The sequence below is a fragment of the Stenotrophomonas sp. AS012628 genome (assembly GCF_010608305.1).
GTDB classification, from domain to species: Bacteria; Pseudomonadota; Gammaproteobacteria; order Xanthomonadales; family Xanthomonadaceae; genus Stenotrophomonas; species Stenotrophomonas geniculata.
In genome coordinates, this window is sequence record NZ_VMBJ01000009.1 from 56,643 (window position 1) to 112,066 (window position 55,424).

Annotated in this window: 55 protein-coding genes (2 of these 55 cut by a window edge); 27 read left to right on the plus strand and 28 right to left on the minus strand. The window is 67.1% G+C overall.

Going from position 1 to position 55,424, the window contains the following annotated elements:
* From G5A07_RS06500 to G5A07_RS06510, 3 genes are all read left to right on the plus strand, one after another.
* Window positions 1-381 carry the end of an ATP-binding protein gene (locus tag G5A07_RS06500; protein WP_049411354.1) on the plus strand. It extends 1,476 nt beyond the left edge of the window, so the window shows 381 of its 1,857 coding nt (coding positions 1,477-1,857); its start codon lies off the left edge, out of view; it ends in the stop codon at window positions 379-381.
* A gap of 48 nt (window positions 382-429) precedes the next feature.
* On the plus strand, window positions 430-2,736 hold the full coding sequence (locus G5A07_RS06505; protein ID WP_191863049.1) for a tetratricopeptide repeat protein: 2,307 nt from the start codon (window positions 430-432) through the stop codon (window positions 2,734-2,736).
* A gap of 94 nt (window positions 2,737-2,830) precedes the next feature.
* Entirely contained in the window at window positions 2,831-3,289 is a 459-nt protein-coding gene (locus tag G5A07_RS06510; RefSeq protein ID WP_049411349.1) for a hypothetical protein, read from the plus strand.
* Between the two features lie 41 nt (window positions 3,290-3,330).
* Here G5A07_RS06510 and ccsA read toward each other — a convergent pair whose 3' ends face one another.
* Entirely contained in the window at window positions 3,331-4,125 is a 795-nt protein-coding gene (gene ccsA / locus G5A07_RS06515) for a cytochrome c biogenesis protein CcsA (RefSeq protein ID WP_010483269.1), read from the minus strand.
* 122 nt (window positions 4,126-4,247) lie between these two features.
* Between ccsA and ffh the strand changes: the two genes are divergently transcribed.
* The 10 genes from ffh to G5A07_RS06565 all read left to right on the plus strand — a co-directional run bounded on the left by ffh (window position 4,248) and on the right by G5A07_RS06565 (window position 11,318).
* Window positions 4,248-5,624: a signal recognition particle protein gene (gene ffh / locus G5A07_RS06520; protein WP_010483267.1), complete on the plus strand. Its 1,377-nt coding sequence runs from the start codon at window positions 4,248-4,250 to the stop codon at window positions 5,622-5,624.
* Between the two features lie 144 nt (window positions 5,625-5,768).
* Complete coding sequence (locus G5A07_RS06525) at window positions 5,769-6,845, plus strand: nitronate monooxygenase (protein ID WP_057502589.1); 1,077 nt, start codon at window positions 5,769-5,771, stop codon at window positions 6,843-6,845.
* Window positions 6,842-7,624 (plus strand): aminotransferase class IV family protein, encoded by a 783-nt coding sequence (locus G5A07_RS06530; RefSeq protein ID WP_057502588.1) that lies wholly within the window; start codon window positions 6,842-6,844, stop codon window positions 7,622-7,624. The genes G5A07_RS06525 and G5A07_RS06530 overlap by 4 nt, the downstream gene beginning before the upstream one ends.
* 130 nt (window positions 7,625-7,754) lie before the next feature.
* Window positions 7,755-8,015, plus strand: coding sequence for a 30S ribosomal protein S16 (gene rpsP / locus G5A07_RS06535; RefSeq protein ID WP_005415733.1), 261 nt, complete (start codon window positions 7,755-7,757; stop codon window positions 8,013-8,015).
* A gap of 44 nt (window positions 8,016-8,059) precedes the next feature.
* On the plus strand, window positions 8,060-8,572 hold the full coding sequence (rimM, locus tag G5A07_RS06540; protein ID WP_010483256.1) for a ribosome maturation factor RimM: 513 nt from the start codon (window positions 8,060-8,062) through the stop codon (window positions 8,570-8,572).
* An 8-nt stretch (window positions 8,573-8,580) separates the two neighbouring features.
* Window positions 8,581-9,339 (plus strand): tRNA (guanosine(37)-N1)-methyltransferase TrmD, encoded by a 759-nt coding sequence (gene trmD, locus G5A07_RS06545; protein WP_071305685.1) that lies wholly within the window; start codon window positions 8,581-8,583, stop codon window positions 9,337-9,339.
* Window positions 9,340-9,493: 154 nt separating this feature from the next.
* The gene (rplS, locus tag G5A07_RS06550; protein ID WP_005415736.1) at window positions 9,494-9,895 is read left to right on the plus strand and encodes a 50S ribosomal protein L19; all 402 of its coding nucleotides are present in this window, start codon (window positions 9,494-9,496) and stop codon (window positions 9,893-9,895) included.
* An 82-nt stretch (window positions 9,896-9,977) separates the two neighbouring features.
* Window positions 9,978-10,358, plus strand: coding sequence for a DUF6404 family protein (locus G5A07_RS06555; RefSeq protein ID WP_043396663.1), 381 nt, complete (start codon window positions 9,978-9,980; stop codon window positions 10,356-10,358).
* Window positions 10,359-10,437: 79 nt separating this feature from the next.
* Window positions 10,438-10,872, plus strand: coding sequence for a DUF1801 domain-containing protein (locus G5A07_RS06560; protein ID WP_191863050.1), 435 nt, complete (start codon window positions 10,438-10,440; stop codon window positions 10,870-10,872).
* Between the two features lie 38 nt (window positions 10,873-10,910).
* Window positions 10,911-11,318 (plus strand): DUF1801 domain-containing protein, encoded by a 408-nt coding sequence (locus G5A07_RS06565; RefSeq protein ID WP_010483245.1) that lies wholly within the window; start codon window positions 10,911-10,913, stop codon window positions 11,316-11,318.
* A gap of 74 nt (window positions 11,319-11,392) precedes the next feature.
* Here the strand turns inward: G5A07_RS06565 and G5A07_RS06570 are convergent, their stop codons facing one another.
* On the minus strand, window positions 11,393-12,853 hold the full coding sequence (locus G5A07_RS06570) for an MATE family efflux transporter (protein ID WP_191863051.1): 1,461 nt from the start codon (window positions 12,851-12,853) through the stop codon (window positions 11,393-11,395).
* Window positions 12,854-12,915: 62 nt separating this feature from the next.
* Here G5A07_RS06570 and G5A07_RS06575 point away from each other — a divergent pair, with 62 nt between their 5' ends.
* From G5A07_RS06575 to G5A07_RS06585, 3 genes are all read left to right on the plus strand, one after another.
* Window positions 12,916-13,155 (plus strand): hypothetical protein, encoded by a 240-nt coding sequence (locus G5A07_RS06575; protein WP_010483240.1) that lies wholly within the window; start codon window positions 12,916-12,918, stop codon window positions 13,153-13,155.
* 9 nt (window positions 13,156-13,164) lie between these two features.
* The gene (locus G5A07_RS06580) at window positions 13,165-13,572 is read left to right on the plus strand and encodes an RNA-binding S4 domain-containing protein (RefSeq protein WP_010483238.1); all 408 of its coding nucleotides are present in this window, start codon (window positions 13,165-13,167) and stop codon (window positions 13,570-13,572) included.
* A 113-nt stretch (window positions 13,573-13,685) separates the two neighbouring features.
* A complete protein-coding gene (locus G5A07_RS06585) occupies window positions 13,686-14,873 on the plus strand; it encodes a cellulase family glycosylhydrolase (protein ID WP_010483236.1) in 1,188 nt (395 codons plus the stop codon).
* A 72-nt stretch (window positions 14,874-14,945) separates the two neighbouring features.
* Here G5A07_RS06585 and G5A07_RS06590 read toward each other — a convergent pair whose 3' ends face one another.
* From G5A07_RS06590 to mutS, 3 genes are all read right to left on the minus strand, one after another.
* On the minus strand, window positions 14,946-15,548 hold the full coding sequence (locus tag G5A07_RS06590; protein WP_010483234.1) for a DUF937 domain-containing protein: 603 nt from the start codon (window positions 15,546-15,548) through the stop codon (window positions 14,946-14,948).
* Window positions 15,549-15,656: 108 nt separating this feature from the next.
* Window positions 15,657-17,168: a catalase gene (locus G5A07_RS06595; RefSeq protein WP_191863061.1), complete on the minus strand. Its 1,512-nt coding sequence runs from the start codon at window positions 17,166-17,168 to the stop codon at window positions 15,657-15,659.
* A 318-nt stretch (window positions 17,169-17,486) separates the two neighbouring features.
* Window positions 17,487-20,042, minus strand: coding sequence for a DNA mismatch repair protein MutS (gene mutS, locus G5A07_RS06600; protein ID WP_032952456.1), 2,556 nt, complete (start codon window positions 20,040-20,042; stop codon window positions 17,487-17,489).
* Window positions 20,043-20,392: 350 nt separating this feature from the next.
* On the opposite strand from mutS, the gene G5A07_RS06605 reads away from it, so the two are divergent.
* Complete coding sequence (locus G5A07_RS06605) at window positions 20,393-21,670, plus strand: O-antigen ligase family protein (RefSeq protein ID WP_043396651.1); 1,278 nt, start codon at window positions 20,393-20,395, stop codon at window positions 21,668-21,670.
* Entirely contained in the window at window positions 21,670-22,662 is a 993-nt protein-coding gene (locus G5A07_RS06610; RefSeq protein WP_053442715.1) for a glycosyltransferase, read from the plus strand. Before G5A07_RS06605 ends, G5A07_RS06610 begins: the two co-directional genes overlap by 1 nt.
* 30 nt (window positions 22,663-22,692) lie before the next feature.
* Here G5A07_RS06610 and G5A07_RS06615 read toward each other — a convergent pair whose 3' ends face one another.
* The gene (locus tag G5A07_RS06615; RefSeq protein WP_049455629.1) at window positions 22,693-23,085 is read right to left on the minus strand and encodes a barstar family protein; all 393 of its coding nucleotides are present in this window, start codon (window positions 23,083-23,085) and stop codon (window positions 22,693-22,695) included.
* Window positions 23,086-23,367: 282 nt separating this feature from the next.
* Between G5A07_RS06615 and G5A07_RS06620 the strand changes: the two genes are divergently transcribed.
* From G5A07_RS06620 to G5A07_RS06630, 3 genes are all read left to right on the plus strand, one after another.
* Window positions 23,368-25,590 (plus strand): methyl-accepting chemotaxis protein, encoded by a 2,223-nt coding sequence (locus G5A07_RS06620; RefSeq protein WP_100448071.1) that lies wholly within the window; start codon window positions 23,368-23,370, stop codon window positions 25,588-25,590.
* 166 nt (window positions 25,591-25,756) lie between these two features.
* Window positions 25,757-26,125 (plus strand): glycine zipper 2TM domain-containing protein, encoded by a 369-nt coding sequence (locus tag G5A07_RS06625; RefSeq protein ID WP_005415760.1) that lies wholly within the window; start codon window positions 25,757-25,759, stop codon window positions 26,123-26,125.
* A gap of 144 nt (window positions 26,126-26,269) precedes the next feature.
* Entirely contained in the window at window positions 26,270-27,640 is a 1,371-nt protein-coding gene (locus G5A07_RS06630; protein ID WP_043396641.1) for a hypothetical protein, read from the plus strand.
* Between the two features lie 44 nt (window positions 27,641-27,684).
* Here the strand turns inward: G5A07_RS06630 and G5A07_RS06635 are convergent, their stop codons facing one another.
* The 5 genes from G5A07_RS06635 to G5A07_RS06655 all read right to left on the minus strand — a co-directional run bounded on the left by G5A07_RS06635 (window position 27,685) and on the right by G5A07_RS06655 (window position 33,365).
* Window positions 27,685-28,812: an ABC transporter permease gene (locus G5A07_RS06635; protein ID WP_019337570.1), complete on the minus strand. Its 1,128-nt coding sequence runs from the start codon at window positions 28,810-28,812 to the stop codon at window positions 27,685-27,687.
* The gene (locus G5A07_RS06640) at window positions 28,809-29,996 is read right to left on the minus strand and encodes an ABC transporter permease (protein WP_191863052.1); all 1,188 of its coding nucleotides are present in this window, start codon (window positions 29,994-29,996) and stop codon (window positions 28,809-28,811) included. Before G5A07_RS06640 ends, G5A07_RS06635 begins: the two co-directional genes overlap by 4 nt.
* Complete coding sequence (locus tag G5A07_RS06645; RefSeq protein ID WP_191863053.1) at window positions 29,981-30,994, minus strand: efflux RND transporter periplasmic adaptor subunit; 1,014 nt, start codon at window positions 30,992-30,994, stop codon at window positions 29,981-29,983. Before G5A07_RS06645 ends, G5A07_RS06640 begins: the two co-directional genes overlap by 16 nt.
* Window positions 30,987-32,393 carry a TolC family protein gene (locus G5A07_RS06650; protein ID WP_191863054.1) on the minus strand — a complete coding sequence of 469 codons (1,407 nt, stop codon included), beginning with the start codon at window positions 32,391-32,393 and terminating at the stop codon, window positions 30,987-30,989. Before G5A07_RS06650 ends, G5A07_RS06645 begins: the two co-directional genes overlap by 8 nt.
* Before the next feature lie 78 nt (window positions 32,394-32,471).
* On the minus strand, window positions 32,472-33,365 hold the full coding sequence (locus G5A07_RS06655) for a LysR family transcriptional regulator ArgP (protein ID WP_191863055.1): 894 nt from the start codon (window positions 33,363-33,365) through the stop codon (window positions 32,472-32,474).
* A 104-nt stretch (window positions 33,366-33,469) separates the two neighbouring features.
* On the opposite strand from G5A07_RS06655, the gene G5A07_RS06660 reads away from it, so the two are divergent.
* Both G5A07_RS06660 and G5A07_RS06665 read left to right on the plus strand, forming a co-directional pair.
* Window positions 33,470-34,090: a LysE/ArgO family amino acid transporter gene (locus G5A07_RS06660; protein WP_191863056.1), complete on the plus strand. Its 621-nt coding sequence runs from the start codon at window positions 33,470-33,472 to the stop codon at window positions 34,088-34,090.
* 175 nt (window positions 34,091-34,265) lie between these two features.
* Window positions 34,266-34,934, plus strand: coding sequence for a hypothetical protein (locus G5A07_RS06665; protein WP_010483204.1), 669 nt, complete (start codon window positions 34,266-34,268; stop codon window positions 34,932-34,934).
* On the opposite strand, the gene map is transcribed toward G5A07_RS06665, so the two are convergent.
* The 15 genes from map to G5A07_RS06740 form a co-directional block, all read right to left on the minus strand.
* On the minus strand, window positions 34,931-35,713 hold the full coding sequence (map, locus tag G5A07_RS06670; protein WP_191863062.1) for a type I methionyl aminopeptidase: 783 nt from the start codon (window positions 35,711-35,713) through the stop codon (window positions 34,931-34,933). The two genes, G5A07_RS06665 and map, sit on opposite strands and share 4 nt — an antisense overlap.
* Window positions 35,714-35,723: 10 nt before the next feature.
* Entirely contained in the window at window positions 35,724-35,936 is a 213-nt protein-coding gene (locus G5A07_RS06675) for a ParD-like family protein (RefSeq protein ID WP_005412680.1), read from the minus strand.
* A 68-nt stretch (window positions 35,937-36,004) separates the two neighbouring features.
* Window positions 36,005-36,364, minus strand: a complete 360-nt coding sequence (locus tag G5A07_RS06680; protein ID WP_191863057.1) for a VOC family protein — start codon at window positions 36,362-36,364, stop codon at window positions 36,005-36,007.
* A gap of 171 nt (window positions 36,365-36,535) precedes the next feature.
* Window positions 36,536-37,420 carry a hypothetical protein gene (locus G5A07_RS06685; protein ID WP_010483195.1) on the minus strand — a complete coding sequence of 295 codons (885 nt, stop codon included), beginning with the start codon at window positions 37,418-37,420 and terminating at the stop codon, window positions 36,536-36,538.
* 3 nt (window positions 37,421-37,423) lie between these two features.
* Window positions 37,424-38,488 (minus strand): GNAT family N-acetyltransferase, encoded by a 1,065-nt coding sequence (locus tag G5A07_RS06690; RefSeq protein WP_043396621.1) that lies wholly within the window; start codon window positions 38,486-38,488, stop codon window positions 37,424-37,426.
* 28 nt (window positions 38,489-38,516) lie between these two features.
* Window positions 38,517-39,917: an aminotransferase class III-fold pyridoxal phosphate-dependent enzyme gene (locus tag G5A07_RS06695; RefSeq protein WP_005408663.1), complete on the minus strand. Its 1,401-nt coding sequence runs from the start codon at window positions 39,915-39,917 to the stop codon at window positions 38,517-38,519.
* Window positions 39,918-39,965: 48 nt separating this feature from the next.
* Window positions 39,966-40,682 (minus strand): MtnX-like HAD-IB family phosphatase, encoded by a 717-nt coding sequence (locus G5A07_RS06700; RefSeq protein WP_049455638.1) that lies wholly within the window; start codon window positions 40,680-40,682, stop codon window positions 39,966-39,968.
* A gap of 174 nt (window positions 40,683-40,856) precedes the next feature.
* Window positions 40,857-42,059, minus strand: a complete 1,203-nt coding sequence (locus tag G5A07_RS06705; RefSeq protein WP_191863058.1) for a DegT/DnrJ/EryC1/StrS family aminotransferase — start codon at window positions 42,057-42,059, stop codon at window positions 40,857-40,859.
* A 10-nt stretch (window positions 42,060-42,069) separates the two neighbouring features.
* The gene (locus G5A07_RS06710) at window positions 42,070-42,468 is read right to left on the minus strand and encodes a DMT family transporter (RefSeq protein ID WP_019337581.1); all 399 of its coding nucleotides are present in this window, start codon (window positions 42,466-42,468) and stop codon (window positions 42,070-42,072) included.
* The gene (locus G5A07_RS06715; protein ID WP_012479558.1) at window positions 42,465-42,824 is read right to left on the minus strand and encodes an EamA family transporter; all 360 of its coding nucleotides are present in this window, start codon (window positions 42,822-42,824) and stop codon (window positions 42,465-42,467) included. The genes G5A07_RS06710 and G5A07_RS06715 overlap by 4 nt, the downstream gene beginning before the upstream one ends.
* A 1-nt stretch (window position 42,825) precedes the next feature.
* On the minus strand, window positions 42,826-43,662 hold the full coding sequence (locus G5A07_RS06720) for an alpha/beta fold hydrolase (protein WP_049455640.1): 837 nt from the start codon (window positions 43,660-43,662) through the stop codon (window positions 42,826-42,828).
* 79 nt (window positions 43,663-43,741) lie between these two features.
* Entirely contained in the window at window positions 43,742-45,121 is a 1,380-nt protein-coding gene (locus tag G5A07_RS06725) for a sensor histidine kinase (protein ID WP_010483178.1), read from the minus strand.
* Window positions 45,118-45,801 (minus strand): response regulator, encoded by a 684-nt coding sequence (locus G5A07_RS06730; protein ID WP_019337583.1) that lies wholly within the window; start codon window positions 45,799-45,801, stop codon window positions 45,118-45,120. The genes G5A07_RS06725 and G5A07_RS06730 overlap by 4 nt, the downstream gene beginning before the upstream one ends.
* 134 nt (window positions 45,802-45,935) lie before the next feature.
* Complete coding sequence (locus tag G5A07_RS06735) at window positions 45,936-47,063, minus strand: metallophosphoesterase (RefSeq protein WP_191863059.1); 1,128 nt, start codon at window positions 47,061-47,063, stop codon at window positions 45,936-45,938.
* A gap of 73 nt (window positions 47,064-47,136) precedes the next feature.
* Window positions 47,137-47,586 carry a helix-turn-helix domain-containing protein gene (locus G5A07_RS06740; protein WP_010483172.1) on the minus strand — a complete coding sequence of 150 codons (450 nt, stop codon included), beginning with the start codon at window positions 47,584-47,586 and terminating at the stop codon, window positions 47,137-47,139.
* 78 nt (window positions 47,587-47,664) lie between these two features.
* Here G5A07_RS06740 and G5A07_RS06745 point away from each other — a divergent pair, with 78 nt between their 5' ends.
* Entirely contained in the window at window positions 47,665-48,879 is a 1,215-nt protein-coding gene (locus G5A07_RS06745) for an MFS transporter (RefSeq protein ID WP_010483170.1), read from the plus strand.
* Between the two features lie 107 nt (window positions 48,880-48,986).
* Here G5A07_RS06745 and G5A07_RS06750 read toward each other — a convergent pair whose 3' ends face one another.
* Window positions 48,987-50,402 carry a GGDEF domain-containing protein gene (locus G5A07_RS06750; RefSeq protein WP_049455643.1) on the minus strand — a complete coding sequence of 472 codons (1,416 nt, stop codon included), beginning with the start codon at window positions 50,400-50,402 and terminating at the stop codon, window positions 48,987-48,989.
* A 286-nt stretch (window positions 50,403-50,688) separates the two neighbouring features.
* Between G5A07_RS06750 and G5A07_RS06755 the strand changes: the two genes are divergently transcribed.
* Both G5A07_RS06755 and G5A07_RS06760 read left to right on the plus strand, forming a co-directional pair.
* Entirely contained in the window at window positions 50,689-52,938 is a 2,250-nt protein-coding gene (locus tag G5A07_RS06755; RefSeq protein WP_191863060.1) for a TonB-dependent siderophore receptor, read from the plus strand.
* Window positions 52,939-53,080: 142 nt separating this feature from the next.
* Window positions 53,081-54,061, plus strand: coding sequence for a cation diffusion facilitator family transporter (locus G5A07_RS06760; protein ID WP_010483164.1), 981 nt, complete (start codon window positions 53,081-53,083; stop codon window positions 54,059-54,061).
* 38 nt (window positions 54,062-54,099) lie between these two features.
* On the opposite strand, the gene nfi is transcribed toward G5A07_RS06760, so the two are convergent.
* On the minus strand, window positions 54,100-54,774 hold the full coding sequence (nfi, locus tag G5A07_RS06765; protein ID WP_049433890.1) for a deoxyribonuclease V: 675 nt from the start codon (window positions 54,772-54,774) through the stop codon (window positions 54,100-54,102).
* Window positions 54,775-54,868: 94 nt separating this feature from the next.
* Between nfi and gpmA the strand changes: the two genes are divergently transcribed.
* Window positions 54,869-55,424: the 5' portion of a 2,3-diphosphoglycerate-dependent phosphoglycerate mutase gene (gene gpmA, locus G5A07_RS06770; RefSeq protein ID WP_004150217.1), read on the plus strand. The gene runs 194 nt beyond the window's last position; the window shows 556 of its 750 coding nt (coding positions 1-556); it begins with the start codon at window positions 54,869-54,871; the stop codon falls past the right edge of the window.

Consider the following 55,424-nt stretch of genomic DNA (forward strand, 5'->3'; position numbering starts at 1 on the left):
CGCTTCAGCCCCGAGTCGCTGCCGGTGGTGGTGGTGCCCGACCGCGAAGCCGAGCTGAAGCAGCGCCTGGAAGACGACGAGAACGACAAGCGCGTTTCGATGGCCGCGCTGCGCCTGGCCCGGCAGTTCACCGCGCGCATCGAATCGCGCGCACCGTCGCGGCTGTACCTCAACCTCGACAACCCGGCCGTTCAGGCGCTGTTGCGCGCCCAGCGCGAGGGGCATCCACAGGCCGAAGCCGCAGCCCGCCTGCTGCGCTCACTGAAGATCATCGTCGCCGCGCAGGGCCGCCCGCTGGCACGCGCGAACACTACGCCCGGCCCGGATCTCAACGGCGCCTTTACCGATATCGCCGGTGCCCTGCAGCAGATGCTGCGCTGAGCACCGTACCTTCTCATCCAGCCTTCGCTAGACAGGAGCACTTACCCCATGGACATCTGGAACTGGGTCGAAAAACTGCAGGGTGACCTGCGCCAGGCGGGCCAGGCGCAGAACGCGCACCTGCTGAACCGTCTCGCCGACGAGGTGAGCGAACTGCGTGTCGACCGCGTCGACGCGCTGCTGCCTGAAGCGCGTGCGCTGGGCAAGGCGCTGGACAACCCGTGGGTCGACGTCTACGTCGGCCACTGGGCGCTGCGCAATCGCGTCGGCAACCGCGTCGAAGGCGAAAGCGCGCTGGGCGAAGCCGTGGCGCTGTTCGAGCGTGCGCATCGTGAGGACACGATGGAGTGCCCGCAGTCGATCTGCGTGACCCAGGATCTGGCTGCCTGCTACGGCAACATCGATGGCCCGGGCTGGGTTCCCGAACGTGTCGAGGTGTGCGATGAAACGCTTGCACGCATCGATCCAAGCTGGGCCTGCTTCCAGTGCCTGAGCTGCGAAAAGGCCGATGCGCTGCTGGATGATGGCCGCGGCCAGGATGCGCTGGATTACCTGCAGGTGCAGTCGGATGCGATCGAGGCCTGCGGCAAGGAAGTGTTCGACAGCTTCCCGGAAATGCAGATCAAGATCCTGCTGGGCATGGGCCGCGCCGAAGAAGCGCTGTTGCTGATCGAGAAGCGAGAGGCCGAAGTGGCCGCGTCCGGCGAGTACGAGCCGGCCAACTGCACGGTGCCGCGCCGCCTGTCCAAGGCATGGGCGCTGGCCCAGCTGGGCCGCGACGAAGAGGCCGTGCAGCAGCTGGTGCCGTGGAGCGAACTGACGCCTACCTACTGGCGACTGTGGGCGAACACGGCCGCAGCGCTGTGCCGGCGCGATCCTGCACGCAATACCTGGGATCTGGGCACGCGCTTCAACACCATCATCGAACACTTTGCCGAGGTTGGCTCGCACCGCCTGCTGATCGAAGTCGCTGCGCTGAGCCTTGAACTGGCGCTGCAGCGAGGTGCACGCTGGGTGGCGCTGCGCCAGCTGGAACTGGCGCGTACCCATCTGGCGCAGCTGCGCCAGGACCGTGGTGCGGCAGCATTGGTGGCCGACCTGGCCGCGCGTATCGATGCATTGCCTGACGTTGCGCCGCTGCCGGTGCCGGCCAGCGAACTGCTGGCCTGGCTGAACGAGCAGGGGGAGCAGAACCAGTCGCGCGATCCGGAGCGCGAGGCCCAGTGGCTGCTGCAGGCACAGGCGCAGCTGCCCGATGACGAGGCGCTGGCTGAGATGGCTGCCTCGGCATTGAGCGCCTGTGGTGCGCAGGCGGAAGCGCGCGCATTGCTGTGGCGATTCGTGCGCGCACACGATCAGGATGATGGCCCGGCCGCCTACACGCTGATGCGCTGGCTGACCGAGCAGGGCGACGACGAGGGCCTGCGTCAGCTGGCCGGGATCTACCGTGGCAGCGTGCCGGTGTTCGCGCACTGGTGCGAGGTGCAGCGTGCACGTCGCGTGTCCGATTGGCCGGCGCTGGAGCAGGCCGCGCAGGCGCTGCTGGCCGCCTCGCCGGGTTCGCACGGCGCGCGGGGCACGCTGGCGCGCATGTACATGGAAACCGGCCGTTTCAGCGAAGCACAGGCCTGCTATGCGCAGCTGGTGGAGCTGCTGGAGGAACCCAACGCCGCGCACTGGGACCACATGAGTGCGGCCAGCGCGGCACGCGACTGGGATGCGGTGCGCCGCTCGGCGGCGGCGATCGGCATGGAGTTGTCCAGCCCGGATGGCGTGGTCGAGGAGCCGTGGGGCTGGGTGATCATCCGCAGTGAAGAGAATGGCGAGCCGATGGAGTACTACGCCCGTCGCAGTGGCCCGGTGACCGCACGCATCGTCGAGAACGCACCGGCCAACCGTGCCCAGCAGGTCGGCGACTGGGTGGTGTTTGATGCCGCGCTGGTGCACCCGGCACCGGAGGAAGAAGAGGCCCGCGAGCACTTCATTCCGACCTATGCGCAGGTCCATGTGCTGGAACGCGGTGGTTTTGCCCGCAGCTGGCTGGTCGATGGCGCGCACCCGGGCGAAGAAGCCTGGAACGCCTTCGTCGAGGCGGCCGAAGCACAGGGTTGGAAGGTGTGGTCGCACAGCCGCGCGGACTACACCGTGACCGACCCCGACATGGAGGGAGGCACCCTGCCGGGCGTGCTGTTCACCGTTGCGCAGCCGCAGGACCACGCACCGCTGGCGCTGCACCGCTTCCTGCAGCAGGAGACCGCGAAGTGGCCGCACCCACACTGCTGGCTGCGGCTGGCCGAAGCCTGCGACCAGGACCGCCAGCCGCATCTGGATGTGATCGAGCGTTACGGGTTGTAAGTAGAGCCGAGCCTGCGCTCGGCTTATGCTGGAACGCAGCCGAGCATGGGCTCGGCTCTACAACAGATCGCCATCACGACCAAAGGGATTGGACATGCGAAAGACAGGGATGTTGATGATTGCCGGCCTGCTGCTGGCGCCAGCAGCACAGGCCGCGCCCGCCTGCCAGGAACCGGCAGCTGTGGCCCGCGCGTTCTACGAAGCGACGACGGGCGATGGCGACCTGCTGGAACCGCCGCCCGCGCTGGTCAGCCCCGGCTTCGGCAAGGCCCTGCGCGGCGAGCGCGCCTGCCAGCAGCGCGAAGAGGGCATCTGCACGATCGATTCCGATCCGTGGCTGGATGCGCAGGACGGCGACATCGAAACCCCTGTGCGTTACAGCTGGAAAGAGGCGTCGGCCACCGCCGGCGAGGTTGAGATGCGCTATTCGGTTTGGAAGAAGGCCTACGTGACCCGTCTATCGATGGTGCGCCAGGGGCAGGGCTGCTGGCAGGTCGATGACATCCTCACCAACAGCGGCCGTTCGGTGCGGAAGATCCTGGCCCAGCCTTGACGTTAGCGCCGGTGGCTGCCGACCGTTGGTCGGCACACCGCCTATCGCGAATGCCCGAACACCAGCTCGATCACGAACTGGCTGCCGAAGAACGCCAGCAGCAGCAACAGCATCGCCGCCAGCGTCCAGTGCACCGCCTTCATGCCGCGCCAGCCGTAGCGGCGGCGGCCGATCAGCAGCACGCCGAACACGATCCACGACAGCACGCTCAGCACGGTCTTGTGTACCAGCTTCTGTGCCAGCAGGTCGTCGACGAACAGCACGCCGGTGACCAGGGTCAGGGTCAGCAGCGCGAAGCCGACGGTGATCACCCGGAACAACAGCGATTCCAGGTCGGCCAGCGGCGGCAGCGCCCGCAGCCACGGGCGGAACTCGCGGCGGCGCAGTGCGCGCTCCTGCAGCCACAGCATGATCGCCAGCAGCGCGGCGATGCTCAGCGTGGCGTAGGCCAGCAGCGCCAGCCAGGCGTGGCTGGCCAGGCGCCAGCCCAGCACCTTGCTCGGTTCGTGGCCGTAGCCGTGGTAGGCCAGCAGCAGCACTGCGGCCAACGGGAACACCACCACGCCCAGTGCCGACATCCTCCCACGCGCGCCGACCAGCGAGGTCAGCCACGCCATGCCCAGGCCGACCAGCGACAGCGCGGCGAAGAAGTGCATGTCCGGCCCGCCGTTGGTACGCATCGCCACCATCACGTGGTAGCCGCCATGCAGCAGCATCGCCGGCAGGGCGGGCCACAGCCAGGTGGGGGAACCGGTGCTTTCATCGCGGCCGAGCGCGCGCACCAGCAGGGCACTGGCAGCCAGGTAGAGCAGGACGGCGATGAGAACGATTGTCATCGTTGCAGTTTCGCATACCCCTGCGATAGTGGCGACGGCCCCGTGGTCGCAGTCCGGGGAGGCGAGCGGACCCGTTATACTGTCTGCCTTATTGTCCCCCGCTTTCAGACAGGTTGCGCCGCATGTTCGAGTCCCTGACCCAGCGCCTTTCCGGCACCATCGAGCGCCTGCGTGGCCGCGGCCGCCTGACCGAGGAGAACATCCGCGAGGCGACCCGCGAAGTGCGCATCGCGCTGCTTGAAGCCGACGTGGCGCTGCCGGTGGTGCAGGCCCTGATCGAGCGCATCAAGGTGCGCGCGGTCGGCCAGGAAGTGCTGAAGTCGCTGACCCCGGGCCAGGCCCTGATCAAGGTCGTGCGCGACGAGCTGACCGCGGTGATGGGGGCTGAAGCCAGCGACCTGAACCTGAATGTCCCGGCCCCGGCCATCATTCTGATGGCAGGCCTGCAGGGTGCCGGCAAGACCACCACGGTGGGCAAGCTGGCCAAGCACCTGAAGGAAAAGCGCAAGAAGAAGGTGATGGTGGTGTCGGCCGACGTTTATCGTCCGGCCGCGATCGAGCAGCTGAAGACCCTGGCCGAGCAGGTCGGCGTGCTGTTCTTCCCGTCCAGCGCCGACCAGAAGCCGGAAGCCATCGTGCGCGCCGCCATCGACGATGCACGCAAGTCGTTCGTCGACGTGCTGCTGGTCGATACCGCCGGCCGCCTGGCCATCGACGAAGCGATGATGGCCGAGATCAAGGCCCTGCACGCGGCGGTGAACCCGGCCGAAACCCTGTTCGTGGTCGACGCCATGACCGGCCAGGACGCAGCCAACACCGCGAAGGCCTTCGGCGATGCGCTGCCGCTGACCGGCGTGGTGCTGACCAAGACCGACGGCGACGCCCGCGGCGGTGCCGCGCTGAGCGTGCGCTACATCACCGGCAAGCCGATCAAGTTCGTCGGTGTCAGCGAAAAGCCGGAAGGCCTGGACGTGTTCCACCCGGACCGCATCGCCAGCCGCATCCTCGACATGGGCGATGTGCTGTCGCTGGTCGAGCAGGTCGAACAGCAGGTCGACAAGGACAAGGCCGCCAAGCTGGCCGAGAAGGTCGCCAAGGGCAAGAAGTTCGACCTGAACGACATGCGTGACCAGCTCGAGCAGATGCAGAACATGGGCGGCATCGGCGGCCTGATGGACAAGCTGCCGGGCCTGGGCAACATCCCCGACCATCTGAAGCAGCAGGTCAGCCAGGGCAAGGAAGTGCCGCGCATGATCGCCATCATCAACTCGATGACCAAGAAGGAACGGCGCAATCCGAACCTGCTCAACGGCTCGCGCCGCGCGCGCATCGCCAAGGGCTCGGGCGTGACCCCGGCCGACGTCAACAAGCTGATGAAGCAGTACATGCAGATGGAAAAGATGATGAGCAAGATGGCTGGCGGCGGCATGAAGGGCATGTTGCGCAGCATGAAGGGCATGATGGGCGCCATGGGCGGCCGCGGCATGCCGTTCCGTTGATGACGGCCCGGTCGCAGTCTGATGTAGCGCCCGAGCCTGTGCTCGGGCGGCGGCGCGCAGGCGACGCAACAAGCCGCCGGGCAGGCTCGACTCTACCCCCGCCCTGCGCGCACCATGGGGGCCTGTCCGAAACGATGGGCCGTCATGCAGAGTTCCGCTGTATCTTCCCGCGTCGAGGCGTTCTGCCGGCGCTTTGACGTTTCCGTTCCGATCCTGCTGGCACCGATGGCCGGCGCCTGTCCGGTGCCATTGTCGGCCGCGTTGGCCAATGCCGGCAGCATGGGTGCGATGGGCGCGGTGCTGTCGTCATCTGCCGATATCGGTCGCTGGATGGAGGACTTCCGCGCGACCTCCACCGGCCCGGCACAGGTGAACCTGTGGGTGCCTGACCCCGTGCCGACCCGTGACGTTGCCGCCGAGGCCGCCAGCCGCGCCTTCCTCGCCCAATGGGGCCCGGACGTGCCGGCCAGCGCCGCCGATGCCACGCCCGCCGACTTCGAAGAACAGTTCGCCGCGCTGCTGGCGGCGCGTCCGGCGGTGGCCTCGACCATCATGGGTGTGCTGCTGCCGCGCCACGTGCAGCAGCTGAAGGACGCCGGCGTCGCCTGGATCGCGTGCGCGACCACGTTGTCTGAAGCACGCGCTGCCCAGGACGCCGGCGCCGATGCCGTGGTGGCGCAGGGCGTGGAAGCGGGTGGGCATCGTGGTTCATTCGATCCGGCGATGGCCGAGCGCCAGCTGGTCGGCCTGTTCGCGCTGCTGCCACGGCTGGCCGATCACCTGCACATCCCGGTGATTGCCGCCGGCGGCATCGCCGATGGCCGTGGTATCGCCGCCGCACTCACCTTGGGCGCCAGCGCCGTGCAGATCGGCACCGCGTTCCTGCGCACGCCGGAAGCGGCGATCGCCTCGGCGTGGGCCGATGGGCTGGCCGCCAGCGAACCGGAAGACACCTGGCCGACCCGTGCCTTCAGCGGTCGTCTGGGCCGTGGTCTGGCGACACCCTACGTGCGCGCCGCCGCCGCAGAAGGCGCCCCGGCGCCGCGTCCGTACCCGGTGCAGCGCGGCCTGACCGCGCCGATGCGCAAGCAGGCCGTGCAGGAAAACCGCCTGGCCGCGATGCAGGCCTGGGCCGGGCAGTCGGCATGGATGGCGCCGGCACAGCCGGCCGCAGACGTGCTGCGCGGCATGTGGAGCCAGGCGCAGGCACTGCTGCGATGACGCTGACCTGCAACGGCCAGCCGGCGCAGGTGGAGGATCTGCTGCCGGCGCTCGTCAACTACGGCCACTTCACCTCGCTGCAGGTGCGCGACCACGCGGTGCAGGGACTGGACCTGCATCTGGCGCGGCTGTCGCATGCCACGCGCGAGCTGTTCGGTAGCGAGCTGGATATGGCGCAGGTGCGGGCTTGGATGGTGCAGGCGCTGCGGCAAGCGGGGCAGGGCGATGCCTCGTTGCGGGTGACGGTGTATTCGCGCCACTTCGATTTCCGCAATCCGCTGGCGGCGGTGCCCGTGGACGTGCTGGTGGCGGCGTCCGCGCCGGTGACGCTGACCGCCTCCAAGCGTGTGCGCAGCGTGGCCTGGCAGCGTGAACTGCCGCAGATCAAGCACGTCGGCACGTTTGGCCTGTTCGCCGAGCGCCGTGCGGCGATGGCGGAAGGATTCGACGATGTGCTGTTCGTGACCGTCGATGGCGAAATGAGTGAAGGCAGCACCTGGAACCTGGCCGTGCACGATGGTGAACGGCTGCTCTGGCCGCAGGCGCCGGCCCTGCGCGGGACCGCCGAGGCGCTGCTGAAGCAGCATTGGCCGGGGGCGCAGGCCACGCAGCCATTGCGGCTGGCGGATATGGCCGGCGTGAAAGCCGCTTTTGCCTGCAACGCCAGCGGTCTGTGGGCGCTGGAGGCCATCGACGGGCATGTCCTGCCCGGCTCGCAGGCACTGGCTGAGCAGGGCAGAGCGGTGCTTGCGGCGGTGGCTTGGGACGGTTTGGGGTGAAAAGCCCGCCGGGCATGGCCCAGCACTACCGTGAAGGCTGGTCACCCATGGGGTTGGCTCGGCCGGGCTCTGCCGCTATAATCGCCCGCTTACCTCGCCATCCTGGCGACTGGGCAATAGGAAAAACACCATGGTCAAGATTCGACTGACCCGCGGCGGCGCCAAGAAGCGTCCGTTCTACCACATCATCGTCACCGACGTGCGCAGCGCGCGCGACGGCCGCAACATCGAGCGCGTTGGCTTCTACAACCCGGTCGCCCAGGGCGCCGAGAAGCGCATCGAGCTGGACCTGGCCCGCGTTGACCATTGGGTCAAGAACGGCGCCCAGCCGACCGACAAGGTCCGCAACCTGATCAAGGAAGCGACCAAGTCCCAGGCCGCTGCGGCCTGATCCTGACGGGCCACGCTTCGGCGTGGCCCTCTTGGTTGAAGCAGATGAAAGATATCGAGCGCCGCATCCTGCTGGGCAGGGTTGTCGGCGCTTTTGGTGTGCGCGGCGAGATCAAGCTCGAGTCCTGGACCGAGCCACGTTCCGCCATTTTCCGTTACCAGCCGTGGATCGTGCGCAGCCCGTCCGGCGTGGAAACCACGATTGAAGGTGTACGCGGCCGCGACAGCGGCAAGCACCTGGTCGCCCGTTTCCCCGGCGTCGAGGACCGCGATACCGTCGAAGCGATGCACGGCACCGAGATCTACGTGGCCCGCAGTGCATTGCCGCCGCCGAAGCCGGACGAGTACTACTGGGTGGACCTGGAAGGCCTGGATGTGAAGACCACCGAGGGCGTTGCCCTGGGCCAGGTCTCGCATCTGTTCAGCACCGGCGCCAACGACGTGGTGGTGGTCCGGGGTGACCGCGAGCGGATGATTCCGTTCGTGCAGCCGGACTTCGTCAAATCGGTCGACTTCGAGGCCAACCTGGTCGTGGTCGACTGGGATCCCGAGTTCTGAGTGTGAGCATGCGTTTCGACGTCATCACCCTGTTTCCCGAGTTCCTCGCCCAGTCCGCCGGATTGGGCGTGGTCGGGCGCGCGCAGGAGAAGGGGTTGTTCAGCCTGCATGGCTGGAACCCCCGTGATTACGCCGAAGGCAACTACCGCCGGGTGGACGATCGTCCGTTCGGTGGTGGCCCGGGCATGGTGATGCTGATCGAGCCGCTGCAGGCCTGCCTGCAGGCGATCCGCGATGCTGATACGACGCCGGCACGGGTGATCTACCTCAGCCCGCAGGGCGCGCCGTTGACCCAGGCCAAGGTGCGGGAACTAGCGGCCCTGCCGCGCATGGTCCTGCTCTGCGGCCGCTATGAAGGCATCGACGAGCGTTTCCTGGAGGCCAACGTCGACGAGGAGATTTCCCTCGGCGACTACGTGCTGTCCGGCGGCGAACTGGGTGCGGCGGTGATCATCGACGCCGTGGCCCGCCTGCAGGACGGCGCCCTGAATGACGCTGAATCGGCGGCGCAGGACAGCTTCGAGGGTGACCTCGGCCTGCTCGACTGCCCGCATTACAGCCAGCCGGCCCAGCATCCGCTGGGTGACGTGCCGGATGTGCTGCGCTCGGGCAACCACGCGGCCATCGCGGCCTGGCGCCGCCAGCAGTCGCTGGTCCGTACCGCCCAGCGACGCCCGGACCTGCTGGATGAACAGGCGCTGGGCAAGGCCGACCGCAAACTGCTGGACCAGGCCCGCCAAGCCCCGAAACACAAGGCCAGCCCCTAGCGCAGGGCTGGCTTTATCGGCTATCATGGCCAATTCCCGTCGACCCCGGTCGGCGCGCGCAGTACCCAAAACAAACGTGCAGCACAGTCCGGTGACTGCATGAGCCTACGTTGTCGATACGACACGCCCACCCGAACAAGAATCGGTGTAACCCATGAGCAAGCTGAACAAGTCCATCGTCGCGGAATTCGAATCCGCCCAGATCACCCGTGAACTGCCGAAGTTCAGCCAGGGCGACACCGTTGTCGTCAACGTGAAGGTGAAGGAAGGCAGCCGCGAGCGCGTGCAGGCCTACGAAGGCGTTGTCATCGCCACCAAGAATGCTGGCCTGAACTCCTCGTTCACCGTCCGCAAGATCTCGCACGGCTACGGCGTCGAGCGCGTGTTCCAGACCCACAGCGCCATCATCGACTCGGTCGAAGTGAAGCGTCGTGGTAAGGTCCGCGCCGGCAAGCTGTACTACCTGCGTGGCCTGGAAGGCAAGGCTGCCCGCATCAAGGAAGACCTGGCTGCCGCTGCTGCCGCCAAGGCTGCCCGTCTGGCCGACAAGGCCTGATAAACAACTTCGGTTGTTGCCGCAACGGCCACCTTCGGGTGGCCGTTTGCGTTTCCGGCATCGCATCGGCCACGATCGGGTGATGAATGACATCAACCGGCACTATCCGCCCGTGATCCAGTCGGCGTTGCGCTTCCTCGACGGCAAGGGGCTGGCACGCGTGCAATCGGCGCCGTTGCTGCATCGCCTGCTGTGGCGCGTGGGCATCGCACTGCCACCGCCGATCCTGGCCGGCTTCGGCACCAACGCGCTGGTGCAGGGCCTGTTGTTTGGGCTGTTCTGGACCGCGCTGATGTGGCTGATGCTGTGGCAGGGCAGCGAGCGCCCGCTGGCGCTGTTGCTGGTGGCCGGCCTGGTGGCCGGTGCGCTGTTCGGCATTGTGATGGCGGCGCTGATGCGCTCGCTGCGCCGGCACCGCAAGCTACCGGACTGGCGGCAGTTCCGGGCACGGCAGGCGGACTGAGCCGATGGCGCACTGCGCCGTGACTGCCGGCTACCGGCCGCGCTAGGCTGCGGCTTCATCCCGATGGCCGTACCGTGCGATGCCTGCCAAGCGAACCGCACCTTTCGCCGCGCCCACGCTGCTGTCCGGCGGCAACCCGCAGATCGCCAAGGGCGAGGGCGATGCCCCGGTGCAGGCGTACATCGCCGCCATGCCGGACTGGAAGCGGCCGATCGGCGCACAGCTGGATGCGCTGATCGAGCAGGCTGTACCCGGCGTGCGCAAGGCGGTGAAGTGGAACTCGCCGATGCATGCGGTGGCGCCGGGCGAAGGCTGGTTCCTCAGCTTCCATTGCTTCACCCGCTACATCAAGGTGGCGTTCTTCCGTGGCGCTGCACTGAAGCCGATGCCACCCGAGCCGTCCAGGAGTGCCGATACGCGCTACCTGCACATCCCGCAGGATGGCGCGCTGGATGAAGCACAGTTCCTCGACTGGGTGCGCCAGGCCGCCGCGTTGCCCGGTGAGCGCATGTAACCCCGACGTTCTGGTTTCCTTCCCGACGAGAGCTGCTGATGGCCACGCATGCACCGAACCCTGCCGATGCCGGAACCCCGGCAACTGAACTGATCGATGCGCGCATCGCCGAGCTGGGCGACTGGCGTGGCGAAGTGCTGGCACGCGTGCGTGCGTTGATCCATGAAGCGCTGCCGGACGTGCAGGAAACCTGGAAGTGGCGCGGTACACCGGTGTGGGAGCACAACGGCATCCTGTGCACCGGCGAGACCTACAAGCAGGCGGTGAAGCTGACCTTCGCCAACGGGGCGGCGCTGGCCGATCCGAAAGGCCTGTTCAACGCCAGCCTGGAGGGCAACACGCGGCGCGCGATCGACATCCATGAAGGTGCGATGCCGAATGCCGCTGCGTTGAAGGCGTTGCTGCGCGCGGCGGCGGCGTTCAACGCGGCGAAGAAGAAACGCTGACCGCCTCCTGTAGCGCCGAGCCCATGCCCGGCTTTGAGGGCCGCGCCTGTGCGGACCAACGGTCCGCACCCACCTCAGCGCGGCGGAGTGGCATCCGGGTCGGCCACCGGTGACGGTGGGCAGGCCGGAATTTCCGACGGCGTGGCCAGTTCTTCGGCGTGCGAAGGCTTGCCCATCATCTTCGCCTTGCGCCAGCCACCCCAGCGGTAATACGCCAGCGACAGCAGCATCGACACCAGCGAACTGACCGGGAAGCTCCACCAGATCGCATCGGCGCCCCAGTACGGCTGCAGCAGCTCGGCGAACGGCACGCGCACGCCCCACAGCGAACCGGCCAGGATCAGCAGCGGCGGAATCACCGCGCCGGTGGAGCGTACCACGCCGGAGATCACGAAGCTGACGCCGAAGAACAGGAACGAGCCGATCACCACGTGGTTGAGGTGGCGGGCGATGTCCAGCGCCTGGCTGGCCGGCGGCAGGAACAGGGCCAGCAGCTGGCGATCGAACACCACCAGCGGCAGGATCAGCGCGCCGGTCAGCAGGAAATTGAACAGCACGCCCTGGCGCGCGGTGCCGCGCACGCGGTCCCAGCGCTGCGCACCGACGTTCTGCGCGGCCATCGACGAGCACGCGGCGCCGATCGCCATCGCCGGCATCTGCAGGTAGTTCCACAGCTGCAGCGCGGCGCCGTAGCCCGCGCCGGTGTCGGTACCGTACTGGTTGACCATGGTCATCAGCAGGATCACCGACAGCGAGATCAGCACCATCTGCAGGCCCATCGGTACGCCCTTGACCACCAGCGCCTTGAGGATGGCCAGGTCGAGCTTGAACAGGCGCATGTCGGCACGGCCCAGCCACAGCGTGTGGCGCTTGTGCCGCATGTACAGCAGCAGGCCGGCCAGCGACAGCGTCTGCGCGACCAGCGTGGCCCAGGCCGAGCCGGCAATGCCCAGCGCCGGGAACGGGCCCATGCCGAAGATCAGTACCGGGTTCAGCACGATGTCCAGTGCCACCGAGACCATCAGGAAACGGAACGGCGTGCGCGAGTCACCGGCACCGCGCAGCGCGGCGGTGAGGAAGGCGAACGCATACAGCGTCGGCATCGCCAGGAAGATGATCTGCAGGTAGGCCTCGGCCAGCGGCAGCGAGGCGGCCGGCGTGCCCATCGCCGCCAGCAGCGGATGGGCCATGAACCAGCCGGCGATGGCGATGATTACCGACAGGCCGATGAAGAAGGTGGCGCTGGTGCCGACCACGCGCCGCGCATGCGCGATGTCGCGCGCGCCGATGGCCTGGCCGATCAGGATGGTCGAGGCCATGCCGAAGCCGAACACCGAGCCGATGAGGAAGAACATGATGTTGTTGGCGTTCGCGGTGGCGGTCAGTGCCGCCTCGCCGAGGAAGCGCCCGACCCAGACCGCATTCACCGAACCGTTCAGCGACTGCGCGATGTTGCCTGCCAGGATCGGCAGGGAAAACAGCAGGAGATTGCGGCCGATCGGGCCGGAGGTCAGGTCAATCGGCGCTTTGGCCATGGAGTGGTGATCGAATCCCGGGAGGCGCACACTAGCACCAAGCCGGTTTGCAGGATGTGGCAATGCATCAACGACTGCAGATGAAGCGGAGCGTGGCGCTGGCCTTGATCGGCGCCGCACTGGCCGCATGTTCGACAGGTGACCGGCTGGGCGATACCCAGGTGCGGCCAACCGACCGCCCCGAGTGCCTGGTCGGCAGCCAGCGCCAGGATCTTTCCGCCGGCGTACCTACCCTGATCGGGGGCAGCGGCTGCCGCACCGATCCCGACAACCCGCGTCCCCTGAACAAGCGAACGGAGTAGTCCCTGCCGATGACCGAGCTTTCCCCGCTGTCGCCCAGTGTCCGCCTGGACATCTGGTTGTGGGCGGCCCGCTTCTTCAAGACCCGCAGCCTGGCCAAGCAGGCCATCGAAACCGGCAAGGTCAGCGTCGCGGGCCAGCGTCCGAAATCCTCGCGCGCGGTGCGTGTGGGTGAGCAGCTGCAGGTGGATCGCGGCGAGGAGCATTTCGAGATCCGGGTGCTCGGCCTGAGCGACCAGCGCGGGCCCGCACCGGCGGCGCAGCAGCTGTATGCCGAGAGCGAGGCCTCCAAGGCCCGTCGTGCCGAACAGCGTGCGCTGCGCATCGCCGCACGCGATGGGTTCCAACCGCCAGAGCACAAACCGGACAAGCGCGCGCGGCGGTTGATCCGCGCGTTGGGCGATATCGACGCGCTCTGACCGAACGGCGATTCCGGTGCATGGTTCCTATCGCGGCGCGAAAGCAGGCGTGAGTCACGGTGCATTCGGAAAGGGCGGGGCAGGCTGGAAGTCCACTTTCTGGAAGCCTGCCCATGCATCGCATGCTGTTATGCCTGTCCCTGCTTGCCGCCGCGCCATTGCACGCGGCCGACATCACGTTCTGGGACACTCCGCAGCGCGGCGGCAACAGCATGAACATGTCGCCTCCGGACCGGAGCTACTTCGAGGCCCTGCGCGCGACCGGTGCGACCTGGGTACGGCTGGTACCGGACAAGTGGAAGGGGCAGGGCGGGCGTGACTTCCTGATTGGCAACGCCGACGACTACCGTAGCCTGGTTCCGGCCGACCTGGCCACGCTGCGGCGGGTGCTGGATGATGCCGACGCGGCTGGGCTGAAAGTGGTGCTGACTCCTTTGTCGTTGCCGTTGCTGCGCTGGAAGCAGCACAACGGCGACAAGGTCGATCCGCGCCTGTGGCAGTCCTTCGACAATCACGCGCCGGCCCGGCGCTTCTGGAGCGACCTCGCCACGGCATTGAAGGGCCATCCCGCACTGGCCGCCTACAACCTGATCAACGAGCCGGTTCCCGAGTATGGTGCTGGCCTGGCCGAGCATGCCTCGGCCGCGGCCATGCAGCAGTGGTACGCCGGTGTGGAAGACGGTCCACGCGATCTGCGCCGCTTCTATTCGGACCTGATCGCCAGCATCCGTGCGGTCGATGCGGACATGCCGTTGATGCTGGATGCCGGCTGGTACGCCGCTGCCGACGGTTTCAACTACTGGCCGGCGCCGCTGGCAGATTCGAAACTGCTGTACAGCGTGCACATGTATGAGCCGTATGCCGCAACCAGCGCGCCTAACCAGAAGCGCACCACGCCGTATCGCTACCCAGGCGTGGTGCCGTTTGGCGAACACAGCGAACGCTGGGATGCCGCGCGGGTCCGCAGTTACCTGCAGCAGCCGATGGACTGGGCGAAGACGCACGGCGTGAGGGCCAACCGCATGGTGGTCGGCGAATTCGGCTGCATGCGGCGCTGGCCCGACTGCGGCCGCTACCTGCAGGACGTGCTGCAGGTGCTGGAGCAGGACAAGGTGCACTGGGCCTTCTACGCGTTCCGCGAGGATGGCTGGGATGGCATGGACTACGAGCTGGGCGACAGTCCGCTGCCGTGGTCGTACTGGCAGGCGCAGGAGAAGGGGAAGACCGTGGCGCCGCCGCGTTCGATGAAGGCACCGGTGTTTGCGCCGATCCTGGAGCGGTTGAAGGCGGGCAACCGGTAAGACGCCGGGCATTGCCCGGCGCGTTCCATGGAGATGCCGATCACGCCGGGCCACGCCCGGCGGCGGCATCGTTCAGCGCTTGCCACCCAGCAGGCTGCCGCCGATCTTGAGCAGATCGCCCACGCCGAGCTGGCCGTCACCGTCCTGGTCCAGCAGGCTGCCGAGCAGGCCACCGGCAAGACCGCCCTGTTGCTGCACCTGCTGCTTTTCCTGGCCCAGGGCCTGGCTGAGCGAGCCGGCATCGGCCTGGCCGCCACCGAGGCGCTGGGCAAGGAAGGCCATCACGATCGGCGCGAGGATCTGCAGCAGCTGGCTGGTGCGGCCGCTGTCGAGCTGGGTGGCCTGGGCCAGGCCGGTTTCCACCTTCTGCTGGCTGCCGCCGAAGATGTGGCCGAGGATGCCTGCGCCATCGCTGGCGGCACCGCCGCCGCCGCCACCCAGCACCGAGCCGAGCACGCTGCCCAGGTCCAGGCCACTGTGGTTGTTCTGCAAGGCGCCGAGCAGTGCCTGCGCGCCCTGCGGCTGCGAGGCGTTGTTGCCCAGCGCGCCCATCAGCACCGGCAGCGCGGCACTGATCGCGCCGGAAGCCTGGGTATCGCTGATGCCGAGCTGCTGCGACACCTGCTGCAGCGGGGCGCCCTGCAACTTGGCGAGAAGTTCATCGGTCAGGCTCATCTGCGGAATCCTTGATTGGGGTTGGGCGTGCAGAAGGTACGACGCGGACCGTTAAAACGGCGACGCCGCCTCGCAGGGAGGCGGCGTGCCGTTCACGCGGGAGGGCGGTCAGAGCTCGATGTCTTCGGCGCCCGGGGTGGCGGTGGGCAAGTCCGCTTCCGGCTGGGCCGGCTTGAACGGATCCGACGGCTGGCTGGCCAGCGCCTTCAGCGCCGCGGCCACACCGGCACCGTAGGCCGGGTCGGCCTTGCTGCAGTTGTCGATGTGGCGCTGCTTGATGAAGTCCGGCGCATCGCCCAGGGCACGGGCGGTGTTGGCGAACAAGCGGTCCTTCTGCGCCTGGTTGTAGCTGCGGAACAGCGCACCGGGCTGGCTGAAGTAGTCGGCGTCGTCTTCGCGGAAGTTCCAGAAGTCGGCGTCACCGCGGATCTTCATCGGCGGCTCGCGGTACTCCGGCTGCTCCTGCCACTGGCCGTAGCTGTTCGGCTCGTAGTGCGGCAGGCCACCGTAGTTGCCGTCCACGCGCATCGCACCGTCGCGGTGGTTGCTGTGCACCGGGCAGCGTGCGGCGTTCACCGGAATCTGATGGTGGTTCACGCCCAGGCGGTAGCGCTGCGCATCGGAGTAGGCGAACAGGCGCGCCTGCAGCATCTTGTCCGGCGAGGGGCCGATGCCCGGCACCAGGTTGCTCGGTGCGAACGCGGACTGCTCAACGTCCTGGTACCAGTTGACCGGGTTGCGGTTCAGTTCGAACTGGCCCACTTCGATCAGCGGGTAGTCGCTCTTCGGCCACACCTTGGTCAGGTCGAACGGGTGCACGCGGTAGGTTTCCGCATCCAGTTCCGGCATGACCTGGATGAACAGCTTCCACTTCGGGAAGTCACCCTTCTCGATCGCGGCGAACAGGTCGCGGCCGTGGCTTTCGCGGTCATGGCCGACCAGGATCTGCGCCTGCGCGTCGGTCAGCGATTCGATGCCCTGCTGGCTGACGAAGTGGAACTTGACCCAGAAGCGCTCACTGTCGGCGTTGGTGAAGCTGTAGGTGTGCGAGCCGAAGCCGTGCATGTGGCGGAAGCTGCGCGGGATGCCGCGATCGCTCATCACCACGGTCACCTGCAGCAGGGCTTCGGGCAGCAGCGTCCAGAAATCCCAGTTGTTGCGCGCGCTGCGCAGGTTGGTGTGCGGGTCGCGCTTCACGGCCTTGTTGAGGTCGGCGAACTTGCGCGGGTCGCGCAGGAAGAACACCGGCGTGTTGTTGCCGACCAGGTCCCAGTTGCCTTCTTCGGTGTAGAACTTCAGCGCGAAGCCGCGGATGTCACGCTCGGCATCGGCGGCGCCACGCTCGCCGGCCACCGTGGTGAAGCGGGCGAACATCTCGGTCTGCTTGCCGACCTTCTCGAACAGCTTGGCGCGGGTGTACTTGCTGATGTCGTGGGTGACGGTGAAGGTACCGAACGCGCCCGAGCCCTTGGCGTGCATGCGACGCTCGGGAATGATCTCGCGGTTGAGGTTGGCCAGCTTTTCCAGCAGCCAGACGTCTTCCATCAGCAGCGGGCCGCGTGGGCCGGCGGTCTTGCTGTTCTGGTTGTCCACCACCGGCGCGCCGAAGGCCGTGGTCATCGGGGTCACCGGATCATCGCCCTGCTTCTGTTTCGGCGTGGTGCTCAGCTCGCGCTGCTGCTGGGCGCCTTCCGCAGGCGACGGCGCGGTGTGATACGGGCATTTGGGGCTGTTGTTATCGGACTGGCTCATGGCTGGCTCCTGCGGGTGAAGACGGGGTGGAACATCTTCACTCGACTTTAGCTAGCGCCAGATGAAATGAATAATCGAATGATTCGTTCAGGTTGATAGATTCTGTCAATTGAAACTCAGAATCAGATTTGCGAAATCTTTCGATGGGCCTCCTGCGAGGCAGGAGGCCAAGCGCTTGCGCTGCGGCTACAGCAGCGCTTTCAAGCGATACAACGCTTCCAGCGCCTGCTTCGGCGTCAGTTCGTCCGGATCGATGGCGGCCAGTGCTTCCTGTGCCTTGTTCGATGGCGCCGCGAACAGGCCGAACTGCTGCGGTGCATCCAATGCCTGTGGTGCCAGCTCGGCGGCATGGCTTTCACCGCCGCGCTGTTCCAGCTCGGCCAGGCGACGGCGCGCCTGCGCTACGGTGGCGCGCGGCAGGCCTGCCAGGGCCGCCACCTGCAGGCCGAAGCTGCGGTTGGCCGGGCCGTCCTTCACCGCGTGCATGAACACCAGCGCCTCACCGTGCTCGACCGCGTCCAGGTGCACGTTGGCAATACCGCTGCGGCCGCCTTCGTGCTGCTCATCGGCCAGCGCGGTCAGCTCGAAGTAGTGGGTGGCGAACAGCGTGTAGCAGCGGTTCTGGTAGGCCAGGTGGCGGGCCACCGCGTCGGCCAGCGCCAGGCCATCGTAGGTGGAGGTGCCGCGGCCGATTTCATCCATCAGCACCAGCGAATGCGCGGTGGCGTGATGCAGGATGTAGCTGGTCTCGGCCATCTCGACCATGAAGGTCGACTGCCCGCGGGCCAGGTCGTCACCGGCGCCGATGCGGGTGAGGATGCGGTCGATCGGGCCGATCAATGCGCGGCTGGCCGGCACGAAGCTGCCGATGTGGGCCAGCAGCACGATCAGCGCGTTCTGCCGCATGTAGGTCGATTTACCGCCCATGTTCGGGCCGGTGATGACCAGCATCCGGCGGTCCGGATGCAGGTCCAGGTCGTTCGGTTCGAACGGCTGCTCGCGTACCGCCTCGACCACCGGGTGGCGGCCGCGTTCGATCTTCAGGCACGGCTCGGCCTGCAGTTCCGGCCGGGCCCAGTCCAGCGCCTGCGCGCGTTCGGCGAAGGCGGCCAGCACGTCCAGTTCGCTGAGTGCGGCGGCGCACTGCTTCAGCGGCTCCAGCTGCCCGCCGAGGGTATCCAGCAGCTGCTCGTACAGGTACTTCTCGCGCGACAGCGAACGGTCGCGCGCGGACAGCACCTTGTCCTCGAACGCCTTCAGTTCTTCGGTGATGTAGCGCTCGGCATTGGTCAGCGTCTGGCGGCGGGTGTAGTGCACCGGCGCGCGGTCGGACTGGCCCTTGCTGATTTCGATGTAGTAGCCATGCACACGGTTGTAGCCCACCTTCAGGGTGGCAATGCCGCTGCTTTCGCGCTCGCGCTGTTCCAGGTCGACCAGGAACTGGTCGGCGTGGGTGGACAGGCGGCGCAGTTCGTCCAGCTCTTCATCGAAGCCATCGGCCAGCACGCCGCCGTCGCTCAACTTCAGCGGCGGCATCTCGGCGATGGCGCTGGCCAGCAGCTGCGCGCACTCGTCGTGCTCGCCCAGCGCCGCATGCAGGGCCTGCAGGCGTGGTGAGTCCAGCGGGGCCAGCACGTCGCGCACCGCCGGCAGCAGGCCCAGGCCGTCGCGCAGGGTGGAGAAATCGCGCGGGCGCGCCGAGCGCAGCGCCACGCGGGTGAGGATGCGTTCCAGGTCGCCAAGGCGGCGGAACTGCTCGCGGATGTCAGCGTCGCTGCCGCGATCGATCAGGGTTTCCACCGCATGGTGGCGCTGTACCAGCACCTCGCGCAGGCGCAGCGGACGATGCAGCCAGCGCCGCAGCAGGCGGCCGCCCATCGGCGTCACCGTGCTGTCGAGCACGCCCAGCAGCGTATTGCGGGTGTCGCCATCAACACGCGTATCCAGTTCCAGATGGCGGCGGGTGGCGGCGTTCATCGCGATCGCCTCGCCGGCAGTCTCCATCGCGATGGAGGTCAGGTGCGGCAGGCGCTGCTTCTGGGTTTCCTCGACATAGCCGAGCAGGGCGCCGGCGGCAGCGGTCGCGCGCGGCTTGTCATCGATGCCGAAGCCGCTCAGGTCATGCAGTTTGAAGAAGTTCAGCAGCTGGCGGCGGCCACTGTCGGCATCGAACAGCCACGGCGCGCGGCGACGCACGCCGGTGCGCTGGCGCAGGAACTCCGGCCAGTTTTCTTCGTCGGGCACCAGCAGCTCGGCCGGCTCCAGCCGTGCCAGCTCGGCTTCCAGGGCGTCGTCGGTTTCCACTTCGTTGACCAGGAAGCGGCCGCCAGCCAGGTCGGCCCACGCCAGGCCGTAGCCCTGCTTGCTGCGCGACAGGGCCATCAGCAGGGTGTCGCGGCGTTCATCCAGCAGCGCCTCGTCGGTGACCGTGCCGGGGGTGACGATGCGCACTACCTTGCGCTCGACCAGGCCCTTGGCCAGCGCCGGGTCGCCGATCTGTTCGCAGATCGCCACCGACTCGCCCAGTGCCACCAGCCGCGCCAGGTAGCCTTCATAGGCATGTACCGGCACGCCGGCCATCGGGATCGGTGCGCCCCCGGAGCTGCCGCGCTGGGTCAGGGTGATGTCGAGCAGGCGCGCCGCCTTGCGGGCGTCGTCATAGAACAGTTCGTAGAAGTCACCCATGCGGAAGAACAGCAGCAGGTCCGGGTAATCGGACTTGGCCGCGAAGAACTGCTTCATCAGCGGGGTGTGGTCCTTGGACGCCTTGGCGTTGCTGGTGTTGTCTTTTGTATCAGTCACTTGGGGCGTTTCGCGTCTTGGCAGGGCGTCGGGGCGTGGCCACGCGCAGGCATGGCCGGAGAGATCGTTAGTGTAGCGACCTGGGGCGGTCGATGATCCCGACCGGAAGCCCAGAGACAAGGGCGGTTGCCCGCGACTGTCCGTACGCCAACGCAGGCCCCCGTACACCTGCGGTTTGGTTGATTTCCACGGGGCCCCACGGTAGTGTCAGCCCCGGCGATTTCCGCCAAGCGGCCTCCATGGAAACCGGGGCGACTCACCCCGGGCGGGCGTTGATGGAAAGAACAAGCATGACTGCAGCCTGCATGGCCGCCGAACCTCGTTACACCTGGCGTACCGTCCTGCTGAGCATCCTGGTCGCCATCGTTCCGCTTGCCGGCTCCGCACCCTACACCTTGCTGAAGGCGGTGCTGCTGCTGGCCCTGCTGGTCACCGGCGTGGTTCTGATCCGCCGCCAGCCCGATGTCCGCCTGCGCTACCGCATCGCCCGGTTCATCGTGATCGTCTGCTTCCTGCGCCTGGCCTATGCCTTCTACAGCATCCTCTGGCACGGGCTGCGCTGGAACGAACTGGACCTTCCGGCACAGACACTGCTCTACCTGGGCACCGCTGCGGTGTTCGCCACTGCGCTGGACTGGCGCCTGATCTGGAAGATCTTCGCCCTGTCCACCCTGGTCTTCGGCGGGTCGTGCATCGTGCAGCACCACGTGATGGGCCTTGAACGCGCGCACGGTTTCAGTGGCGGCGAATGGACCGCCATCGAGTTCACCATGGTGACGCTGTGCATGGCGCTGTTCTCGGTCATCCGGTTGATCCAGCCCAATGTCCATCCGGCCGAACGCTGGCTGCACGGCGTGGCCATCGCCGTCGGCGTCTATGGTTCGATCCTGGCGCAGAGCCGCGGGCCGATCCTGGCGTTCATTCCCGCCATGCTGATGGTGATTGCGGTGCACGTCCGGCGCACCCGGCGCTGGCGGGGGGCACTGGCCTTCGTCGGTGCCCTGGTCATTGGCGTGGTCGGCGCCACCTCGGTGCTGAACCATGAGGTGATCCAGCGCTTCGGTGAGGTCAGTGGCGAGATCTCCGGTTTCAACCAGGAAAACGAGGTCGGCTCGGTCCGCGAGCGCATCGCCATGTGGGGTGTGGCGGTCGACGCCTTCGCCGAGCATCCCGTGGCGGGGGTGGGCCTGAACCAGTTCGGTACCTATGCACGTGAGGGCATCGCCCGCGGCGAGGTGTCCGAGTCGATCTTCCGCTACAACCACCCACACAACGAGTACCTGGAAGCGGCGGTGACCGGTGGCGTGCCGCTGCTGCTGATCATGCTGCTGGTCTTCATCCTGCCCGGCATCCATTTCGTGCGACGTCTCGGCCACGCCGACGACATCACCGCGATGATCGCCACCGCCGGACTTGCCGTGGTCATCGTCTATGCGCTTTCGGCGTTCACGGACAACGTGTTCTACCGGGCGATGCCGCATTCGTTCTATTTCTACCTGGTGCTGGGTTTCATGCTGGCGACCGCCTTGCCGGCGCGTGACCTGCTCCGGCCAGGGAGTCCCTCCTGATGGCGCATATCCATCTGCTGGCCGCCGACAACCAGCGTGGGCTGTCCCATGACATCCAGGTGATCGAGCGCTCGTTGCAGCAGCTCGGGCACACGGTGACGGTCAGCCGCCTGGACGCGGTCCGCAATGGTGGCGCCTGGAAACTCCGCGGAATGCGCCTGCGCAGGCTGCTGGCCTCGTGGCTGAGCCTGGGGCGCACGCCCGCCCGGTTCGACGTCAACATCTCGCTGGAACATGTCCGGCCGGCGAGCTTCGGACTGGCCAACGTCAATCTGTTGATCCCGAATCCGGAATGGGTGTCCGCACGCAGCCTGCGGATCCTGCCGCGGTTCGATGCGTTGCTGACCAAGACCGAAGAAGCCACGCGCATCTTCAACGCGCTGGGCATGCGCGCGCTGGAAGTCGGTTTCTGCAGCCGTGACCGCTACGACCCGGCAGTGCCGCGCAGGCCGCGCAGCTTCCTGCATGCGGCCGGTACCAGCCGTATGAAGGGAACGGCTGCACTCGTCAATGTCTGGAAACGGCACCCCGAATGGCCCTTGCTGACCATCCTGCGCGGCGGCCCTTCGGACGAAGATGAGGGCGGTGCCGCGAACCTGAGAATCGTCCGCGAGCGGCTGCCCGACCAGGAAGTGCAGCGCCTGCAGAACGAACATGCGTTCCACCTGTGCCTGTCGCAGACCGAAGGCTGGGGCCACTATCTGGTGGAAGCGATGAGCTGCGGGGCGGTGGTGATCACCTGTGACGGCGCGCCGATGAATCAGATGATCGACGACAGCCGCGGCATCCTGGTTGCCGCGCACGAGGGCGAGCCCTGCCATCTGTCCAGGACCTGGCATGTGGATGAGAAGGCGCTGGAACAGGCCGTCGAGCGCGCGCTGGCGATGGATGAGGCCGAGTGGACCCGGCTGGGCGCCAATGCACGCGCATGGCACCTGGCCAGCGAGGTGGCGTTCCCGCGCCGTCTTGGCGAGGCCCTGGCCAAGCTCTGAGCTGATGTGGGGCTGGTCGCTGCAGCCCGCTCAGCCAGGCACCAGGGTGATCTGCGGATGGCTGCCGAAGATCTCCATGACGATCTCGAAGTAGGTCTGTCCCTGGCCAAACGCCAGTGCCGTCAACTGAGCGTGGATGGCCGCACCGTTGAACCTGCCGCCCTGAGCGAGTTTCGACTGCAGCCAGGCGCGCGTGGTCTCGCGGCCCAGTGCATCGCGGCTGTGGGCGATGTCACGCCACACCACCGTGGCGATGGCATGGCCTGCGAGAGCGCCGTAGCCGCCGTGAAGCAGGTCATCAAGCGCATCCAGGCTTGCGCCCAGTTGCCAGTCTTCGTCGGCCATGAACACGCGATTGATTTCCACGTAGAGGCTGGCGATGTCGTTGATGGACGCGCCTTCGATGTGCAGGATCCGTGTCATCTGCAGACTGTAGCCCTCCCGGGCGGCGGTTGTGTCCGGCGCAGATAATCCAGGGCCGCTTCGGATGGAGCTGGCATGATTATGGTGTTAAACCTGCGTGATTTTCATCGGGCGCTGGCGTGTCAGCGGTATTCAATAATGATATGGCGCCATTATCTGCCGCCTTTTTTTCTGACTGCCTGCACAGTTCCATATATTTGGATCGGTCCATATATAAAGTCCCGTAAAGTTTCCCTTCGCTGCGCCGCCATCGAACGTACGGCCACGATCAAGGGAATTGAGATGCTTGCCTTACGTAATCTCCGTGTGGGATCCCGGCTTGGCGCCGGCTTCGGTCTGCTGCTGCTGTTCATCATGGCCATCGTTGGCCTGGTGCTGTATGGGAATCAGCTGAAATCCGCCCAGTTCGAGAAAGTGGTGGACGTCAACATGGTCAAGATGCGTTTGTTGAATGACATGCTTGATACCAACAACGCGGTGCTGATGCATCGCCGCCTGATGGTGATCAAGCGGGGTGATGAGTTCGACAGGGATTACCAGCGTGCCCAGGAGTTGTCGCGGACCTATGACGGTATCTGGGCCAAGTACATCAAGATTCCGCGTGACGCCACCGGCGATACCCTGGTCGCGCGCATCGAGGCGGCACGAAAGGCCACCGATGCATCAACCCAGCAACTGCATGAGCGCATGAAGGTGGGGGATTTTGATGGGGCAGCGAAGGAGCTGCTGGCCGAGCACGGTCTGGCAACGGCCTGGAATGAATCCATCTCGGCCCTGCTGCGCCACCAGGAAACACTGACCGAACGCAGCCGCGAAGAGTACCGCGCAACCGAATCGTGGACCGGCACGCTGTCGATCGCGTTCGGGGCACTGAGCCTGCTGCTGGGCACGTTGGCGGCCTGGGCGATCACCCGCAGCCTGACCCGTCCGCTGGAAGGCGCGGTGAAGCTGGCCGACGGCATCGCCAGTGGCCGCCTGGACAGCAGCATCGACGCCACCGGCAACGACGAGCTGACCCAGCTGCTGAAGTCGATGCAGCGCATGCAGGCACAGCTGCAGTCGGTGATGGCGGCGCAGGGCGAGCTGGCACGCCAGCACGATGCCGGCAGCCTCAGCTACCGCATGGACGAGAGCGCATTCCCCGGCGACTACGGGCGCATGGTGCATGAGACCAATGCGCTGGTTGGATCGCACGTGCAGGTACAGAACCGGCTGATCGAGGTGATGAAGCACTACGCACGCGGCGATCTGTCGGTGGACATGGACCCGCTGCCCGGCGAGAAGGCGGCGATCACCCAGGCGATGGACGAAACCAAGTCCAGCCTGTCGGCGATCAACAGCGAGATCCGCCGGCTGGCGACAGCGGCCGCGGCAGGCGACTTCAGCCTGCGCGGTGATGAAGATCGCTTCGCCTACGATTTCCGCGACATGGTGGCAGGGCTCAATCGCCTGATGCAGACCACCGACGAGAACCTGGTGCAGGTCTCGACCCTGCTGCAGGCCATCTCGCGCGGCGACCTGACCGTGCGCATGCAGGGGGATTTCCACGGCGTGTTCGCGCGCATGCGTGATGACTGCAACGCCACCGTCGATCAGCTCAAGCAGATCGTGGGCCGTATCCAGGCCAGTGCTTCCAGCATCAACCTGGCAGCGGGCGAGATCGCCTCGGGCAACACCGACCTGTCGCGGCGTACCGAACAGCAGGCGGCGAACCTGGAAGAAACGGCAGCGTCGATGGAGGAACTGACCTCTACCGTGAAGCAGAACGCCGAGCACGCACGCCAGGCCAACCAGCTGGCCATCGGCGCGCATGGTGTTGCCTCGCAGGGCGGTGAAGTGGTCGGGCAGGTGGTCACCACGATGTCGGCCATCGAAGCCGCGTCGAAGAAGATCGCCGAGATCATCTCGGTCATCGATGGCATCGCCTTCCAGACCAATATCCTCGCGCTGAACGCGGCGGTCGAAGCTGCGCGTGCCGGGGAACAGGGCAGGGGCTTTGCCGTGGTGGCCAGCGAAGTGCGTACGCTGGCGCAGCGCTCGGCGGGCGCGGCCAAGGAGATCAAGGGCCTGATCGAGGATTCGGTCGGCAAGGTCGCCGATGGCTCGGCGCTGGTCCGCCAGGCCGGCACCACGATGGGCGAGATCGTGGCCTCGGTGCAGCGCGTGACCGACATCATGGCCGATATCTCTGCTGCCTCCCAGGAGCAGAGCTCGGGCATCGAACAGGTCAACCAGGCGGTGGTGCAGATGGATGAGACCACCCAGCAGAATGCCGCGCTGGTCGAAGAAGCCAGTGCCGCAGCGCGCTCGATGGAGGAGCAGGCGAACCTGCTGGCCGAAGCCGTGTCGGTGTTCCGCACGGGGGCGGTGACCGCCGCCGCCGCAGTACGCCCGGCGCTGGCAGCCGTGGCGGCATCGGTTGCGCCGGTACGCCGGCCTGCGGTGCTGTCGCCGCGGCTTGAGCCGACGCTGGCCGCCAATGCGGGTGGTTGGGAAGAGTTCTAGCAGAGGGCAATGCCGGCAGGGAGACGGCGCCCATCGCGACGGCTGGTCGCGATGGGCGCGGATTTTCTTCCTGAACGTGCGATGGCCGATGAAGTGGCGGACACGCGCATTTCACTTCCGGTTGCCAACCGCGGGAGGACACTGGTGCCATACCGGAACTCAGGAGATGGCCATGAAGACCTCGACCCGATTGCTTGTGCTGGGCACCCTGCTGGCGGCTTCGTCGGTGGCCGGCGCGCAGACCTATGGGCCGCGCGATGAGGGACGCAAGTTCAATGACGGCAGCCGCGTGGTCTGCAAGAACGTGGAAGTGCAGCGTAATTCGCGCGATCCCAACCGCATCGCCGGTACCGCCACTGGCGCTGTGATTGGTGGCCTGCTGGGCAACCAGGTGGGCGGTGGCAACGGCAAGAAGCTGGCCACCGTGGCCGGTGCCGTAGCGGGCGGCGCTGCCGGCCGCCAGATCCAGGGCAACAGCCAGCAGAAGAACGGCGACCGCGTGGTCGAACGCCGCTGCGAACGCGTTTACCGCTGACCGATGATGCCAACAGCGTAATCCCCCTTCCGCAACGCAGTTCCTCGAACGCCGGCCCCGTGCCGGCGTTCCTCGTTGTGGGCCCCGTATCGCCGGCCGCTGTGTCGTGCCTATACTGCGCCGACCTCCAAGGATGAATGCCCTGTGAACGAATTGCCCGTCGCAGAGTCGCACGTGCCGGTTGCCGAGCCCGGACCCGAGGCGAGCACGCGCTTCGGTCGGCTGCGTGAGCGTACCGATGAGTTGGAACTGTTCATTTCCGGCCTGCTGGCGTTCGCACTGTTGGCGGTGCCTGGGTACCTGTTCGATGCGTGGGCGCGCAGCAGCCTGCACACGGAAGGCATGTACTTCCAGGTGCTGTGGTTTGGTTTCAGCATCAGCGTGGGCATGTGTTACGTGCTGGCGGTAGCGCTGATCGCGCACTTGACCGTGCGCGGGTACTGGATAGGCCTGATCGGGCTGAAATCGCACTTTCCCAAGGGCATCGACTGGGAACGGCTGCCGCAGATGGGCCCGGTATCGCGCGCTTTCCTCAAGGCGCGCGACGGTGGCCTGGACGGCAGCATCGAACGCGCTGATCGTTTGGCCACCATGCTCTTCTCCACCACGCTGCTGGCGGTACAGACGCTGGCCGGCACCCTGGTGATGGCCGTGCTGACGTTGTGCGTGGCGATGGCGATCAGTGCGCTTGCCGGTGGTTCCGATCGTGTGGCCATGATCGTGGTCGGTACCGTGCTGGCCAGCCTGCTTGTACTCGCACTGGTTCCTGCACTGCTGGAGCGTGTCATTGCGCGCCGGCAGCGGCGCGACCAGCCCTATGACGGCGTGCAGCGGTGGCTGCAGCGCTTCCTGGCGGGCCTGCAACGGATTCCCCTGCTGCGCCTGATGCAGACCATGCAGTTGACCCTGCAGAGCAACCTGCGCTCGCGTTCGTTCATGGCGGTCTATCTGCTGGCGGTGATGGTGGCCATGGTGCTGGGCGGGGTGCAGGTGCTGGGTTCGGTGAAGTTCTCGCTGTTCAACCGCTACCAGGTGATGACCGACGAGGCCGTCGAACACGGCATGTTGAGCGCGCATTACGAATCGATGCGTTCGGCGCACGATCAGCTGCTGCCGTACCCGATGATCCCGTCGGACACTATCAGTGGTTCACGCCTGCGTGTGTTCATTCCACACCGCCCCCAGCGCGACAACCCGCTGGCGCGCCAGCACTGCACCGCCTTGCCCGCCGCACGCAATGAAGCGACTGGCGCAAAGGCTGCCAGCGCAGCGGTGGAGTGCCTGTCCCGGTTGTGGCGGGTGCAGCTGGATGGCACGCCGGTTGACCTGCACGCCTTCATGCCGATGGAGCGCCGCGATCTCGACATGCGTGGCCTGGTGGGCTATCTGCCCATGGCGACGCTGGCACCGGGTCGCCATGACCTGAGCCTGGTCTGGAATGCCGAAGGGGGCGAACGCGGCCCGGAGCGACGCCGCGAGTACCGCATCCCGTTCTGGTACGCGCCCGACCCCTGAAAAGGGGGCGGAGGGGATTGAGCCGCATCCCCCAACCTTGCCGTTTACGACTCAATCCCCTTCGTCCCCTTTTTTTCGAGGAGGCGCCAGGCGGCGAGGCTGCCGTAGAGCAGCAGCAGGACGGTGAGAGTGATCAGTTCGTGGCCGACTTCAGCCGGGCGGGCGTCCATCTGGTTCAGGCGCACCATCAGGTTGATGCCCGAGGTGGTCGGCAGCAGCTGCGCCAGCCAGACCAGCGGTTGCGGCGTCATCACCGCCGGCCACGACAGGTTGGCCAGGAAAAACAGTGGGATCGAGGTGGCGATGATGTACTGGAAGGCGCGTTCGCGGGTGCGGAAGAAGCTGCCGACGAACAGGCCGAACGCCACCGTGGCGGCGATGAACAGCGTGCCGCCCAACAACTGGCCCAGTGGATTGCCGCCGCGCGGATAGTCCTGCACCCACGCGGTGAAGCCGGCGTACCAGAACAGACCGAACAGGCCGATCAGGCTGAAGCCCAATGCCATGCCCGCCAGCGTTGGCAGGTCGAAGCGCAGGCGCCGGCCCAGCGCGAGTCGGCGGCCACCGAGCAGCACGCCGATGCCCATCAACAGGGTCTGGTGAACGATCAGCTCGGCCACGCCGGGCACGATGGCGCTGCCATAGCCTTCCTGCGTGTTGTACAGCGGGCGCTGCACCAGGGTGACCGGCGGTGCCTGCGGTGCGCCCATGAAGGCCGCTTGGCCGACTACCGCCTCACGCCCGAACGCGCCCAGTGCATCGGCCACGCTGCCCAGCACCCAGCTGGCACGGCCCAGGTAGGCGCCGTTGCCGAGCAGCACCAGCTTGGCCGGATGGCCGCGCAGGATGTCGCGTTCCAGGTTGGCCGGGATCAGTACGATGCCCTCGGCGTGGCCGGCTTCCAGCTGCTGGCGTGCACTGTCGATGTCTGCCGGTTGCCCGACCACGCGTGCAACGCGGAGTGCATCGAGCTTTCGCAGCAGCGCGCGGCTGGTCGCGCTGTGGTCTTCGTCCACCACCAGCACCGGCAGGTTGCCGGCCACCTGGTGGCGGTACGCGGCCGGGTAGAAGAACGAGTACAGGATCACCGCGCCGACCATCACCACGATCGCGTAGCGATCGCACAGGACCGCCATCAGGGTCTGCCGGAGGCTGCGCCAGAGTGCGCTCATGCGTCGGCTCCCGCAGGCTGCGCGGCTTCAGGCGTACGCGCAAAGGCGATCAGGCGCAGGCCGCCGATGCCACCGGCCACCATCGTCATCAACAACAGCGTGGTCAGCGGCCATATCGAAACCTGCAGCGGCGAACCGATGAACTGCTGCTGGGTCTGCAGCTTGATGTAGGCGCTGAGTGGCAGCAACTGATGCCAGATACGGGTGAACAGGGGGCCATCCAGCACCGGGAAGGTGGCGCTGGAGAATGCCAGTGCGGTGCCGATGCTGAGGCCGACCGCGGACAGCGCGGTACCCATGTCGCGGGTGACGCCGACGAAGAACAACGCGTAGGCGGCCGTGGCCAGGTAGAACAGTGGCTGTGCGAGCAGCAGCACGAGCGCGCTGCCGGCCACACCATCGCCGCGCAGCCAGGCCAGGTACCCAATGCCGAGCGCGCCATACAACGAGAACAGCAGAGTGTACGGCGCGACCTTGCCGGCAATCGCCGACCACGGCGTGCGACCCAGCCAGGCGGGCAGGGTGCCGTCGCGGATCTCGCGGCCAAGGCTGCCGGCCACGGCAAGTGCCAGTACCAGTGACAGCACCGCCGGGAAGATCAGTGGCAGCAGGAACAGTTCGTAGCTGCGTGCCGGGTTGTAGAGGATGTCCGACTGCACCGCGATCGGCGCCGCGCGCAGCTTGCCCGGGCCGACCTGCAGGCCGATGCGCTCGCGCAGCAGGCGTGCGTTCCACGCGGAAACCGCGTCGCCGATGTCGCGCGACGCCGACTGGCCGGTGGTCATGTAGGTGGCGTTGTAATAGGCGAACACCGTGCCCTGGCGGCCGCGCAGCGCCTGGCGGGTGACATCACGCGGCACCAGTACGATGGCGAACACATCCAGGCGGCGCAGCTGCGAACGGGCGTCTTCCATGTCCACGGGCTGGCTGGCGATGCGCACGCCCGGGCTGGCATCGAGCATGCGCAGCAGCAGGCGGCTGTCACTGCTGTGGTCGAGGTCGACCACAGCAATGGGGATATCGCGCATCACCGACGGCGTGAACATCCACGCCATCACCGCCAGCATCAGCAGGGGCAGCAGGGTCACCAGCAGCAGGTCGGCACGGTTGCCGCGCAGCGACTGCAGCTCGCGCCGCCACAAAGCGGCGAAGCCGTTGCGGTCGGGGCTCAGTGCTGGGGCCATGCGAACAGCACGCTCATGCCGGGGCGGAAGCCCTCGATGCGGCGTACCGGGCGCACCCGCACCTCGAAGCTGCGGACGTCGTAGCCGGACGACTGACGGGTGGTGCGCCAGGTTGCATAGTCGCCGGCCGGGTTGATGAAGTAGACCTCGAACTCACCGTCCTGGCCGAGTGCCGGCACGTTGCCCTGCAGCTTGCTGCCGACCTTCAGACCCTGCATCTGCGATTCGCGCAGGTTCATCGCCACCCACATGCGGTCGATTTCGACCAGGGTGAACACGGGATAGCCGGCTGGCACCAGCTCGCCCGGGTCGGCCATGCGCTTGTTGATCTCGCCGGCCACCGGCGCGCGCCCTTCGACTTCGACACGCGCAGCGTTGACTTCGGCCACCGCGCCCTGTGCCTGCTGCACCTGGCCCTGCGCGGCGCGCTTGTCCTGCTCGCGTGCGCCGGCCAGCGCCATGTCGTACTGCGCACGGGCGGCACGGGCCAGTTCACGCGAACTGGTGGCCTGGGCATGCGCTTCATCGCGCTTCTGCCGGGTCATCACCCCTTCGTTGAACAGGTTCTGCACGCGCTGGTAGGTGGCCTCGGCCAGCGTCGCACCGGCTTCGGCGCGCTTCCAGTTCGCTTCGGCGGCGCGGATGTCCTCGCTGCGCGCGCCTTCGTCGGCCTTGTCGGCCACCGCCTGCGCGGCGGCCAATGCGCCATGCGCCTGCTGTTCCTTGGCGGCCACTTCGGGGCTGTCGAGCAGGAACAGCACCTGGCCGGGCTGCACGCGGTCGCCCTCGCGCACCTTCAGTTCGGCCACGCGCGCGGTGATCTTGGCGGCCACGTTGATCGTGTCCGCATCGGCCATGCCCTGGATCTGGTCGGCCGGGCTGCGCCAGGCCAGCCACAGGCCGAGCACCACCACGACCAGCAGCACCACTATCAGGATCGGGCCCAGACGGCGCTTGGCCGGGGGCGTCGTCGCATCGTCGTGCAGCACATCACTCATGGTCGATCACCTCGTCCGCACGCCGCCGGAACTCTTCGAAACGGTCCATCTGTCCACTGACCTCCAGCAACTGTGCCAGCGCAATATCGTATTGGTAGGCGGCCTGCGCGCGCTCGACACGGGCACCGCCCAGGCCGAGCCGCGCGTCGATTACATCAAGCGAAGTCGCCTGGCCTTCGCGGAACGCCAGTTCCTGCAGGCGCAGGTTTTCCTGTGCCTGGGCGATGCTGCTGTCGAGCAGCACGTACTGCTGGCGCGCGGTCTCCAGTTCGTTCCAGGCCTTGCGCACGCCCAGCGCGACCTGGTTTTCGGCCTCGCGCAGGCCCGCTTCGGCCTGGTCCTGCTGCGCACGCGCCGCGCTGATCTGCGCCGGCCGCGAGTTCGGCGACAGGAAGGTGTACTTCAGGCCGATGCCGAACGCCCAGTCCGGATCGGTCAGCATCTCGTCGCGGCGGCGGAAGTCGTACTGGCCGAAGGCGAAGATCTGCGGCTTCAGCTTGGCCTGCTGCACGCGCACGCCCTGTTCGGCCTGCGCCACCATCGCCCGCAGGCGTGCGATCTGCGGCTGGCGCGCCTGTGCAGTGCGCTCGAAGCTGGCGACCGGTTCCAGCGGCACGCGCTGCACGAACAGCGGCGACACCGGCTGTACCTCGCCGCCACTGCGCAGGAGCGTGGACAGCGCGGCCTTCAGCGTGGCCAGATCGTTCACCGTCTTCTGGTACTCGCGTTCGGCCTTGTCGCGGGCCACGGTGGCCTGCAGGCGCTGCGCGCGGGTGGCGAAGCCGTCGCGTTCCAGCTTTTCCGCATCCGACAGGTGGCGGTTGAGGCCATCACGCACATCGCGGCGCGCGTCCACCGCCTGCTCGGCCAGACGCTGGCCGAAATAGGCCTGGGCCAGCTGCACGGTCAGCGACTGGCGCTGTGCTTCGCGCTCGGCGCTGGCCTGTTCGTGGGCGGCGCTGGCGGCACGTTGCGCGGCCGGAATCACGCCGCCGGTGTACAACGGCAGCACCGCAGTGACCACGGGCCGGGTACGCCAGTCGCGTTCGGTGAATGACAGCGGCGAATCGATGCCATAGGCCTCAGCGACAGGCGCCAGCGAGCCCAGTGGCAGGGTGAGGGTCTTCTGGAACTGCAGGCGGCGCACTTCGCCGGTGATCTCCGGCAGGCGCAGCAGGCGGGTGGCGTCCTGCAGGTCCTGCTTGTTGCGCACCGCTGCATCAGCGGCCGCCAGTGCATCGGAGACCTGCTCCAGGCGTTGCCGCGCCTGTTCCCAGTCCAAGGCAGGTGCGTCGGTGTTGTTCTGCGCGGACGCAGCGAATGGCAGGCAGGTCGCCAGCGCCAGCGCCAGCGCGGCCTTCGCGCGGTGCATCCTTGTACGTCGGCCGATCACGCCCATGCCGTCCCAGTGGTGAAGAAGTGCGCAAACGGTAGTGCGCGCGGCGTGAAGCCCGGGTCTGCGGTCATCGGATTGTCCTCAACGAAGGGTGCCGCTGGCCGCAGTGCGCAGCGCCTGGGTGATGTGCTGCAGCGTGCTTGAACGCACGGCGGCATGCTGCCAGTACAGCGGCACATCGAGCCAGCGGCGGGGTTCCAGTACCACCACGCGGCCGACGCGCACGGCGGGTGCGACCAGCGTTTCCGGGGCCATGCCCCAGCCGAGTCCGCACGCGGCGGCTTCGACGAAACCGGTGGAGGAGGGCAGGTAGTGTAGCGGTGGCTGCAGCCGCGCGCGGGTCAGGCGTCGCACGAAGCGCCATTGCAGTTCATCCTTGCGGTTGAACACCAACATGGGGGCGTGCGCCAGGGCCGCGGCCTGCATGCCGTCACTGAAGTACTGGCGGGCGAAGCCGGGCGAGGCGATGGCGTGGTAGCGCATCGCGCCGAGCGGGTGTACGTTGCAGCCCTTCACCGGCTGGCCTTCGGCGGTCACTGCACCCAGCACACTGCCGTCGCGCAGCAGCTGCAGGGTGTGGTCCTGATCGTCCATGCGCAGGTCGAACAGGTAGCCATGGCGTTGGTGCAGGTCGGCGATGGCCGGCACGAACCAGGTATCGAGCGAGTCGTCGTTGACCGCCAAGGGGATCGGCGTACGTGCGGCGTCGCTGCCGTGTTCGGGCAGCAGTTCGGCCACTGCCTCGGCCTCCAGCGCCTGCATCGGCCGTACCCGGCGCAGCAGTGCCTCACCGGCGGCGGTGGGCCGGCACGGTGCCTGGCGCACCACCAGCACCTGGCCAAGCCGGTCCTCCAGGGCCTTGATCCGCTGCGACAGTGCCGACGGACTGATCGACAGCCGGCGCGCCGCAGCCTCGAAGCTGCCTTCTTCCAGCACTGCGGCAAATGCGGACAGTTGCGGATGTACCAGGTCCACCAGTACCTCTTCAGTATTTCTGCACAGGATAAAGAAAAATCAGTTTGTCTTAACGTGTCCGTTGGCCGCACCCTGCGCGTCCCCCCGCTGCCTGGCCTGTCCTGATGTGGATCGCCGCTACCGCCGCCGGCCTGTTCGCAGGTGCCGGCCTGATCATCGCCATCGGCGCGCAGAACGCCTTCGTGCTGCGCCAGGGCCTGCAGCAGCGTCATGTGGGGAGGGTGGTGCTGGCCTGCGCCGGTGCGGACATCGTGCTGATACTGGCCGGTGTCGGCGGCATGGGGGCGCTGGTGCTGCAGTGGCCGCTGCTGCTGCAGGTGCTGCGTTTCGGTGGTGCGGCCTTCCTGCTCTGGTATGGCCTGCAGGCGGGATTGCGCGCGTGGCGCGGTGGCAGTGCGCTGGCCGCCGCCGAGGCGCAGGGCGGCAGTGGGCGCCAGGTGCTGCTGACCTGCCTGGCCTTCACCCTGCTCAACCCGCACGTCTATCTGGATACGGTGGTACTGCTGGGCAGCCTGTCCACGCGCTACCCGGGCGATCTGCGCTGGGCCTTTGCCGCCGGTGCGTGCGTGGCCAGCGTGGCCTGGTTCTGTTCTCTTGGTTATGGCGCGCGCCTGTTGCAGCCGGTGTTCCGCAGACCGGGCGCCTGGCGGATGCTGGACGCCGGCGTGGCGGTTTTCATGTTCTGCCTGGCCACGCTGCTGCTGTTGCGTCCTTTATCGCCATGAGTGCGTGACGCACGCCGGTGTTGCGTATGTGTTCCACCGATACGGTTCACGTGGCCGGATACAGCGCGGATAATGCGCGCCTGGTCGCGACCCCGCCGCGCATGCCGTTGTTCGGCAGCCCCCCGGTCGCCTGTGTTCTCGTTGTACGACCGCCACGGTGCGGCATCGGTGTTGCATGAAAGACAATCTACAGCTGCTCCTGTCCCACCTGGGGCGCACCTCCCTGTTCGGCCTGATGATGGCGCTTCCGCCTGCGTTGGCCTGGCTCGACATCCATTGGCTGGGCAATGCCGTCGGCGAGTGGTCGCTGGTCGAACTGACCCAGGAAGGCTTCCTGGTCGCCAGCGTGGCTGCCTTCGTCCGGCTTGCGTTGCGGCGTGCCGATGATCGGGCCTTTGCCGTGCTGGCGGCAGCGCTGTTCGCCTGCATGCTCCTGCGTGAGATGGATGAGGCGCTGGACCTGATCGCACACGGCTTCTGGAAGTATCCGGTGGGTGTGCTGATCATCGGCTCACTGGCCTGGGCCAGCCGCGACTGGCGCCGGGCCATGCAGGCGCTGGTGCGTTTTCTCGTATCCCGGCCGGGTACCGTGATGACGATTGGTCTGGTCCTGCTGCTGTTCTATTCGCGCCTGATCGGCATGACGTCGTTGTGGACCGGACTGTTGGGTGATCAGTACATCCGTGTGTTCAAGAACACCATCGAGGAGACCACCGAGCTTCTTGGTTACACCTTCATTCTCGCAGCCAGCGTCGGCTATGTGGCACATCGGGTGCGCGAGCCGCTGACGGCGCGCAAGCGCACCGTGCATGAGGACGCCGGGATGCAGCAACGGCCACTCTAGGCGCCATCCACCGGGCATAACGGCGTCTCGCCGGGGCGCAGGGTCAGTACGCGCACGCCGCTGCGGGTGACTGCCACGGTGTGTTCGAACTGCGCCGACAGCTTGCCGTCGCGCGTGTAGACCGGCCATGCGTCCGGCTGCTGGCGGATGGCCGGCTTGCCCTGATTGAGCATCGGCTCGATGGTGAACACCATGCCTTCTTCCAGCACCATGCCGGTGTGGGGATGGCCGTAGTGCAGGATCTGCGGTTCCTCGTGCATTTCCTGGCCGATGCCATGGCCGCAGTATTCCTTCACTACGCTGTAGCCGTGGCTGCGCGCGTGGCGGGCGATGGCGTGGCCGATGTCGCCCAGGCGTGCGCCGGGGCGCACCGCGGCGATGCCTTTCCACATCGCCTGGTAGGTGGTCTGCACCAGCCGGCGCGCGGCGTAGTCGACCTCACCGACCAGGTAGGTGGTGCTGGAGTCGGCGATGTAGCCGTTCTTCTCCAGGGTGATGTCGAGGTTGACGATCTGACCGTTGTGCAGCACGTCGGTGGTGCTGGGCACGCCGTGGCAGATGACGTTGTCGATCGAGGTATTGAGCACGTACGGGAAGCCGTACTGGCCCTTGCTGGCCGGCCGCGCCTGCAGCTCATCGACGATCATGCGTTCGACGAAATCGTTGATCTCCATCGTGCTGCGGCCCTGCAGCGGCAGCTGGTCGAGTGCGGCGAACACCTGCGCCAGCAGGCGACCCGATTCGGCCATCAGCGCGATCTCGTCGGGGCGCTTGATGATGCCCATCGGCTCAGACCTGGCCCGGGGGCAGCAACGGTGGCTGCACGCCGGCCGCGCGCAGCTCGCTGGCGACGATGTCCTGGAAACTCAGCGTAGGGTTCAGCTCGCACAGCATGCCGACCCTGATCCAGAAGTTGGCCTGGGCGTTGATCGAACGGCTGGAGACGGTGCAGGCACGGCGCAGCTGGTCGTGCAGGGTGTCATCGATGTTGACGATGCCCATGGGCGGTCCTGGAGGGTTCAATATACGAAGCGTATATGTTTCGTATATTCATCTCAACCCGGCGTCGTTCAGTCCACGCGTGTGGCGAAGCGCAGCCGGTTGCCGTCAGGGTCGCGCAGCAGCATCTCGCGGCTGCCCCACTCGGTGTCATGCGGCGGCTGTTCGATCGGCACGTTGGCGGCGCTGAAGGCGCGGTGCAGGCTGTCAACATCGTCGACGATGAAGTACACCGCGCCGCCGACCTCGCAGTCGCCGCTGTGTTCGGTGAGGAAGATCGTCTGGCCGTCGCGGGTGAGCTGGGCGAACAGCGGGAAGCCGGGTTCGAAGCGATGTTCCCAGTCGACCACGAAACCCAGCCCCTGCACGTAGAACGGCAGGGTGGTGTCGGCATGGCGCATGCGCAGTTGCGGGATGACGGTCTGGGGCATGGCGAGGGCTCCGAGGTGGGAACCCAGTGTAGAGCCGAGCCATGCTCGGCTGCTGTTCGCGGTGCCCGCAGTCGAGCATGGCTTGACTCTACAGAAGGCGCCAGCCGAGCGTGGGCTCGGCTCTACCCGGCTCTGGTAGTTGCCAACCTTGGTGGCATTGCCGGACAGTGGTCAGCAGGCCGTCGGCACGGCGGCCATTGCCGCCAGCAGTTCGCGGTTCACCTGCTGGTGCCGGGCCTGCCAGGCAGGAAGATCATCGGCGCTGACGTCCGGCTGGCCATCCAGCGACGACAGCCAGCGCTTGAAGCGGCTCTGGTAGTTGGCCAACGACACTTCGCCGGTGATGTCACTGCCGACCAGGCCGCCGGCGCGCAGTGCTTCGATCACCACCAGCGCGTGTTCCAGCTGGAAGCGGCCCTGGTCCCAGTTGCTGCGGGCCACGTCTCCGGCGAACACGTCCTTGTCGATCGACAGATAGGTCGGCTGCGGCGACTTGGCCTGCTCGGCGGCGAACGTGGCGACCAGGGCCTCGGGATGCTCGAAACGGCGGAAGGCATGGCCCATGCCGAGGCGATGGCCCCAGCCGACATCCACGTCCATGCACCAGTAGGTGAGGCGACCGCCCATCAGCGGACGCCAGTGGTTCTCCCAGGCATGGCCGAGGCCGATGTCGCTGGAGGTGATGCCGAGCACGTGGATGTGCGAGATCTGCGGCAGCTTGCTGGCGGCGTTGACCCACGACCCGCAATGCATGCCGAACGGGAATCGCATGTTGTCCGGATGGTTGTCCAGCACCACCAGCTGGAACGGCGCCTGCGCGCGCATGCGGCGCAGCAGCGGCAGGCTGAGGTGATGGAAGTCACCACTGCCGAGCATCACTGTGCCGAGCAGGGCCGGCAGCGGCGCAAGCACCTCGGTGCTGAAGCGATCCAGGGTGCCGTTGCTGCAGGCGAATCGCAGCGTGTCGTGCCACTGCGGCAGGGACAGGGTCTGCGCTTGGGGCAGTGGCAGCACGCCACCGTCCAGGTCCAGGATCAGCGGGGAACGCACCAGCATCGCTCAGCCGCCTCCATCAGGTTCGCCCTGCAGGTACGGGGCCAGCCGGCGCAGGGCGGCACGCAGCAGCGGGGAACGGGCATGGATCGCGTGCCGGGTGGAGGTGAAGCGGGCCCCCAGCTCGGCCTTGATCCGCGAGTCGGTCCAGCCAGCCACGTAGTGGCTCAGGCCGTGCTGCAGGGCGTACTCGAGGTTGTGCATCCAGCTGACCGCGTACAGGTTGTGCTCGCGCGACTGCGGGTAAGCCAGGCCGATGTACTTGTCCACCAGCTTGCCGGCATGCACGTAGCACAGGTTCCAGCCGATCAGCTGGCCCTGGTGGCGGTACAGGAACATCCGTCCCTGGCCCTGGCTGTCGGCCAGCAGATGCTGGAAGTAGGGCAGGCCGAGCTGGTCGAAGTGCACCGCGCTCTGCGCATACACACCCAGGTACAGCGCATGCAGTTCGGCCTGCAGCCGTGGGTCGGCCAGGGCCGGATCACCAGTGGCGATGCAGTCGATCTGCAGGTCGTCGCGCGAGCGCAGCTTGCGCCGGATGTTCTTGCGGCGCGAGGACGACAGGCGGCCGAGATAGCCGTCGATCGAATCGAAATCGATCGCCACCCAGGCCAGCGGCATGCCTTCCAGTTCAACGAAGCCGCGCGCCAGCAATGCCTGCAGGAAGGCAGCACTGTGCGCGTTGGCCGCGTCGTCCAGCAGTGGTGAATCGATCGCCAGGTCCTTGACCACCAGCAGCCGGGTATCGCCGATCGCGTGACGCGTCACGTCCTCGGCCAGCGCCTCCGGCGCGACGTGTGCCGGCAGCGGGGTGTACTCGGTGCTGGTGGCACCGACGAAGCGGGTCCTCCAGGTGATCCACGGCCGCCACAGGCGCGACAGCGGGAGGCCGAGCAGCCTGCCGCGCAGTTCGTCGTCCATCGTCGTGGTCAGGTCCAGCGGTGCACGGAAGGACGGCAGGCCGCTGGGAAGGCGGCCTGCCTCGAATCCGAGCGGCGGGTGGGCCAGGAAGCCCTCCAGCAGCGCGGCCGGTTCCAGCGCGGTGCTGGATGCGCGTGACGTCATCTCCATCGGCACGGGAACCGGCAGCGCATCGACCTCAGCCCTTGGCCTTGGTCAGCGCCTGGTCGAGCAGGGTGATCGCCAGGTCGATTTCTTCGTAGCTGATGTCCAGAGACGGCGCAAAGGTGATCACGTTCTTGTACCAGCCACCCACGTCGAGCACGAGGCCCATGCGCTTGCCGTCGTGCAGCAGGTCACCGGCCAGGCCGATGTCGACCATGCGGTCCAGCAGTTCCTTGTTCGGGGTGTAGCCGTCGGCCTGGCAGATTTCCGCGCGCAGGGCCAGGCCCAGGCCGTCGACGTCGCCGATTTCCGGGTGGCGCTTCTGCAGGCCACGCAGGCCGTCGAGGAAGTACGCGCCCTTCTCCGGCACGGTGCGCTCGTAATCCATTTCCTTGCCCAGCTTCAGCACTTCCAGGCCCAAGCGGGTGCCCAGCGGGTTGGAGTTGAAGGTGGAGTGGGTGGAGCCCGGCGGGAACACGGTCGGGTTGATCAGTTCTTCGCGCGCCCACAGGCCCGACAGCGGGTTCAGGCCGTTGGTCAGCGCCTTGCCGAACACCAGCACGTCCGGGGTCACGCCGAAGTGCTCGATCGACCACAGCTTGCCGGTGCGCCAGAAGCCCATCTGGATTTCATCGACGACCATCAGGATGCCGTACTTGTCCAGCACGCGCTTGAGCCCGGTGAAGAAATTGCGCGGCGGAATGACGTAGCCGCCGGTGCCCTGGATCGGCTCGACGTAGAACGCGGCGTATTCGGCCTGGCCGACCTTGGGATCCCACACGCCGTTGTACTCGCTTTCGAACAGGCGCTCGAACTGCCATACGCAGTGGTCGGAGTACTCATCCGGGGTCATGCCCTTCGGGCGACGGAAGGGGTACGGGAACGGGATGAACATCGCGCGCTCGCCGAAGTGGCCGTAGCGGCGACGGTAGCGGTAGCTGGAGGTGATCGACGACGCGCCCAGGGTGCGGCCGTGGTAGCCGCCCTCGAAGGCGAACATCAGGCTCTTGCCGCCACGCGCGTTGCGCACGATCTTCAGCGAGTCTTCAATGGCCTGCGCGCCGCCGACGTTGAAATGCACGCGGCCGTCGAGGCCGAACTTCTCGTGCATGTCCACGGCAATGGTCTTGGCCAGCTGCACGCGGGTCGGGTGCAGGTACTGGCTGGCGACCTGCGGCAGGGTGTCGATCTGGTCCTTCAGCGCGTCGTTCAGGCGCTTGTTGCTGTAGCCGAAGTTGCAGGCCGAGTACCACATCTGCAGGTCGAGGTAGGGCACTCCCGCACCGTCGAACATGTAGCTGCCTTCGCCGCGCTGGAAGATCTTCGGCGGGTCGACGTAGTGGACGGTGTCGCCGAAGGAGCTGTAGCGGGCTTCGTCGGCCAGCAGCTGCGCGTCGGAGGCAGCGGCGTCGGCGTTCTTGTCAAAAATGTTCATGCAGTTCGGTTCCGTGAAGGACGTTCGAAAGAGGTGGCGGGGGCATGCTCAGGCGGTGGCCAGCAGCAGGGGCAGTGCGGTGGGCTGCGGGCTGGCGTCGATGCGGCGTGGCTGCAGCAGGCTGCCATCGAGCAGGCGCGGCAACAGCGCGATTGCATCGTGGAAGGTAGCGATGGCGGCATGCCCGATGCCGGCATTGGCGCAATGGGTGATCAGGCGGCGCTTGGCGAACACGAAGTCGGCATCTTCGGATACGCAGAAATCCGAGCTGCCGTCACCGATCATCAGCACGCGCGGTGCTTCGTTGGCGCGCGCCTGCGCGGCGCAGGTGCATTTGCAGGTGCCACTGCGGCAGCCTTCGGCCTGGTAGGGCGATTCCAGTTCCCAGTGGTCCCCGCACCAGCGCAGGTGGTTGGCCACCACCGGCAGTCGCGACAGGCCATGGTTGGCGAGGATGCGGTGGATCGCATAATCCAGGCCGTCGCTGACGATGCGCAGCGGCACGCCCAGCTGCTCGGCGCGGGCGACGAAGGCGACGAAGCCCGGATCGATCTGCACCTGGTCCAGGTGCGCATCGAGCGTGGCCGGGTCCAGCTTCAGCAGCCGCACCTGGCCCTGCATGCATTCACGCGAGCCGATCTTTCCAGCCTTCCATTGGTCTTCCAGTTCCTGCCAGCCCGGCTGGCCGTACTTTTCCAGCAGCGAGTCGATGACATCTTCGAGGCTGATGGTGCCATCGAAGTCACACAGGATGCTCCAGTGCATGGGCAGGTCCGTCGATGAAAGAAACGCCCGGCCCGATGCCGGGGCAGAATCAATGTAGGCAGGCCGCCTTTCTCGTTCCTTTCCTGTTGAAAGGCTTCATTGACGGGCTGGGAAAGCGTTCAGGAAGGTGCATGGATGAATGCGTGAGGTGCAGTCCATCCGTGCGTCTTGAAGTCACGCGCGGGCCAGCACCTGCAGTATTTCGGCCGTCTCTTCACGGGTCTGCCAGGCACTGTTGCCAAGGGTAAGCATGCGTGCGGCGAAGTCGCGTGCGTTGGGCATGTCGTCCTGCGGCACGATGCCGCGCAGGTACGCGTAGTCGGGCAGGGCATGGATGAACATGCGGCTGGCGCCGAGCCCGCGTGGCCACAGGTCTTTCAATACGGCATCGCGGGCGCGCTGGCTGGGCAGCAGCAGCATCAGCATCGGCCAGGTGCCACCGCTACCGGCAAGGCCGTCGACCACCTCAACGGCTGGCAGCTGTGCCAGCTGCACGCGCAGCTGCAATGCACGCAGGCGCCCTGCCTGCAGGAAGGCCGGCAGGCGCCGCGCGGCATGGGCACCGATGTTCTGCCGCCACTGGCTGACCCGGTGCTGCGGAATCTGCAGCGGGAAAATGTCACCGACCGCTTCTTCCAGGTCGCCACGCTGCAACGCACTGCGCAGCGGATTGCCGTACACCAACGACAGCAGCGATGGCCGATAGCAGGCGGCCAGGCCAAGCAGCTGCAGACTGCGCAGCAGTTCCCAGCGCAGGCTGGAACGCACCTGTTCGGCGGCATGTCCGGCCAGCGCGGCACGCAGCTCGTCATCGCGGCTGACCAGCAGGCCGCCTTCGTGCAGGCTCAGGCCCTTGCCGGCGGCCAGGCTGAAGAATCCGATATCGCCACGCAGGCCGACACTGCTGCTGCCGACCCGTGCACCGAGCGCCTGCGCGGCATCCTCGATCACCCAGGCGCCAGCGCCGCGCGCAACCTCGCAGGCCAGCTCGACATCGGCGATGCGCCCGCCCAGGTGGGTGGGCAGGATTGCCAGCGTGCGTGCGTCGGCCAGGCGCTTGAGCTGGCCGGGGTCGAAGTCGAAATGGCCTTGGCGGGTATCGCACAGCTGCACGCGCAGGCCCAGGCTGTGCACCGCGATCGGCACCAGCGGGCAGGTATAGGCCGGCAGGATCACGGTGTCGCGCTTGGGCGCACGCTTGCGCAGCGTACGCAGCGCGATCAGCAGCGCGTGTGTGCCGGAACAGGTCAACTGCAGCGGCGGTGTGCCGAGCTGGCTGGCCAGGATCGCGCGCAGGTCGCCACCACCGGGCAGGAAATCGCTGGCCTGCATCGGCAGGCCAGCCGTCGGTGGCAGTTCGCGCGCGAACAGGCTCATCGCAGGGTGCTCACGCGGCGCTTTCGGCGGGGCTGTGCGGGTCGTCGGCTTCCGCGCGGCCGAGGCAGACGATGCCGGCCACGATCAACACCGCACCGAGCAGATGGTGCAGCGTCAGCGGCTCGTTCAACAGCCACGCCGACAGCAGCAGCACGCTGATCACTTCCAGGTGCGAGGCGGCGAATGCGGGGCCGATCGGCGCATGCCGCAGCAGGCTCATCCAGGTGAAGAACGCACCCACGTAGCCGAGGATGGCGCCGTACACCCACGGCTGCGACAGCACGCGCAGCAGCCACGCAGTGTTGGCCTCGACCGGCAGCGCGGCATCGCCGGCGTACTTGAAGCACAGCTGGGCCAGCGTGTCGAAGGCCATCAGCAGCGGGAAGCCGATGACATACAGGCGCCTCATGAGCCGGCCCCCACCACCGCCACGCCCGCCGTGACCAGCAACATGCCGGTCACCCGCAGCGGCGTGAGTTTCTCGCGGAACAGGAAACGGCCGGCGATCATCAGCGCGACGATGTTGATCGAGCCGAGCAGCACGCCCTTGGACAACGGCACCAGCGACAGGAACGCGATCCAGGCGACAAACTCAAGCACGTAGCAGGCGATGCCGATCCACAGCCAGGGGCGGCTGAGCATGTGTTTCCAGCGTTGCAGTCCTTCGCCTTCCTGCGGATCGCTGGCGGCGGCCTTGAAGGCGAGCTGGCCACCGGTATCGAGTACCACATTGGCCAGCCACAGCAGCGTGGCAAGTGCCCCCATTTCAGGCCACCGCCTTGAGCACGCCTGTGCGTTCACCGATCTCGGTGAAAAAGCGCGCGCTGCGGCGGATCACGTCGCGGCGTTCGCGGTCGATGGTGATCATGTGGTAGCTGTCTTCCAGCACCACCAGTTCCTTCGGACCGCTGACCCGCGACATCACCAGCTCGGCGTTGCCCATGCTGGCCACGTCGTCTTCGCGGGCGTGCATCACCAGGCACGGTGCGGTGACCTGGTGCAGATGGCGTCGGGTCCAGTTGCTCAACGCACGCATCTCGGCCAGCGCATGCCAGGGGTTGCCCGGTAGGCCGGCGGCGGCGCTGTCGCCGGACAGCATGGCGGCGCTCACCTGCGCACGCAGGCGCTCGTCACGCAGGCCGTACGGCGGTTCTTCCATGAACATGCGGTCGCGGCCGATGTTGAAGCGCTTGAACCACGGCAGCAGGAACGAGAAGCGGGCTACGGCGGGAATGTTCCAGCCGTCGTAACGGAACGTGGCGCCGTACACGCCGACCCCGGACACCCATTCCGGGCGCCGGGCAGCCAGGGCCAGCGACAGCACCGCGCCCATCGACAGGCCACCGACGTACAGCTGGTCGACCTTGCCGCGCAGGGTTGCCGCCGCATCTTCCACGCCCTGGTACCACTGTTCCCAGGTGGTCGCCAGCAGGTCATCCACGGTGCCGCAGTGGCCGGGCAGCTGCACGCCGTGCACGGTGAAACCGGCGTTGTTCAGCCCTTTGCCCAGCATGCGCATTTCCGCCGGGGTGCCGGTCAGGCCATGGACCAGCAGCACGCCCTGTGGGCCACCGGGGAGGAAGAAGTCGTGCGATTCGGTCACCTGGCGGCTCCGGGACGGCAGTGGGGATGGCAGGATCGCAAGCGCGATTTTCGCCAGCCTTTCAGCGCCCCGGGCCGGGTCAGGGCGCCTTCAGCAGCGGCAGCGTGATGGCGACCTTCAATCCGCCACCGGGGCGGTTCAGGAAGCTCAGGCGGCCGCCGAAGTGCTCCACCGCCTCATGCGCGATGGCCAGGCCGAGGCCGGTGCCGCTGGCAGCGGTGCCCGGCGCCCGGAAGAAGCGCTCGCCCAGCCGTGGCATCACGTCGTCGGGCACGCCGGGACCGTTGTCTTCCACATACAGTTCGACATCATTGTCGTCCAGCGCATGCACGCCCACCGTGACCGTCGCATTGCGGCCGGCATAACGAAGGGCGTTGTCGATCAGGTTGTCCAGCGCCTCCTGCAGCATGGCGCCGTTGCCGAGTACACGCAGCGGATGGGGGCTGCCGCGGTAGCCCAGATCGATGCCATCACGGATTGCTTCCGGTACCCGCATGCCGACCCACTGCGGTACCAGAACGCCCAGATCCAATGCCTCGACCGTTTCCGGCACGGTCTGTGCCCGGCTCAGCGCCAGCAGCTGGGTGCTGACCCGTGCCGTGCGCTGGTTGAGCCGGCGGATGTGCTGCAGTGCCTCGCGCACCGTGTCCGGGTCGCCGTGCGCCAGCGCCTGGTCCACGTGCAGTGCCATGCCCGCCAATGGGGAGCGCAGCTGGTGCGCGGCATCAGCGATGAAGCGGTTCTGCAGGGTGATCATTTCCGCCTGGCGCGCGAACAGATCGTCGATGGTGCTGATCAGCGGCTGGATCTCTTCCGGTACGTCGGCATCGGAGATCGGCGCCAGTTCGCCGCGGCGCTGCGCCAGGCGGGTCCTCAGCGGGGTCAGGATGCGCAGGCCGTACGTCACGCCGAACCAGACCAGCGCCGCGGTACCCAGCGCCAGCATGGTCATCAGCGGGATGATGATCATCAGGATCTCGCGCGCACGCTGCCGGCGGTCGGCCATGCTCTCGGCCACGGTCACCGCCAGCTGGTCCTGCGGATCGTTCATCGCCTGCGTGCAGACGGTGGCCATGCGCACCTGCTGGCCATTGAGGTTGCCGTCGTACAGCGCCGGATGCACGCCGGTGCAGTCCTGCGAAGGGGCATACGGGCTGAAGTCTGCATTGCCGCTGAGCGTACCCATGCGGCTGCTGTCGACGTTGAAATAGCGATGGCCGTCGGGGTCGTACTCGATCAGGAAGCGCGCCTGCGGAGACAGGTCGCTGGTCACCGGCATGGTGCTCAGCATCTGTGCGAACGAATGCGTGTCGTCGATCAGGTTGCGGTCGTGGATGCGGTTGGAATAGTCCAGCGCAACGTAATAGGCCAGAATCGTGTTGAAGGTGAGCAGGCCCAGCATCGGCAACGCCAGGAAGGCGAGCAGGCGCCGGCGCAGGCTGGGCGGTCCACTGATCACGGGGTGCCGTCGTCCTGCGCGTCTTCCAGCATGTAGCCCAGCCCGCGCACGGTGCGGATGCCCATGCCGCCGGGCTGCAACTTCCGGCGCAGGCGGTGCAGGGCGATGTCCAGGCCGTTGTCGGTGAGGTCCTGGCCCCAGTCGCACAGCGCTTCCACCAGTTGCGCGCGCGACACGATGCGCTCGGCGCGTACCGCCAGTGCCGACAGCAGGCCGAACTCGCGCGCGGTCAGTTCCAGCGACTGGTCGTCGATCCACACCCGATGCCCGGCCAGGTCGATGCGCAGGCGGCCGATGCGCAGGTCCGGGTTGCCATTGCTGGTGACCCGGCGCAGCTGCGCACGCACGCGCGCTTCGAATTCGTCCAGTGCGAACGGCTTGACCAGGTAGTCGTCGGCGCCGAGGTCGAGCACGCGCACGCGCTCGGCCAGGCCATCGCGGGCGGTCACCACCAGCACCGCCAGGCCATCGCCGCGCTGGCGCAGACGTTGCAGAACGTCGCGGCCATCCAGCTGCGGCAGGCCCAGGTCCAGCACCAGCAGCGCGTACTGGGTCGAGCCCAGCGCGGCGTCGGCGTGCGCGCCGTTGTCGACGTGGTCGACCACATGGCCCTGCCGGCGCAGCGAGGCGCACAGGCCGGAGGCGATATCCGGGTCGTCTTCAGCAATCAGAACGCGCATGCGCGGGGCTCCTGTAACGGTCTGGCCCGCCGGATGGACGGGGGTGGGCCTCTCTCGGCTGCCGAGGGTAGCCGCAAACCGGGTGAAGGTGGAGCGGGCCGCCACCGCCCGGTGCCGTCGCGCTGTCCCTCCATTCAGTCCTGCAGGCCCGGCTCACCCAGCGCCAGCGGCACCCGCGAGCCATCCAGCAGGCCACGGCTGAGCCTGCCATCCTCGATGAACAGCAGTTCGCCGTTCTCGCCGTTCTTGATGCTGCTGTCGATCGCAATCACGCGGTCGCCATGGAAGCTGCTGACGTGCGGCATCGAGGTATGGCCGACCACGATGCGCGTGAGCTGCAGGCGGTCGAGTACGGCCTGCACCCCTGCGGTGTCCAGTCGCCCATCGAAGTAGCCGCGGTACCAGATCGGGCTGGTCTTGCCGTCATACAGCGGTGCGGTGGCCGGGTCGGCCTTCACTTCGGCCTTGGGCAGGCCGAGCGAGGCCTGGTAGGCCGCATTGGTGCGCGCCGGGTCCAGCGCCAGCTGTACTGCTTCGGGCGAAATTCCGCCGTGCAGGAACAGGGTGTCGCCGATCTTCAGCAGCACCGGGCGGGTGCGCAGCCACTGGCCGATCACCGAGTCGGCGCCATACAGCTGCGGGTAGCTGCGCCCCAGCAGCTGGGCACTGCGCAGGTACTTCGGGTTGACGTAGCGCAGGTCGTCGTACAGCACCATGGTCTCGTGGTTGCCAAGCACGAAGTGCACCGCGCCACCGGCGGCAGCCGCCTGTTGCTGCAGGCCGTAAAGCAGCCAGAACGCTTCGGTCACCTGTGGGCCACGGTCGAACACATCGCCGGCGATGACCAGGGTGTCCTTGCCCAGCGCCCAGCTGTCCTGTGCGTCGATCACCTTATTGGCGCGCAGCAGGCGCACCAGCAGCCCGTACTGGCCGTGGATGTCGGACAGCGCAACGATGCGCGGCACGGCCGGCAACACGGAGATCGAAGGTGCATTGGGTGCAGCCACGTGCACGCTGTGTTCGTAGCCGCAACGCGGTGCGATGTCGGTGCCTGAGGCCTGCGTGGCAAGCGTGTGCGACTCGACCTTGTCGTCGCAGATCCATCTGGCCTGCAGCTGGTTGCCCTGGCGGAACACATAGGGGCCATCGGCCTGCACGTGGTCGGCGGGCGCGGCAACCTCGCGGGCCTGCGTGGTTGCTGTGACGCAGGCCAGCAGGGGTAACAGCAGGGCGGTCAGCAGGGAAGGGCGATCGCGCGACATCGGGGGCATCCAGCGGCGGAAAAAACCGATGCTAACCGGCGCGGGCGTTCGTCGGTGTGCGCGAATGGGCGGGTCAGGTGTCGCGCCCGTCGTCCTTGAGTTTGCGTACGCGGGTGGCGGCGGGCTGAAGCGGCTGGCCGTCGCGCCCGCGCGGCTGCATGTAGGGCAGCGGCCGCCGCGTCGCCAATTCGATCAGCTGTGAATGGGCTTCCCCCATACCGAAGCGATGGCGCTCTCCCCACTGGCGCAGCGCGACCAGCAGCGGGAACAGTTCCTGGCCGGCGGCGGTGAGCACGTACTCCTGGTAGACCGATCCATCGGAGGCCGGCCGCAGCTGCAGGATGCCGGCCTCGACCAGCCGGCGCAGGCGGTCGCTGAGGATGTTGCGCGCCGCGCCGAGGCTGCGCTGGAAATCACCGAAGCGGGTGATGCCGTCGAACGCGTCGCGGATCACCAGCAATGCCCAGCGGTCACCGAGCAGGTCGGCACTGCGGGCTACAGGACAGGGACTGTCGGCGTGCATGCTGGGTACCTCCGAATGTGGTTGCAGTTTAAAACCAATGACGATAGCCTGCATCTGGTTTCAAATTGCAACTACAAGATGAGTGCCGCATCTCTTCCCCGCCCGTTGCTGGTCCTGCTTGCGGTTGCCGCCGGCGCCAGCGTTGCCAATGTCTACTACGCGCAACCGCTGCTGGATCAGCTTGCACGCGCCTTTGCACTGGACCGGGCCGTGGCCGGCGCGGTGCTGGCTGCCACCCAGGCCGGCAGCGTGCTGGCGTTGCTTGGCCTGCTGCCGCTGGCGGACCGCGGTGACCGGCGACGCCTGCTGCGGCTGCAGCTGATCGCACTGGTGCTGGCCCTGTTGTGGCTGGCGGCGTCGCGCACGGCGAGCTGGCTGTTGTCTGGCATGCTGCTGGCCGGATTGCTGGGCACGGCGCTGACCCAGGGCCTGATCGCCTACACCGCCACGCTGGCACCGCCCGAGCAGCGCGGTCGCATGGTTGGCGTGGTGCAGGGCGGAGTGTTCATCGGCCTGCTGCTGGCGCGCGTGGTGTCGGGTACGGTGGCGGCGGCCTTTGGCTGGCAGAGGGTCTACCTGCTGTCCGCGGTGGTGATGGCGGCATTGGCGGCGCTGCTGTGGCAACGCTTGCCCGCAGTACCGGTGCCGTCGGTCCCTCCACGCTGGCATGAGCTGCTGGGCTCGATGCTGGGCATGCTGTGCCGGAATCGAATGCTGCGCGAGCGTGGCCCGCTGGCGTTGCTGTTGTTTGCCGGCCTCAACGTATTCTGGGCGGCGGCGCCCTTGCCGCTGTCGGCACCGCCGCTGCACTGGTCGACCGCAGCCATCGGCGCGCTCGGCCTGGCCGGCGTGGTCGGTGCGTTGATGGCGGCGCGGGTCGGGCACTGGATGGACTGCGGTTTCGCACATCGGGTCAGCCTCGGCGCGCTGCTGTTGATGCTGGTCGCGTGGTGGCCGCTGCTGGGCCTGCCGCAATCGCTGTCCTTGCTGTTGGGTGTGGTCGTGCTCGACCTGGGCGGCCAGGCACTACATGTTTCGAACCAGGCATTGCTGCTGCGTGCACCGGCAGAACAGCATGGGCGCCTGGTGGCTTTGTACATGCTGTTCTATGCGGTGGGCAGTGGTGCAGGAGCGGCGGCGGGGCCCTGGATGCAGGTGCGGCATGGCTGGCCTGCCGTGTGCCTGCTGGGGGCAGGCATCGCGTTGCTGGCGCTGCTGTGGTGGGCAGCATGGCGGGTGGTGGCGGTGAAAGCAGCGGCTGGCGCTGGTGTCGGTGGCGTCGGCTGTCGGTAGCGTCGACCGTTGGTCAACTGCTCTTGCCGCGGAGCGCGAAAAGCCCGCGCTGCGCGTGATAGTCGACTGGCAGTCGACTCTACACATGGGTTGCCTGCCGCGCAGCGTTACCGCTGCAGCGCGCGCCGCCCGGGGGCCTCCTGCAATGCCTCGCTGGCCACCACCACGCGGTTGCGGCCGCTGCGCTTGGCCTCGTACATCGCGGCGTCGGCACGTGCCATCAGCCGCTCGTAATCCGGATGACCATCGTGACCGGCCACGCCGATGCTGGCGCTCAGTTCCAGCACCTGGCCATTGGCCAGCGCTACCGGCGACTGTGCGATCTGCCGGCGCAGGCTCTCGGCGATCACGGTCGCCTGCGATTCGCTGGCGGCCACCAGCACCACCACGAATTCTTCGCCGCCATAGCGGAACAGGTAGTCGCTGCCACGCGTGAGCTGGCCGAGCAGGCCGGCCACATGCTGCAACGCGCGGTCGCCGGCATCGTGGCCATGGCCGTCGTTGATTGCCTTGAAATGATCCAGGTCGAGCAGCAGCAGCGAGAACGGTGTGCGGTTGCGCGTGGCCAGGTCGATTTCCCGGCGCAGCACGGTGGGCAGGAAGCGGCGGTTGAGCAGATTGGTCAGGGCATCGCTGCCGGCATCCAGTTCGCCGATGCGCTCGAACAGCAGTGTCATCAGGGTGCGGATGGCGGCCAGGTCCTCGCGTATGGCCGGCAGCACCGCCAGTCGCTGTGCCGGGGCATCGCCGCTGGCCCGCTGCAGGTGGCCGTCAATGCGGGCCATCAACTGGCCCACCTGCTGCGTTTCGCTGCTTTCGCCGAAGCTGGGGATGCCCTTGTGGGTGAACCACAGGCCGAACTCCGAGGTGGCCAGGCTGGCGTTGTCGCTGGCCTGCACATGACCGGCGAGTGCGTAGAGCAGGGCGTTCTCCCAGTCCAGCAGCAGTGCGCGCTGGCGCTCGCGTTCGGTGCCGACGTTCTGCACCAGCGAGAACAGCCGGTACGCAGCATCGGCACGGGTGGAGCGCTCGCGTGCATGGGTGTAGGCCAGGGTCATGCCTTCCATGGCGATATCCATGATCGCGCTGAGGCAGTCGATGGCGGCGAACGCGGTGGCGCTGTCGGGCGCGTCGTCGCGCAGGCGCACGAACAGTTCGTGCTTGAGCACGCGCGCGCCGCGGGTGACCAGATCGACCGGAATGCCGACCCGGGCATGCACATCGCCGATCACGCGCTGTGAGGCAACGGTGCTGGCAATACCGTCGGCATCGGTGGTCAGCAGCTGCACCAGCCAGCGTTGCATGGCTGGCTGCAGGCGCTGCTTGACCTGGTCATGGGACAGGAAGCGGCGTGCACGCCCGTCCTGCAACAGTACTTCGTAGAAGCGTTGGGCCAGCGCCGGCGGGGCATCGGCGGCGGCGGCGTGCAGCAGCGCGGTGGCGGCAGGGCCGGCCTGTTGCAGGCAGTGCTGCCAGGCCTCGGCCAGCGGCTGGCTGGCATCGTCCAGTTGGGGTGGTTCCACGTCGATCTCTGACTGCGTACGGCAAACCACGGGTATCGGCCGCGGTGGCGTACGGTTGATGGCAGGTTGGCCGGCCAGTTTACGCGCGATGCAGGGTTGCACGGTGCGCAAAGCACAACGGTGCCGCTGCGGCAATGAGTGAACGCATTTGAGAATCACTCGCATTGATGGGAGAATACGCGCACGGATCGGGCCGCAGGCGACTGCAGCGACGCTCCGCCTCCCCCTCGTCGTTGCCTCAAGCCCTTTGCCAGAGGCCCCGTTGCCCTGCCAGAAGGTCCAGATCATGTCTCCTGCCGTTGTCCTTTCGCCGCGCCCGCTGGCGCTTGCCGTTGTCGCCCTGCTGGCGGGCAGCGCCCTGACCGCCAAGGCTGAAACCGACGCCACCGATATCGACACGGTGCATGTCACCGCCTCGCAGATTGCCCGCCAGGCGTTGGGCACTTCGACCATCACCGCTGAGGACATCGCCAGGCGCCCGCCGGCCAACGACATCGCCGAACTGCTGCGCACCATGCCGGGCGTCAACCTGACCGGCAACAGTGCCTCGGGCCAGTACGGCAACAACCGCCAGATCGACCTGCGTGGCATGGGCCCGGAAAACACCCTGATCCTGGTCGATGGCAAGCGCATCGGTGCCCGCGATGCAGTACGCATGGGCCGCAGCGGCGAGCGCAATACCCGTGGCGATACCAACTGGGTGCCGGCGGAGATGATCGAGCGCATCGAAGTGCTGCGCGGCCCGGCGGCGGCACGCTATGGCTCCGGTGCGTCCGGCGGCGTGGTCAACATCATCACCAAGCGCCCGACCGGCGACCTGACCGGTGCGGTCGACCTGTACGGGCTGGTGCCCGAGCACAGCGCCGAAGGTGGCAGCGAGCGTGTCGGCCTGCAGCTGAGTGGGCCGATGACCGACACCCTGTCGTTCCGCCTGTACGGCAATCTCAACAAGACCGACGCCGACTCGCTGGACCTCAACCGCCAGTACGCCACCAATCCGAACGCAGTGCCGCCGGCTGGCCGCGAGGGCGTCAAGAACCGCGATGTCAACGCGCTGCTGCGCTGGGACGTGACCGCCAACCAGGTGGTCGAGTTCGAGGCCGGCACCAGCCGCCAGGGCAACATCTATGCGGGTGACCGCGCGGTCAGCACCACCGGCACTTCGACCGGCATCGATCTGGCCGCCCTGGCCGAGGACAAGGCGGAAACCAACCGCATGTACCGCAACACCGGCGCGATCACCCATCGCGGCCGCTGGGGTGATGTGACCTCGCGGGTAACGGCGGCAGTGGAGGCGGTGAACAACTCGCGCATCAACGAAGGCCTGGCCGGTGGCCCGGAGGGCAGCTTCAACGGCACCGACTGGTCGACCTCGCGCCTGCGCAACTACCAACTGGACGGCGAAGTGAGCTTCCCGACCACGCTGGGCGGCGCCGAGAACATCTGGACGCTGGGCTTTGAATACCTGGACAGCCGCCTGACCGACCCGTACTCGATGAGCCAGTCCAGCAGCAGCGGCGGCGGCATTCCGGGGCTGTCGGCCGATCGCGCGCGCGGCAAGTCCGATGCGCAGACCACCGCCGTATTCGTCGAAGACAACATCTACCTGGGTGAGCGCTGGATCGTCACCCCGGGCCTGCGCTTCGATCACCACAGCCAGTTCGGCAACAACACCAGCCCCAGCCTCAATGCGCAGTTCCGCATCAACAGCGACTGGGTGGTGAAGGGGGGTATCGCCCGTGCATTCAAGGCACCGAACCTGTACCAGTCGAATCCGGACTATCTGTATTACACCCGTGGCAATGGCTGCCCGAATGCACTGCCGAGCCTGGGCGCCGGCTGCTACATGCGCGGCAACGCGGACCTGAAGGCGGAAACCAGCCTGAACAAGGAACTGGGCATCGAGTGGGCACCGCAGAGCGGCTGGCAGGCGTCGTTGACCTACTTCCACAACGACTACAAGGACAAGATCCAGGCCGGCTACACCCAGATCGGGCTGACTGCCGACACCAGGGGCCGCATCTTCCGCTGGGAGAACGCACCCAAGGCGATCGTGCAGGGGCTGGAAGGCAACCTGGTGATCCCGCTGCTGGGCGAGCAGGGCAACCGCCTGAAGTGGAGCAACAACTTCACCTACATGGTGGAGAACGAGAACAAGAGCACCGGCCAGCCGCTGTCGGTGATTCCGAAGTACACGATCAACACGATGCTGGACTGGCAGGCCACCGACAAGCTGTCGCTGCTGCTGACCGGCACGTTCTATGGCAAGCAGAAGCCGGCTACCACCAACATCAACAATGATCCGCGCTGCACCGGCACCTGCGACCCGTCGATCGCACTGCAGGATCGCGGTGCGTACAACATCTGGGGCGTGAGCGCGCGCTACAAGGTGACCGAGACGGTCAGCTTCGGCTTTGGCGTCAACAACCTGGCCGACAAGCGCCTGTTCCGCGAGGCCAACAGCAGCGATGCCGGTGCGGCGACCTACAACGAGCCGGGTCGCGCGTACTGGGCCAGCCTGCGCTTCGGGTTCTGACCCCAGGCCGGCGTCGTTCCACGGGGCTCGCCAGGCATGCCTGGCGGCTCCGGACCGGTACGCCTGCAATGTTATAAACATCGTAATAGTCTCCCCCGCCAGCACGGCGTAGCCTGCACCGCATCGCAAAGGAGCTGTTGCCATGGGCCACGACCACGATCACCTGCCATCCGAGATCCGCCACGAGAAACCCTTGTGGTGGGCGCTCGGCCTGACCTCCACCTTCCTCGTCGTCGAGGTGGTGGGCGCGTTCTGGACCAACAGCCTGGCGCTGCTGTCCGACGCGGCGCACATGGCCACCGATGCGCTGGCGCTGATGATCGCGCTGGTCGCGGTACGGCTGAGCCGTCGCCCGCCCGACGCGCGCCGCACCTACGGCTATGCGCGCCTGGAAGCGCTGGGCGCGATGATCAACGGTGCGATGCTGTTCGTGGTCGCCGGGTACATCCTGTGGGAGGCCATTGGGCGTTTCCGCGAGCCGCAGGAGATTGCCTCGTCGGGCATGCTGGTGATCGCCGCGGCGGGCCTGGTCATCAACCTGATCTCGATGCGCCTGCTGCAGGCCGGCAGCGGCGAGAGCCTCAACGTGAAGGGCGCCTACCTGGAAGTGTGGGCGGACATGCTTGGCTCGGTGGCGGTGATTGCTGGTGCGCTGTTGATCAAGTGGACCGGCTGGAAGCCGATCGATCCCATCCTGGCGGTGCTGATCGGCCTGTGGGTGCTGCCGCGCACCTATGTGTTGATGCGTGAGGCGATCAACGTGCTGCTGGAAGGCGTGCCCAAGGGCATGGACGTGGCCAGGGTACGTGACAGCCTGTCCGGCCACGCTGCGGTACTGGATGTGCATGACCTGCACGTGTGGGCGCTTGCTTCCAGCACCCCAGCGCTCACCGCGCACATCGTGATGCGCGACGGCACCGATGCCGATGCGCTGCGCCGTGAACTGGGCGGGCGCCTGCACGATGACTTCGGCATCGAGCACGTGACACTGCAGATCGAAGCGGACCACTGCGGCGAAGCCTGTGGTGAGCCGGTGCCGGCCAAGGGCGGCGAGCACGAGGGCCATGAGGGCCATGACCACGGCGAGGACGCGCAGGGCCATCGCGGTCACGTGCATCGCTGATCGAAGGTGACGCGCGTGCCGGGCGATGCCCGCCGCAGCTATTCGTCCCGTCGCGAGGCCAGCCGATCCGCCAGCCGGGTCGGCTCCGGCAGCCGGTAACCGCGCAGGGTGCGCTGCACCCAGGCCAGCGCGGTATCGGCACTGACCCGATGGCCGCCGGCCACGAACAGCGGCTTGCAGCGCACCTTGCTGCGCAGCACCCAGCCCAGTTGTTCATCGCCATCCAACAGCGGCGTATGTGCACCGGCCTCGGCGCCCGGCTCGACGAACCGGCCCACCAGCTTCGACTTGGCCACGCCGATGCTCGGCAGGTCGGTGACCACGCCCAGATGCGCGGCCACGCCCAGCCGGCGCGGATGGCTGATGCCGTGGCCATCGACGAACACCAGATCCGGCGCCTGCGGCAGCAGCGCCAGTGCCGCCAGCAGCGCCGGCAGCTCGCGGAAACTGAGTAGGCCGGGGATGTAGGGCATCACCGTAGGAATCCGCGCGATCTCCTGCGCCACGGGCTGCAGCGTCTTCGCATCCAGCAGCACCGCCGCGGCGCGGGTGATGGCGCCGTTGTCTTCAAAGCCGACATCCAGCCCGGCCAGCCAGCGCATGTCGCGGGGCAAGCGGTCCTGGCGCTCCACGCGGCCGGCAAGCTGGATCTGCTGCGCGCGGGCAGTGGCGACGCTGCCTTCCCAGCGTCCGGGGTCGATCACCGTATTCATTGGCCGCAGCATCGCATGCGCGGCGCCACGGCCCGGTGAGTGGCGCCCGGGGCTACAATGGCGGCCTGCCTTTCCTCGCGTTGGAGACCCTGCAGTGACCCGTAAACTCGTACTGTTGCGCCATGGCCAGAGCCAGTGGAACCTGGACAACCGCTTCACCGGCTGGGTCGATGTCGACCTGACCGAGCAGGGGCGCCGGGAAGCGGCTGCCGCCGGTCGCCTGATGCGCGAGGAAGGCCTGCAGTTCGACGTCGCCCACACTTCCGTGCTCAAGCGCGCCATCCACACCCTGCAGGGTGCGCTGGCCGAGCTGGAGCAGGACTGGCTGCCGGTGAACAAGTCCTGGCGGCTCAACGAGCGCCACTACGGCGGCCTGCAGGGCCTGGACAAGGCAGAGACCGCTGCCAAGCACGGCGAAGACCAGGTCAAGGTGTGGCGTCGTTCGTACGACATCCCGCCGCCGGCCATGGACCTGGAAGATCCGGGCCACCCGATCCACGACCGCCGCTACGCCGGCCTGGACCGCAACGCGCTGCCGGGCACCGAATCGCTGGCCACGACCCTGGACCGCGTGCTGCCGTACTGGCATGACGCCATCGCGCCGCAGCTGAAGGACGGCAAGACCGTGCTGGTCACCGCCCACGGCAACT

What these genes read in the sequence shown, in the direction of transcription:
- G5A07_RS06645 (WP_191863053.1), bottom strand. Translation starts at nt 30,994, where the DNA reads ATGAGTGATGTGCTGCACGACGATGCGACGACGCCCCCGGCCAAGCGC.
- G5A07_RS06510 (WP_049411349.1), top strand. Translation starts at nt 2,831, where the DNA reads ATGCGAAAGACAGGGATGTTGATGATTGCCGGCCTGCTGCTGGCGCCA.
- G5A07_RS06660 (WP_191863056.1), top strand. Translation starts at nt 33,470, where the DNA reads ATGTGGATCGCCGCTACCGCCGCCGGCCTGTTCGCAGGTGCCGGCCTG.
- G5A07_RS06705 (WP_191863058.1), bottom strand. Translation starts at nt 42,059, where the DNA reads ATGAGCCTGTTCGCGCGCGAACTGCCACCGACGGCTGGCCTGCCGATG.
- G5A07_RS06755 (WP_191863060.1), top strand. Translation starts at nt 50,689, where the DNA reads ATGTCTCCTGCCGTTGTCCTTTCGCCGCGCCCGCTGGCGCTTGCCGTT.
- G5A07_RS06650 (WP_191863054.1), bottom strand. Translation starts at nt 32,393, where the DNA reads ATGGGCGTGATCGGCCGACGTACAAGGATGCACCGCGCGAAGGCCGCG.
- ffh (WP_010483267.1), top strand. Translation starts at nt 4,248, where the DNA reads ATGTTCGAGTCCCTGACCCAGCGCCTTTCCGGCACCATCGAGCGCCTG.
- G5A07_RS06505 (WP_191863049.1), top strand. Translation starts at nt 430, where the DNA reads ATGGACATCTGGAACTGGGTCGAAAAACTGCAGGGTGACCTGCGCCAG.
- G5A07_RS06640 (WP_191863052.1), bottom strand. Translation starts at nt 29,996, where the DNA reads ATGGCCCCAGCACTGAGCCCCGACCGCAACGGCTTCGCCGCTTTGTGG.
- G5A07_RS06685 (WP_010483195.1), bottom strand. Translation starts at nt 37,420, where the DNA reads ATGCTGGTGCGTTCCCCGCTGATCCTGGACCTGGACGGTGGCGTGCTG.
- G5A07_RS06615 (WP_049455629.1), bottom strand. Translation starts at nt 23,085, where the DNA reads ATGACACGGATCCTGCACATCGAAGGCGCGTCCATCAACGACATCGCC.
- G5A07_RS06580 (WP_010483238.1), top strand. Translation starts at nt 13,165, where the DNA reads ATGACCGAGCTTTCCCCGCTGTCGCCCAGTGTCCGCCTGGACATCTGG.
- G5A07_RS06635 (WP_019337570.1), bottom strand. Translation starts at nt 28,812, where the DNA reads ATGAGCGCACTCTGGCGCAGCCTCCGGCAGACCCTGATGGCGGTCCTG.
- rpsP (WP_005415733.1), top strand. Translation starts at nt 7,755, where the DNA reads ATGGTCAAGATTCGACTGACCCGCGGCGGCGCCAAGAAGCGTCCGTTC.
- G5A07_RS06625 (WP_005415760.1), top strand. Translation starts at nt 25,757, where the DNA reads ATGGCCATGAAGACCTCGACCCGATTGCTTGTGCTGGGCACCCTGCTG.
- trmD (WP_071305685.1), top strand. Translation starts at nt 8,581, where the DNA reads ATGCGTTTCGACGTCATCACCCTGTTTCCCGAGTTCCTCGCCCAGTCC.
- G5A07_RS06610 (WP_053442715.1), top strand. Translation starts at nt 21,670, where the DNA reads ATGGCGCATATCCATCTGCTGGCCGCCGACAACCAGCGTGGGCTGTCC.
- G5A07_RS06595 (WP_191863061.1), bottom strand. Translation starts at nt 17,168, where the DNA reads ATGACCACGGCCTTCGGCGCGCCGGTGGTGGACAACCAGAACAGCAAG.
- rplS (WP_005415736.1), top strand. Translation starts at nt 9,494, where the DNA reads ATGAGCAAGCTGAACAAGTCCATCGTCGCGGAATTCGAATCCGCCCAG.
- G5A07_RS06745 (WP_010483170.1), top strand. Translation starts at nt 47,665, where the DNA reads ATGAGTGCCGCATCTCTTCCCCGCCCGTTGCTGGTCCTGCTTGCGGTT.
- G5A07_RS06560 (WP_191863050.1), top strand. Translation starts at nt 10,438, where the DNA reads ATGCCTGCCAAGCGAACCGCACCTTTCGCCGCGCCCACGCTGCTGTCC.
- G5A07_RS06530 (WP_057502588.1), top strand. Translation starts at nt 6,842, where the DNA reads ATGACGCTGACCTGCAACGGCCAGCCGGCGCAGGTGGAGGATCTGCTG.
- ccsA (WP_010483269.1), bottom strand. Translation starts at nt 4,125, where the DNA reads ATGACAATCGTTCTCATCGCCGTCCTGCTCTACCTGGCTGCCAGTGCC.
- G5A07_RS06700 (WP_049455638.1), bottom strand. Translation starts at nt 40,682, where the DNA reads ATGCACTGGAGCATCCTGTGTGACTTCGATGGCACCATCAGCCTCGAA.
- G5A07_RS06675 (WP_005412680.1), bottom strand. Translation starts at nt 35,936, where the DNA reads ATGGGCATCGTCAACATCGATGACACCCTGCACGACCAGCTGCGCCGT.
- G5A07_RS06680 (WP_191863057.1), bottom strand. Translation starts at nt 36,364, where the DNA reads ATGCCCCAGACCGTCATCCCGCAACTGCGCATGCGCCATGCCGACACC.
- G5A07_RS06605 (WP_043396651.1), top strand. Translation starts at nt 20,393, where the DNA reads ATGACTGCAGCCTGCATGGCCGCCGAACCTCGTTACACCTGGCGTACC.
- G5A07_RS06525 (WP_057502589.1), top strand. Translation starts at nt 5,769, where the DNA reads ATGCAGAGTTCCGCTGTATCTTCCCGCGTCGAGGCGTTCTGCCGGCGC.
- G5A07_RS06590 (WP_010483234.1), bottom strand. Translation starts at nt 15,548, where the DNA reads ATGAGCCTGACCGATGAACTTCTCGCCAAGTTGCAGGGCGCCCCGCTG.
- G5A07_RS06570 (WP_191863051.1), bottom strand. Translation starts at nt 12,853, where the DNA reads ATGGCCAAAGCGCCGATTGACCTGACCTCCGGCCCGATCGGCCGCAAT.
- G5A07_RS06565 (WP_010483245.1), top strand. Translation starts at nt 10,911, where the DNA reads ATGGCCACGCATGCACCGAACCCTGCCGATGCCGGAACCCCGGCAACT.
- G5A07_RS06740 (WP_010483172.1), bottom strand. Translation starts at nt 47,586, where the DNA reads ATGCACGCCGACAGTCCCTGTCCTGTAGCCCGCAGTGCCGACCTGCTC.
- rimM (WP_010483256.1), top strand. Translation starts at nt 8,060, where the DNA reads ATGAAAGATATCGAGCGCCGCATCCTGCTGGGCAGGGTTGTCGGCGCT.
- G5A07_RS06730 (WP_019337583.1), bottom strand. Translation starts at nt 45,801, where the DNA reads ATGCGCGTTCTGATTGCTGAAGACGACCCGGATATCGCCTCCGGCCTG.
- nfi (WP_049433890.1), bottom strand. Translation starts at nt 54,774, where the DNA reads ATGAATACGGTGATCGACCCCGGACGCTGGGAAGGCAGCGTCGCCACT.
- G5A07_RS06690 (WP_043396621.1), bottom strand. Translation starts at nt 38,488, where the DNA reads ATGGAGATGACGTCACGCGCATCCAGCACCGCGCTGGAACCGGCCGCG.
- G5A07_RS06710 (WP_019337581.1), bottom strand. Translation starts at nt 42,468, where the DNA reads ATGAGGCGCCTGTATGTCATCGGCTTCCCGCTGCTGATGGCCTTCGAC.
- G5A07_RS06735 (WP_191863059.1), bottom strand. Translation starts at nt 47,063, where the DNA reads ATGTCGCGCGATCGCCCTTCCCTGCTGACCGCCCTGCTGTTACCCCTG.
- G5A07_RS06585 (WP_010483236.1), top strand. Translation starts at nt 13,686, where the DNA reads ATGCATCGCATGCTGTTATGCCTGTCCCTGCTTGCCGCCGCGCCATTG.
- G5A07_RS06715 (WP_012479558.1), bottom strand. Translation starts at nt 42,824, where the DNA reads ATGGGGGCACTTGCCACGCTGCTGTGGCTGGCCAATGTGGTACTCGAT.
- G5A07_RS06555 (WP_043396663.1), top strand. Translation starts at nt 9,978, where the DNA reads ATGAATGACATCAACCGGCACTATCCGCCCGTGATCCAGTCGGCGTTG.
- G5A07_RS06575 (WP_010483240.1), top strand. Translation starts at nt 12,916, where the DNA reads ATGCATCAACGACTGCAGATGAAGCGGAGCGTGGCGCTGGCCTTGATC.
- G5A07_RS06695 (WP_005408663.1), bottom strand. Translation starts at nt 39,917, where the DNA reads ATGAACATTTTTGACAAGAACGCCGACGCCGCTGCCTCCGACGCGCAG.
- G5A07_RS06760 (WP_010483164.1), top strand. Translation starts at nt 53,081, where the DNA reads ATGGGCCACGACCACGATCACCTGCCATCCGAGATCCGCCACGAGAAA.
- mutS (WP_032952456.1), bottom strand. Translation starts at nt 20,042, where the DNA reads ATGAAGCAGTTCTTCGCGGCCAAGTCCGATTACCCGGACCTGCTGCTG.
- G5A07_RS06620 (WP_100448071.1), top strand. Translation starts at nt 23,368, where the DNA reads ATGCTTGCCTTACGTAATCTCCGTGTGGGATCCCGGCTTGGCGCCGGC.
- G5A07_RS06665 (WP_010483204.1), top strand. Translation starts at nt 34,266, where the DNA reads ATGAAAGACAATCTACAGCTGCTCCTGTCCCACCTGGGGCGCACCTCC.